This window comes from Kribbella sp. CA-247076, assembly GCF_050942445.1.
Classification (GTDB): Bacteria; Actinomycetota; Actinomycetes; order Propionibacteriales; family Kribbellaceae; genus Kribbella.
On sequence record NZ_CP192051.1, the window covers coordinates 1736338 to 1792717 of the forward strand.

Annotated in this window: 53 protein-coding genes (2 of these 53 running past the window's edge); 34 read left to right on the forward strand and 19 right to left on the reverse strand. The window is 70.0% G+C overall.

Annotated elements, in window-relative coordinates:
* Window positions 1-94, reverse strand: partial view of a DUF3039 domain-containing protein gene (locus tag ACQPYZ_RS08360; RefSeq protein WP_433166856.1) — the 5' portion only. Its footprint begins 179 nt before the window's first position; only the first 94 of its 273 coding nucleotides appear in the window; its start codon is at window positions 92-94; its stop codon lies beyond the left edge, outside the window.
* Window positions 95-233: 139 nt separating this feature from the next.
* Between ACQPYZ_RS08360 and ACQPYZ_RS08365 the strand changes: the two genes are divergently transcribed.
* The gene (locus ACQPYZ_RS08365; RefSeq protein WP_433166857.1) at window positions 234-2036 is read left to right on the forward strand and encodes a DEAD/DEAH box helicase; all 1803 of its coding nucleotides are present in this window, start codon (window positions 234-236) and stop codon (window positions 2034-2036) included.
* A 259-nt stretch (window positions 2037-2295) separates the two neighbouring features.
* Complete coding sequence (locus tag ACQPYZ_RS08370) at window positions 2296-5652, forward strand: CARDB domain-containing protein (RefSeq protein ID WP_433166858.1); 3357 nt, start codon at window positions 2296-2298, stop codon at window positions 5650-5652.
* Window positions 5653-5728: 76 nt separating this feature from the next.
* On the opposite strand, the gene ACQPYZ_RS08375 is transcribed toward ACQPYZ_RS08370, so the two are convergent.
* Complete coding sequence (locus ACQPYZ_RS08375; protein WP_433166859.1) at window positions 5729-6571, reverse strand: helix-turn-helix transcriptional regulator; 843 nt, start codon at window positions 6569-6571, stop codon at window positions 5729-5731.
* A gap of 101 nt (window positions 6572-6672) precedes the next feature.
* Here ACQPYZ_RS08375 and ACQPYZ_RS08380 point away from each other — a divergent pair, with 101 nt between their 5' ends.
* A complete protein-coding gene (locus ACQPYZ_RS08380) occupies window positions 6673-7401 on the forward strand; it encodes an SDR family oxidoreductase (protein ID WP_433166860.1) in 729 nt (242 codons plus the stop codon).
* Between the two features lie 5 nt (window positions 7402-7406).
* Here ACQPYZ_RS08380 and ACQPYZ_RS08385 read toward each other — a convergent pair whose 3' ends face one another.
* On the reverse strand, window positions 7407-7952 hold the full coding sequence (locus ACQPYZ_RS08385; RefSeq protein ID WP_433166861.1) for an NUDIX hydrolase family protein: 546 nt from the start codon (window positions 7950-7952) through the stop codon (window positions 7407-7409).
* An 82-nt stretch (window positions 7953-8034) separates the two neighbouring features.
* The gene (locus ACQPYZ_RS08390) at window positions 8035-8676 is read right to left on the reverse strand and encodes a helix-turn-helix domain-containing protein (RefSeq protein ID WP_433166862.1); all 642 of its coding nucleotides are present in this window, start codon (window positions 8674-8676) and stop codon (window positions 8035-8037) included.
* Window positions 8677-8795: 119 nt separating this feature from the next.
* On the opposite strand from ACQPYZ_RS08390, the gene ACQPYZ_RS08395 reads away from it, so the two are divergent.
* On the forward strand, window positions 8796-9557 hold the full coding sequence (locus ACQPYZ_RS08395; RefSeq protein ID WP_433166863.1) for a phytanoyl-CoA dioxygenase family protein: 762 nt from the start codon (window positions 8796-8798) through the stop codon (window positions 9555-9557).
* Between the two features lie 43 nt (window positions 9558-9600).
* On the forward strand, window positions 9601-10833 hold the full coding sequence (locus ACQPYZ_RS08400; protein ID WP_433166864.1) for an MFS transporter: 1233 nt from the start codon (window positions 9601-9603) through the stop codon (window positions 10831-10833).
* Between the two features lie 13 nt (window positions 10834-10846).
* On the opposite strand, the gene ACQPYZ_RS08405 is transcribed toward ACQPYZ_RS08400, so the two are convergent.
* Window positions 10847-11659 (reverse strand): hypothetical protein, encoded by an 813-nt coding sequence (locus tag ACQPYZ_RS08405; RefSeq protein ID WP_433166865.1) that lies wholly within the window; start codon window positions 11657-11659, stop codon window positions 10847-10849.
* A 55-nt stretch (window positions 11660-11714) separates the two neighbouring features.
* Between ACQPYZ_RS08405 and ACQPYZ_RS08410 the strand changes: the two genes are divergently transcribed.
* Window positions 11715-12359 (forward strand): IclR family transcriptional regulator, encoded by a 645-nt coding sequence (locus ACQPYZ_RS08410; RefSeq protein ID WP_132150562.1) that lies wholly within the window; start codon window positions 11715-11717, stop codon window positions 12357-12359.
* A 19-nt stretch (window positions 12360-12378) separates the two neighbouring features.
* On the opposite strand, the gene ACQPYZ_RS08415 is transcribed toward ACQPYZ_RS08410, so the two are convergent.
* A complete protein-coding gene (locus tag ACQPYZ_RS08415; RefSeq protein ID WP_433166866.1) occupies window positions 12379-12915 on the reverse strand; it encodes an Lrp/AsnC family transcriptional regulator in 537 nt (178 codons plus the stop codon).
* A gap of 151 nt (window positions 12916-13066) precedes the next feature.
* On the opposite strand from ACQPYZ_RS08415, the gene hppD reads away from it, so the two are divergent.
* The 6 genes from hppD to ACQPYZ_RS08445 all read left to right on the forward strand — a co-directional run bounded on the left by hppD (window position 13067) and on the right by ACQPYZ_RS08445 (window position 19207).
* Window positions 13067-14269: a 4-hydroxyphenylpyruvate dioxygenase gene (gene hppD, locus ACQPYZ_RS08420; RefSeq protein ID WP_433166867.1), complete on the forward strand. Its 1203-nt coding sequence runs from the start codon at window positions 13067-13069 to the stop codon at window positions 14267-14269.
* Between the two features lie 199 nt (window positions 14270-14468).
* The gene (locus ACQPYZ_RS08425; protein WP_433166868.1) at window positions 14469-14942 is read left to right on the forward strand and encodes a hypothetical protein; all 474 of its coding nucleotides are present in this window, start codon (window positions 14469-14471) and stop codon (window positions 14940-14942) included.
* Window positions 14943-15009: 67 nt separating this feature from the next.
* The gene (locus ACQPYZ_RS08430) at window positions 15010-16395 is read left to right on the forward strand and encodes an FAD-binding oxidoreductase (protein ID WP_433166869.1); all 1386 of its coding nucleotides are present in this window, start codon (window positions 15010-15012) and stop codon (window positions 16393-16395) included.
* Between the two features lie 130 nt (window positions 16396-16525).
* Window positions 16526-17170, forward strand: a complete 645-nt coding sequence (locus ACQPYZ_RS08435; protein WP_433166870.1) for a hypothetical protein — start codon at window positions 16526-16528, stop codon at window positions 17168-17170.
* Window positions 17171-17176: 6 nt separating this feature from the next.
* Entirely contained in the window at window positions 17177-17875 is a 699-nt protein-coding gene (gene cseB, locus ACQPYZ_RS08440) for a two-component system response regulator CseB (RefSeq protein WP_132317790.1), read from the forward strand.
* Between the two features lie 87 nt (window positions 17876-17962).
* A complete protein-coding gene (locus ACQPYZ_RS08445) occupies window positions 17963-19207 on the forward strand; it encodes an ATP-binding protein (protein ID WP_433166871.1) in 1245 nt (414 codons plus the stop codon).
* A gap of 85 nt (window positions 19208-19292) precedes the next feature.
* Here ACQPYZ_RS08445 and ACQPYZ_RS08450 read toward each other — a convergent pair whose 3' ends face one another.
* The 3 genes from ACQPYZ_RS08450 to ACQPYZ_RS08460 all read right to left on the reverse strand — a co-directional run bounded on the left by ACQPYZ_RS08450 (window position 19293) and on the right by ACQPYZ_RS08460 (window position 25182).
* Window positions 19293-22994 carry an endo-alpha-N-acetylgalactosaminidase family protein gene (locus ACQPYZ_RS08450; protein ID WP_433166872.1) on the reverse strand — a complete coding sequence of 1234 codons (3702 nt, stop codon included), beginning with the start codon at window positions 22992-22994 and terminating at the stop codon, window positions 19293-19295.
* Window positions 22995-23128: 134 nt separating this feature from the next.
* A complete protein-coding gene (gene fahA, locus ACQPYZ_RS08455) occupies window positions 23129-24328 on the reverse strand; it encodes a fumarylacetoacetase (RefSeq protein ID WP_433166873.1) in 1200 nt (399 codons plus the stop codon).
* On the reverse strand, window positions 24325-25182 hold the full coding sequence (locus ACQPYZ_RS08460) for a hypothetical protein (RefSeq protein WP_433166874.1): 858 nt from the start codon (window positions 25180-25182) through the stop codon (window positions 24325-24327). The genes fahA and ACQPYZ_RS08460 overlap by 4 nt, the downstream gene beginning before the upstream one ends.
* Before the next feature lie 73 nt (window positions 25183-25255).
* Between ACQPYZ_RS08460 and ACQPYZ_RS08465 the strand changes: the two genes are divergently transcribed.
* Window positions 25256-26449 (forward strand): homogentisate 1,2-dioxygenase, encoded by a 1194-nt coding sequence (locus tag ACQPYZ_RS08465; protein WP_433166875.1) that lies wholly within the window; start codon window positions 25256-25258, stop codon window positions 26447-26449.
* Between the two features lie 111 nt (window positions 26450-26560).
* Entirely contained in the window at window positions 26561-27148 is a 588-nt protein-coding gene (locus ACQPYZ_RS08470; RefSeq protein WP_433166876.1) for a hypothetical protein, read from the forward strand.
* 4 nt (window positions 27149-27152) lie between these two features.
* Here the strand turns inward: ACQPYZ_RS08470 and ACQPYZ_RS08475 are convergent, their stop codons facing one another.
* Window positions 27153-27947, reverse strand: a complete 795-nt coding sequence (locus ACQPYZ_RS08475) for a polysaccharide deacetylase family protein (protein WP_433166877.1) — start codon at window positions 27945-27947, stop codon at window positions 27153-27155.
* A 102-nt stretch (window positions 27948-28049) separates the two neighbouring features.
* On the opposite strand from ACQPYZ_RS08475, the gene ACQPYZ_RS08480 reads away from it, so the two are divergent.
* Complete coding sequence (locus ACQPYZ_RS08480; protein ID WP_433166878.1) at window positions 28050-29786, forward strand: bifunctional metallophosphatase/5'-nucleotidase; 1737 nt, start codon at window positions 28050-28052, stop codon at window positions 29784-29786.
* A gap of 118 nt (window positions 29787-29904) precedes the next feature.
* On the opposite strand, the gene ACQPYZ_RS08485 is transcribed toward ACQPYZ_RS08480, so the two are convergent.
* Window positions 29905-30480, reverse strand: a complete 576-nt coding sequence (locus tag ACQPYZ_RS08485; protein ID WP_433166879.1) for a nicotinamidase — start codon at window positions 30478-30480, stop codon at window positions 29905-29907.
* A 160-nt stretch (window positions 30481-30640) separates the two neighbouring features.
* Between ACQPYZ_RS08485 and ACQPYZ_RS08490 the strand changes: the two genes are divergently transcribed.
* Window positions 30641-32158: a fibronectin type III domain-containing protein gene (locus tag ACQPYZ_RS08490; RefSeq protein WP_433166880.1), complete on the forward strand. Its 1518-nt coding sequence runs from the start codon at window positions 30641-30643 to the stop codon at window positions 32156-32158.
* Here ACQPYZ_RS08490 and ACQPYZ_RS08495 read toward each other — a convergent pair.
* Window positions 32155-32934: an SDR family NAD(P)-dependent oxidoreductase gene (locus ACQPYZ_RS08495; RefSeq protein ID WP_433166881.1), complete on the reverse strand. Its 780-nt coding sequence runs from the start codon at window positions 32932-32934 to the stop codon at window positions 32155-32157. The two genes, ACQPYZ_RS08490 and ACQPYZ_RS08495, sit on opposite strands and share 4 nt — an antisense overlap.
* A gap of 256 nt (window positions 32935-33190) precedes the next feature.
* Here ACQPYZ_RS08495 and ACQPYZ_RS08500 point away from each other — a divergent pair, with 256 nt between their 5' ends.
* Window positions 33191-34393 (forward strand): MFS transporter, encoded by a 1203-nt coding sequence (locus ACQPYZ_RS08500; RefSeq protein ID WP_433166882.1) that lies wholly within the window; start codon window positions 33191-33193, stop codon window positions 34391-34393.
* Window positions 34394-34527: 134 nt separating this feature from the next.
* Window positions 34528-35292, forward strand: coding sequence for a sulfite exporter TauE/SafE family protein (locus ACQPYZ_RS08505; protein WP_433166883.1), 765 nt, complete (start codon window positions 34528-34530; stop codon window positions 35290-35292).
* Here the strand turns inward: ACQPYZ_RS08505 and ACQPYZ_RS08510 are convergent.
* A complete protein-coding gene (locus tag ACQPYZ_RS08510) occupies window positions 35289-36287 on the reverse strand; it encodes an ElyC/SanA/YdcF family protein (protein WP_433166884.1) in 999 nt (332 codons plus the stop codon). The genes ACQPYZ_RS08505 and ACQPYZ_RS08510 overlap by 4 nt on opposite strands.
* Before the next feature lie 73 nt (window positions 36288-36360).
* Entirely contained in the window at window positions 36361-37377 is a 1017-nt protein-coding gene (locus ACQPYZ_RS08515) for a hypothetical protein (RefSeq protein ID WP_433166885.1), read from the reverse strand.
* A gap of 165 nt (window positions 37378-37542) precedes the next feature.
* Between ACQPYZ_RS08515 and ACQPYZ_RS08520 the strand changes: the two genes are divergently transcribed.
* Window positions 37543-38775: a D-arabinono-1,4-lactone oxidase gene (locus tag ACQPYZ_RS08520; RefSeq protein ID WP_433166886.1), complete on the forward strand. Its 1233-nt coding sequence runs from the start codon at window positions 37543-37545 to the stop codon at window positions 38773-38775.
* Here the strand turns inward: ACQPYZ_RS08520 and ACQPYZ_RS08525 are convergent.
* Both ACQPYZ_RS08525 and ACQPYZ_RS08530 read right to left on the reverse strand, forming a co-directional pair.
* On the reverse strand, window positions 38764-39249 hold the full coding sequence (locus tag ACQPYZ_RS08525) for a MarR family winged helix-turn-helix transcriptional regulator (protein WP_433166887.1): 486 nt from the start codon (window positions 39247-39249) through the stop codon (window positions 38764-38766). The genes ACQPYZ_RS08520 and ACQPYZ_RS08525 overlap by 12 nt on opposite strands.
* Window positions 39246-40535 carry a nicotinate phosphoribosyltransferase gene (locus ACQPYZ_RS08530; RefSeq protein WP_433169642.1) on the reverse strand — a complete coding sequence of 430 codons (1290 nt, stop codon included), beginning with the start codon at window positions 40533-40535 and terminating at the stop codon, window positions 39246-39248. The genes ACQPYZ_RS08525 and ACQPYZ_RS08530 overlap by 4 nt, the downstream gene beginning before the upstream one ends.
* A 118-nt stretch (window positions 40536-40653) precedes the next feature.
* On the opposite strand from ACQPYZ_RS08530, the gene clpS reads away from it, so the two are divergent.
* The 7 genes from clpS to ACQPYZ_RS08565 all read left to right on the forward strand — a co-directional run bounded on the left by clpS (window position 40654) and on the right by ACQPYZ_RS08565 (window position 47440).
* The gene (gene clpS / locus ACQPYZ_RS08535) at window positions 40654-40941 is read left to right on the forward strand and encodes an ATP-dependent Clp protease adapter ClpS (RefSeq protein WP_132211019.1); all 288 of its coding nucleotides are present in this window, start codon (window positions 40654-40656) and stop codon (window positions 40939-40941) included.
* Window positions 40938-41489, forward strand: coding sequence for a DUF2017 domain-containing protein (locus ACQPYZ_RS08540; protein WP_433166888.1), 552 nt, complete (start codon window positions 40938-40940; stop codon window positions 41487-41489). The genes clpS and ACQPYZ_RS08540 overlap by 4 nt, the downstream gene beginning before the upstream one ends.
* A gap of 96 nt (window positions 41490-41585) precedes the next feature.
* Window positions 41586-44693, forward strand: coding sequence for an isoleucine--tRNA ligase (ileS, locus tag ACQPYZ_RS08545; protein ID WP_433166889.1), 3108 nt, complete (start codon window positions 41586-41588; stop codon window positions 44691-44693).
* A 10-nt stretch (window positions 44694-44703) separates the two neighbouring features.
* A complete protein-coding gene (locus tag ACQPYZ_RS08550; RefSeq protein WP_433166890.1) occupies window positions 44704-45681 on the forward strand; it encodes an aldo/keto reductase in 978 nt (325 codons plus the stop codon).
* 71 nt (window positions 45682-45752) lie between these two features.
* Window positions 45753-46208, forward strand: coding sequence for a Mov34/MPN/PAD-1 family protein (locus tag ACQPYZ_RS08555; RefSeq protein ID WP_433166891.1), 456 nt, complete (start codon window positions 45753-45755; stop codon window positions 46206-46208).
* A 3-nt stretch (window positions 46209-46211) separates the two neighbouring features.
* Complete coding sequence (locus ACQPYZ_RS08560; RefSeq protein WP_404646003.1) at window positions 46212-46490, forward strand: MoaD/ThiS family protein; 279 nt, start codon at window positions 46212-46214, stop codon at window positions 46488-46490.
* Between the two features lie 2 nt (window positions 46491-46492).
* Window positions 46493-47440 (forward strand): PLP-dependent cysteine synthase family protein, encoded by a 948-nt coding sequence (locus ACQPYZ_RS08565; RefSeq protein ID WP_433166892.1) that lies wholly within the window; start codon window positions 46493-46495, stop codon window positions 47438-47440.
* Between the two features lie 166 nt (window positions 47441-47606).
* On the opposite strand, the gene ACQPYZ_RS08570 is transcribed toward ACQPYZ_RS08565, so the two are convergent.
* Entirely contained in the window at window positions 47607-47963 is a 357-nt protein-coding gene (locus ACQPYZ_RS08570; protein WP_433166893.1) for a hypothetical protein, read from the reverse strand.
* Between the two features lie 203 nt (window positions 47964-48166).
* On the opposite strand from ACQPYZ_RS08570, the gene murI reads away from it, so the two are divergent.
* From murI to ACQPYZ_RS08585, 3 genes are all read left to right on the forward strand, one after another.
* A complete protein-coding gene (gene murI / locus ACQPYZ_RS08575; protein WP_132317848.1) occupies window positions 48167-48970 on the forward strand; it encodes a glutamate racemase in 804 nt (267 codons plus the stop codon).
* A gap of 185 nt (window positions 48971-49155) precedes the next feature.
* On the forward strand, window positions 49156-49902 hold the full coding sequence (locus tag ACQPYZ_RS08580; protein WP_433166894.1) for an MBL fold metallo-hydrolase: 747 nt from the start codon (window positions 49156-49158) through the stop codon (window positions 49900-49902).
* Window positions 49883-50716 carry an alpha/beta fold hydrolase gene (locus ACQPYZ_RS08585; RefSeq protein WP_433166895.1) on the forward strand — a complete coding sequence of 278 codons (834 nt, stop codon included), beginning with the start codon at window positions 49883-49885 and terminating at the stop codon, window positions 50714-50716. The genes ACQPYZ_RS08580 and ACQPYZ_RS08585 overlap by 20 nt, the downstream gene beginning before the upstream one ends.
* Before the next feature lie 2 nt (window positions 50717-50718).
* Here the strand turns inward: ACQPYZ_RS08585 and ACQPYZ_RS08590 are convergent, their stop codons facing one another.
* Window positions 50719-51849, reverse strand: coding sequence for a PEP/pyruvate-binding domain-containing protein (locus tag ACQPYZ_RS08590; RefSeq protein WP_433166896.1), 1131 nt, complete (start codon window positions 51847-51849; stop codon window positions 50719-50721).
* Window positions 51850-51907: 58 nt separating this feature from the next.
* Here ACQPYZ_RS08590 and ACQPYZ_RS08595 point away from each other — a divergent pair, with 58 nt between their 5' ends.
* From ACQPYZ_RS08595 to ACQPYZ_RS08615, 5 genes are all read left to right on the forward strand, one after another.
* A complete protein-coding gene (locus ACQPYZ_RS08595) occupies window positions 51908-52285 on the forward strand; it encodes a hypothetical protein (RefSeq protein ID WP_433166897.1) in 378 nt (125 codons plus the stop codon).
* Window positions 52282-52920: a transcriptional regulator gene (locus ACQPYZ_RS08600; protein WP_433166898.1), complete on the forward strand. Its 639-nt coding sequence runs from the start codon at window positions 52282-52284 to the stop codon at window positions 52918-52920. Before ACQPYZ_RS08595 ends, ACQPYZ_RS08600 begins: the two co-directional genes overlap by 4 nt.
* A gap of 67 nt (window positions 52921-52987) precedes the next feature.
* Window positions 52988-53251, forward strand: a complete 264-nt coding sequence (locus ACQPYZ_RS08605) for a hypothetical protein (protein ID WP_433166899.1) — start codon at window positions 52988-52990, stop codon at window positions 53249-53251.
* Between the two features lie 110 nt (window positions 53252-53361).
* Window positions 53362-55101, forward strand: a complete 1740-nt coding sequence (locus tag ACQPYZ_RS08610) for a TOMM precursor leader peptide-binding protein (RefSeq protein ID WP_433166900.1) — start codon at window positions 53362-53364, stop codon at window positions 55099-55101.
* Between the two features lie 10 nt (window positions 55102-55111).
* Window positions 55112-55909: a SagB/ThcOx family dehydrogenase gene (locus tag ACQPYZ_RS08615; RefSeq protein ID WP_433166901.1), complete on the forward strand. Its 798-nt coding sequence runs from the start codon at window positions 55112-55114 to the stop codon at window positions 55907-55909.
* Here the strand turns inward: ACQPYZ_RS08615 and ACQPYZ_RS08620 are convergent.
* Window positions 55906-56380 carry the 3' end of a helix-turn-helix transcriptional regulator gene (locus tag ACQPYZ_RS08620; RefSeq protein ID WP_433166902.1) on the reverse strand. It continues 2504 nt past the right edge of the window, so only the last 475 of its 2979 coding nucleotides appear in the window; its start codon lies off the right edge, out of view; the stop codon is at window positions 55906-55908. The genes ACQPYZ_RS08615 and ACQPYZ_RS08620 overlap by 4 nt on opposite strands.

The following is a 56380-nucleotide window of genomic DNA, read 5'->3' on the forward strand; positions in this document are numbered from 1 at the left end:
GCGAGAACCGCTCGTGATCACCGGGCTCGGCCGGCGCCGGCTGCGTCCGCTCGTCGATGACCGTCTCGGCCCCAGGGGTCAGCTGAGTACTCATGCCCCCGAGTGTAGGCCGACTCATCAACAGAGCAGGGAACTTTCTCCACAGACCGGTCGTACCCCGACATGCCGTCCAGCAGTTGTCCTCGATGTCAGGTAACGTTCCTGCACGGCCGACAGTCGACTAACGGGGGAGTATGCCGTCCGTGGATTCGCACGCGCCCGCTACACCAGCCGTGCTTCCTCCGGCCTACCCGGACCGCGCAGCGTGGGGTACCGCGAGCAAGCTGCGGGCCTGGCAGGCGGAGGCACTCAAGCTCTACCTCGACAACCAGCCCAGGGACTTCCTCGCGGTGGCCACACCGGGCGCCGGCAAGACGACGTTCGCGCTGACCGTGGCTGCCGAGTTGCTGCACCGGCGGCTGATCGAGCGGGTCACTGTGGTCACGCCGACCGAGCACCTCAAGGTCCAGTGGGCCGAGGCGGCCGACCGGGCCGGGATCGCGATCGACCCGGCGTTCGCCGGCCGGCGCGGGAAGACGAACAAGGACTTCCAGGGCGTCGCGGTCACGTACGCCGGGGTCGCGGTGAACCCGCTCGCCTTCCGGGTCCGGACCGAGCGGTTCAAGACCCTGGTGATCCTCGACGAGGTGCACCACGGCGGTGACGCGCTCAGCTGGGGTGACGGCGTCCGCGAGGCGTTCGAGCCCGCGGCCCGGCGGCTCTGCCTGACCGGTACGCCGTTCCGCAGCGACGACAACCCGATCCCGTTCGTGACCTACGAGGAAGGCCACGACGGCGTCGCCCGGAGCAAGGCGGACTACACGTACGGGTACGGCCACGCGTTGCGCGACCACGTCGTCCGCCCGGTGATCTTCATGTCGTACTCCGGGGAGATGCGCTGGCGCACCAAGGCCGGGGACGAGGTGGCGGCGCGCCTGGGTGAGCCGCTGACGAAGGACCTGACCGCGCAGGCGCTGCGGACGGCGCTCGACCCGGCCGGCGAGTGGATGCCGGCCGTGCTCGCGGCCGCCGACAAGCGCCTGACCGAGGTCCGCCGGCACATGCCGGACGCGGGCGCCCTCGTCATCTCCGGCGACCAGAACACCGCCCGCGCGTACGCGAAGACGTTGCGTGAGCTGACCGGTGAGGCGCCGACCGTGGTGCTGTCCGACGAGAAGGCGGCCAGCAAGAAGATCGCGAAGTTCTCCGAGAGCGACTCGCGCTGGATGGTCGCCGTCCGGATGGTGAGCGAGGGCGTGGACGTGCCGCGGCTCGCGGTCGGCGTGTACGCGACGCCGACGTCCACGCCGCTGTTCTTCGCCCAGGCGGTCGGGCGGTTCGTCCGGGCCCGCAAGCGCGGCGAGACGGCGTCGGTGTTCGTGCCGTCGGTGACCCGGCTGCTGGGCTTCGCCGCCGAGATGGAGGTCGAGCGCGACCACGTGCTCGGCCGGAAGAGCTCGGCCGAGGACGGCGACATCTTCGCGCTCGAGGACGACCTGATCAAACAGGCGAACCAGACCGAGGGCGCCAGCGACGAGCTCGAGGGGAACTTCGAGGCGCTCGGGTCGGACGCGAGCTTCGACCGGGTGGTCTTCGACGGCGGCGACTACGGCACCGGCGGCGAGAACGCGTCGGACGAGGAGCTCGACTTCCTCGGCCTGCCCGGGCTGCTGGAGCCCGACCAGGTGCGCGAGCTGCTGCACAAGCGCCAGCAGAAGTCGCTCGCCGCCCAGAAGAAGTCGAAGCGCTCCACCTCCGGTCGCGACGACGAACCGACGCCGGCCGAGTTGGCCACCCACGAGCAGATCGGGTTGCTCCGCCGCGAGCTCAACGGACTCGTCGCCGCCTGGCACCACCGGACCGGCCAGCCCCACGGCGTCATCCACAACGATCTCCGCCGCAAGCTCGGGGGTCCGGCGGCTGCCCATGCGTCGTCGATCCAGCTCAAGGAACGCATCGAGCTGATCCGAGACTGGGCCGCCCAGCGCCGCGCCTGACCGCGCCCGCACCGCCCGACCCCGCGCCCGACCGACCCGCCGCCCGCCCGACCCGGCGCGCGCCTGCCCTGGCACGTTCGCCCCACCCCGCCGACCGGGGTGGGGCGTTTTGCTGTGTGCCGAGGTGTTGACGAGGTGCGGGGCGAACTGCAACCTTTGACTACCGCCCCGCAAGAATCTAGCAAGATCATGAAATTTCAGTAGCAACCTCTTGAGGGTGCGGCGCCCGCCCCCGCCCACCCGACGGAGGACCCACTCCATGCCTCGACAGAACCAGCCCGCCTGGCGACTACTGATCGGTCTGCTGGCGGCCGCGCTGGTCGCGACCGGTCTGCTGCTCCCCGGACCCGCGACCGCGGCCGCCACCGCCGATCTCGCCAAGACCCTGACCGCCAGCAGTTCGCTCGGCGCGTACCCGAGCGGCAACGCCGCCGACGGCAACCAGAACACCTACTGGGAGAGCGCCAACAACGCCCTCCCGCAATGGATCCAGGCCGACCTCGGCGGCACCACCGAGGTCAACCGGGTGACGCTCAAGCTGCCCGCGTCCTGGGGTGCCCGCACCCAGACCCTGACCGTCCAGGGCAGCACGAACGGTTCGTCGTTCAGCACGATCGTCGGCAGTACGGCGTACTCCTTCAGCGGCTCCAACACGGTGACGATCGACTTCGCCACCACCTCGACCCGCTACGTCCGGCTGGTGGTGACCGCGAACACCGGGTGGCCGGCCGCGCAACTGTCGGAGTTCGACCTGGCCGGGCCTGGTGGCGGGCCGATCGAGCCTCCGATCGGGACGAACCTGGCGACCGGCAAGCCGATCGAGGCGTCGTCGTCGGTGTTCGAGTTCGTCGCCGCGAACGCGAACGACACGAACATCGCCACCTACTGGGAGTCGAACGGCTTCCCGGCGACGCTGACCGTCAAACTCGGCGCGAACGCCGACCTGAGCGCGGTCGTGGTCAAGCTCAACCCCGACCCGATCTGGGGCCCGCGGACCCAGAGCATCCAGGTCCTCGGCCGGGAGCAGTCCGCCACCGGCTTCACGTCGCTGGCGGCTCGCACCGACTACCAGTTCAGCGCGTCCGGCAACCAGAACTCGATCACGATCCCGGTCACCGGCCGGTACGCCGACGTACGGCTCCAGTTCTTCGCCAACACCGGCGCGCCAGGCGGTCAGGTCGCCGACTTCCAGGTCATCGGTACGGCGGCGCCGAACCCGGATCTCGTGGTCACCGCGGCCACGTGGAGCCCGGCCAACCCGACCGAGACCACGCCGATCACCTTGTCGGCCACCGTCCGCAACTCCGGCTCCGCGCCCGCCCCGGCGAGCAGCCTGAACTTCCTCCTCGGCGGCACGGTCGCCGGCACCGCCTCGGTCGGCGCCCTCGCCGCCGGCGCCTCGACCACGGTCAGCGCGAACGCCGGGACCCGGGCCCAGGGCAACTACACCGTCGCCGCGGTGGCCGATCCGGGCAACGCGATCGTCGAGCAGGACGACAGCAACAACACCTTCCAGTCACCCACCCAGCTGACCGTCGGCCAGGCGCCCGGCCCGGACCTCCAGGTCACCGGCATCACGTCCAACCCGGCGAACCCGGCACCCGGCGCCCAGGTCTCGTTCACCGTCACCGTGAACAACCGCGGTACGGCGGCGTCCGGAGCCAGCGTAACCCGGCTCACCGTCGGCAGCACCACCCTGAACACGAACACCGCCGCGATCGCCGCCGGTGCGACCGTGAACGTGGCGATGACCGGCACGTGGACAGCGACCAACGGCGGCGCCACCCTCACCGGCCTCGCCGACGCGACCAACACCGTGGCCGAGACCAACGAGACCAACAACACGTTGAGCCGGTCGATCGTCGTCGGCCGCGGTGCGGCATTGCCGTACACGTCGTACGAGGCGGAAGCGGGCGACCACAACGGCACGCTGCTCGTCGCGGACGCGAAGCGGACCTTCGGGCACACGAACTTCGCCACCGAGTCGTCCGGCCGGCAGTCGGTCCGGCTGAACGCGACCGGCCAGTTCGTCGAGGTCACCTCGACGGTGCCGACCAACTCGATCGTGGTCCGCAACTCGATCCCCGACTCCGCCAACGGACAGGGTCTCGAGGCCACCATCAGCCTGTACGTCAACGGTGTCTACAAACAGAAGCTGACGCTGTCGTCGCGGCACAGCTGGCTCTACGGCAACAGCGACGGACCCGAGTCGCTGACCAACACCCCGGGCGGCGACGCCCGCCGGCTCTTCGACGAGTCCCATGCGCTGCTCGGGACGTCGTACCCGGCCGGCACGAAGTTCAAGCTGCAGCGCGACTCCGGGGACACCGCCGGCTTCTACATCATCGACATGATCGACCTCGAGCAGGTCGCTCCGCCGCTCACCCAGCCGGCCGGCTGTACGTCGATCACGCAGTACGGCGCTGTGCCGAACGACGGGATCGACGACGCGGACGCGATCCAGCGCGCCGTCACCGACGACCAGAACGGCGTGATCAGCTGCGTCTGGATCCCGCAAGGCCAGTGGCGGCAGGAGAAGAAGATCCTCACCGACGACCCGCTGAACCGGGGTCAGTACAACCAGGTCGGGATCAGCAACACCACCATCCGCGGCGCGGGCATGTGGCATTCGCAGCTCTACTCGACCATCGAGCCGCAGAACGCCGGCGGGATCAACCACCCGCACGAGGGCAACTTCGGCTTCGACATCGACAAGAATGTGCAGCTGTCGGACATCGCGATCTTCGGGTCCGGCCGGATCCGGGGCGGTGACGGCAACGCCGAGGGCGGGGTCGCGCTGAACGGCCGGTTCGGCACCGGGACGAAGATCAGCAACGTCTGGATCGAGCACGCGAACGTCGGGGCCTGGGTCGGCCGCGACTACGACAACATCCCCGAGCTGTGGGGTCCCGGCGACGGGCTCGAGTTCAGCGGGATGCGGATCCGCGACACCTACGCCGACGGCATCAACTTCGCCAACGGCACCCGCAACTCCAAGGTGTTCAACTCCTCGTTCCGGACGACCGGCGACGACGCGCTCGCGGTCTGGGCGAGCAAGTACGTCAAGGACCAGTCGGTCGACATCGGCCACGACAATGCGTTCACCAACAACACCATCCAGCTGCCGTGGCGCGCCAACGGCGTCGCGATCTACGGCGGCTACGGCAACAGGATCGAGAACAACCTGATCTCCGACACGATGAACTACCCCGGCATCATGCTGGCGACCGACCACGACCCGCTGCCGTTCTCCGGGACGACGTTGATCGCCAACAACGCGCTCTACCGGTGTGGCGGGGTGTTCTGGGGCGAGGCGCAGGAGTTCGGTGCGATCACGCTGTTCCCGGCGAACCTGCCGATCCCGGGCGTGACGATCCGCGACACCGAGATCCACGACTCGACGTACGACGGGATCCAGTTCAAGACCGGGGGTGGTGAGATGCCGAACGTCCAGCTCACCAACGTCCGGATCGACAAGTCGAACAACGGCTCCGGCATCCTCGCGATGGGTGGTGCCCGCGGCAGCGCGGTGCTGAACAACGTCGTCGTGACCAACTCGCGCGACGGCGACATCGTGAAGGAACCCGGTTCGTCCTTCACCTTCACCGGCCAGTAGCCGGACCGCGCTCACCGGGCGCCGGCCCCTCCCGGTGACGGCGAGCCTCCGCATCCCACTCCCGGGGTGCGGAGGCTCAGCCCTGCGACATCGCCTGCGTGCCGATGACGCCGAGGAGGCGCAGCGCCTGGTCGGAGGGCGAGCCGGGCTCCGCGGTGTAGAGAATGACGCGCTGGTCCCGCTCGGGGACGACGAGTACCTCGCAGACGACGTCGATCCGGCCGACCTCGGGGTGGAAGATCGTCTGGCACATGCTCTGCTGCCGGCTGACCTCGTGCAGCGCCCAGATCCCGGCGAACTCCTCGCTCCCGGCCACCAGGTCCGCCACCAACTGCGCGAGCGCCGGATCGTCCGGGTACGTCGCGGTCGCGGCGCGCAGGTCCGCCGCGGCCTCGAAGGCGAAGTCACGGGTCGCGGACTCGCCGAACCGGTCGGCCTGCCGGTCGCCGTGCAGGAACCGCAGCCGGAGCAGGTTGCGCTCCTTCACCGGCAACGCGGAGAAGTCGGTGATCAGCGCCGCGGCCATCGGGTTCCAGGCGAGGACGTCGTACTTCGCGTCCAGCACCAGGCCGGGAACGTCGAGCCGCTCGAGCATCCGCAGAACACCGATCCGGACGTCGGCAGGTGGTCCGGGCGGCGGGCCGGGCTGTTCGCCGGCGAGCCGGAAGAGGTGGGCGCGCTGGTCGTCGTTCAGTCGCAGCGCCCGGGCGAGACCGGTGAGCACCGGACGGGACGGACGCGGACCGCGGCCCTGCTCGAGCCGGGTGTAGTAGTCGGTCGACATCGTCGCCAGGCTCGCGACCTCCTCACGGCGCAGCCCGGGCGTACGCCGCCGGACGCCCGCGGGCAGGCCGACGTCGGCGGGCTGCAGCGCCTCCCGCCGTAGCCGCAAGAACTCCGCGAGCTGTCCCCGGTCCACGCACCCAGGATTCCAGCCGCCGGCAACCTCAGCCAGGGACTGCCGATCCCAGGCTCGGCCCGCTCTGCCTGGGGACGGCGAACCGCCGCAGCCTGGACCGCATGACCACGAACAGGATCGCGCTCGTCACGGGCGCCAACAAAGGCATCGGCAAGGAGATCGCCCGGCAGCTCGGGCAGGCAGGGTTCACCGTGCTGGTCGGCTCCCGGGACGTCGCCCGCGGCGAGCTCGCCGTGAAGGAACTGGTTGCCGAGGGCCAAGATGCGGCGACGATACAGCTGGAGGTGACCGACGAGACCTCGGTCCGGGCGGCGGCCGACCGGATCGAGACGGAGTACGGCCGGCTGGACGTGCTGGTGAACAACGCGGCCGTCATCCCGGACGGCGACGACGCGGTCTCCCGGGTGCGGGGCGACGTACTGCGGGCCGCGTTCGAGATCAACGTGATCGGGCTGGTCGGAGTGACCCAGGCCATGCTGCCGTTGCTGCGGAAGGCGGAGCGGGCGCGGATCGTGAACCTGTCGACCGCGCTGGCGTCGTTCGAGCTGGTCGGGGATCCGGACTCACCGCTGTCGGAGCTGCTGACGCTGGGCTACAACGCGTCGAAGGCCGCGGTGAACATGGTGACCGTGATGCTGGCCACCGAGCTCCGCGGCACCGGCATCCTGGTGAACGCGGCCGACCCGGGGAACTGCGCGACCGACATGGGTGGCTGGGACGCTCCGCGCACACCACAACAGGGCGCGGCTGTTGCGGTGCGGCTGGCGACGCTGGGCGCCGACGGACCGAGCGGCGAGGTCCACGCCGAGGAGGGCCGCCTGCCCTGGTAGACAGGTCAGATCAGGGCGCCGGACCAGGCGAGGGCCTGCTTGAGGAGTTGGCCGCGGCCGCCTTCGAGGTCGGCGAGCAGACTCGGCTCGAGGGCTTCCTTCGGCGTCAGCCAGGTGAGCTCGAGGGCGTCCTGGCGCGGGTTGCACTCGCCGGTGACCGGTACGACGTACACCAGGGCGACGGCGTGCTGACGGGGGTCGTGCAGCGGGGTGACGCCGGGGAGCGGGAAGTACTCCGCGACCGTGAACGGCGTCGGGCTGACCGGCAGGCGCGGGAACGCGGCCGGGCCGAGATCCTTCTCGATGTTCCGCTGCAGGGCGCCGCGGATCGACTCCCCGTGCAGCACCCGGCCCGACACCAGGGTCCGGGTGATCTGACCGGTGGTGGCCGAGCCGCGCAGCAGTACGCCGACCTGCTCGATCTGGCCGGCGTCGTCGATCCGGGCCGGGACCGCCTCGACGTACAGGATCGGCACCCGGGAGCGGGTCTCCTCGAGCGCGAACTCGGACAGCCAGCCGGGGTTCGGGTCAGGAGTACGAAGGGAACTCATGGTGACCATCTTTGCCCACCGGCGCCGGCCCGCGCCCGGTCAGGTCCACCTCCGCGCGTCGCCGTCCGGCGCGGGCGCGCGGCTAGGGGCGGAAGGTGGCGCGGTAGCGGGTGGGGCTCAGGGCGAAGTGGGCGTGGAAGCGGCGGGTGGCGTGGCTGGGGTCGTGCCAGCCGACCATCGCGCCGATGGTGGCCACCGGCAGGTCGGTCTCGATCAGCAGTCCGGCGGCACGCTCGGCGCGCAGCCGGTTGAGGTAGGCCATCGGTGAGATCCCGGCGGTCCGCTTGAACAGCCGGACGAGGTACCCGGGCGCGAGGTGCACCGCCGTGGCCAGCCGGTCCAGCGTCCACGCGTCGTCGATGCTTGCCTCCAGCAATCGCATGGCGTGCTGGACGGCCGGGTGCGCGGGGCTCGGGGCGCCGCCGGGGACCAGCGCGCCGGACAGGAAGGCGAAGATGTCGGCGCCGAGGTAGGCGTTGCGGACGACCAGGCCGTCGCAGTCGGCGTACCCGTGCCACTCACCCGGGCGGAGGACCACGATCGAGTCGCGTTCCAGCCGGACCTCGCCCGCGGCCGACACGTGCGTGCCGGTGCCGGCCAGGACGACGGCGATCTCGAAGAACGCGTGGCTGTGCGGAGCGATGTCGGCGGCCAGCTCGATCCGTTCGCCGGCGACCGGCAGGCGCTGGTCGGGGAAGACCTCACTGCTCAGGATCTCGTGCACGGACGGCTCCGCTCAGGTCAAGATCGGTCAAGGACCGGTCAACGACCGCCTGTCCCGCGCCGGCGATCCACGTAAGGCTGGAAGCATCCACCCGGCAACGGATCCCGAGGAGCCGACCGATGACCACGACCGAGCCTACGACAGCCTTCACGCTGGACGACGAGACCATTTCGGCCTACCGCCGCGACGGCGTCGTGCGGATCCGGAACATCATCAGCGCCGAGGAGGCGGCCCGGTTCCGGGACGCCGCCGCCGCGGCGAGCGGGATCGCCGAGGACTACGCGACGAACTCGCCGATCTTCAACCAGTACGTCAACATCTGGCAGCAGAACGACGTACTCCGCGAGCTCACCCTGGACCCGCGGCTGGCCGCCGCGGCCACCGCGCTGGCCGGGGTCCCGCTGCGGATCTGGCACGACCAGGTGCTGATCAAACCGCCGCACAACGGCGCCGCCACCGAGTTCCACCAGGACGCGCCGTACTGGCCGCACGCCGGCTCGCGGCACTCGTTGTCGGTGTGGGTTGCGCTGGTCGACGTACCGGTCGAGCGCGGCTGCATGACGTTCATCCCGGGGTCGCAGGACCACCAGGATCTGCGCAGTCAGGACCTGTCGGACCGCGACGACATGTTCCGGGCCGCGCCCGACCTGCGCTGGGAGACGCGCACGACGATCCCGCTGCGGGCCGGCGACTGCACCTTCCACAACGCCTACCTGGCGCACTCGGCCACGCCGAACCTCACCGACGACCCGCGGATCGCGCACGTGGTGATCTACATCGACGCGGAGACGTCGTTCACCGGCGGCGGTCACGTGGTCACCGACGGCCTCGGTCTGACCGCCGGGTCGCCGTTGGAGCACGAGCGCTTCCCTCGGGTCTGAGCGCGGGCACCAGTAATTTCACGTGATGACATAAGTTGCAGGAGTGCGTCTGCTCACTGATGTCCGCCCGCTGCGGGAATCACCGGATTTCCGCAGGTTGTGGATCGGATCGACGGTGTCGCAGCTCGGCCAGCAGATGACCGCGGTGACCGTGTCCATCCAGGTGTACGCCGTGTCGCAGTCCACGTTCGCGGTCGGGCTGGTCGGGCTGTGCTCGCTGGTCCCGCTGATCGTCTTCGGGCTTTACGGCGGCGCGATGGCCGACGCGATCGACCGGCGTACCCTCGCCCTCGCGTCGTCTGCCGGGCTCTGGCTGCTGTCGATGGTCCTGGTGCTGCAGTCCCAGCTGCACTGGAACCAGCTGTGGGTCCTGTACGCCGTCGTCGCGTGCCAGTCGGCGTGCTTCGCGGTCAACAACCCGGCGCGGTCGGCGATCATCCCGCGGCTGATCCGTCCGGAGTTGCTGCCGGCCGCGAACACGCTCAGCCAGGCCGCGTTCAACCTGGGCTTCACCGCCGGGCCGTTGCTCGGGGCGGCGGTGATCGCCTGGCACGGGTTCGCGGCGGCGTACCTGATCGACGTACTGACGTTCACGGCCGCGCTCTACGCGCTGTTCCGGCTGCCGTCGGTGCCGCCGACCGGTGAGGTCCGCCGGGCCGGGCTGCGGTCGGTGCTCGAAGGGTTCACGTTCCTGCGGGCCGCGCCGGCGCTGCTGGCGACGTTCCTCGCGGACATCCTGGCGATGGTGTTCGCCCAGCCGCGGGCGCTGTTCCCGGCGGTCGCGGGCGCGTTCTTCGGTGGGGGAGTCCGGACCGTCGGTCTGCTGCAGGCGGCGCCGGCGATCGGTGCGCTGGTCGGCGTGGTGTTCTCCGGCTGGGTGAGCCGGGTCCGCCGCCAGGGCGTGGCGATCGTGGTCGCGATCACCGTGTACGCCGCCGCCGTCGGATTGTTCGGGCTGTCCCGGACGATCTGGCTGGGGGTCGCGCTGCTCGCGTTGTCGGGGGCGGCCGACATGGTCAGCTCGGCGTACCGGAACACCGTCCTGCAGTCGGCCGCACCGGACGCGATGCGCGGTCGGCTCCAGGGCGTCTTCATCGTCGTCGTGGCCGGCGGGCCGCGCCTCGGCGACTTCGTGGCGGGCACGTCGGCCTCGCTCACCACGCCGACGATCGCGCTCGTCGGCGGCGCGACCGTGTGCATCGTCGGGCTGCTGATCCTGCTCGCCCGGAACCGGCCGTTCCGGGTCTACGACTCCAGGACCCGCGCGCTCAGCTGACGCCCGATCAGGCTCAGCCGCCGGTCAGGAGCTTCTTCACGACGGTCGGCCAGGAGTCGACGTCGGGATCGATCCGCCGCATCGGCTTGTCGTCGACGGTCACCACCGGCCGGTCGCCGAGCGGCTTCTTCAGCTTGAACGCCGTCAGCGAGATGTTGTCCTCCCGCGGGCACGGCTGGTTGGCCGCGACCAGGACCACGACCTTGTCCTCCTCCTCGGTGATCCGCAGGTCGAGGTTGCACTTCAGCCCGGTCCCGACCAGCAGGTCGGCGTCGTCGTACGCGGGTGCGTTCTGGATCCAGCGCAGGTACGTCGGCTTCTTCTTGTGCACCACCTGGTACAGCTCGACCGGTTGCGGCCGGTCCGCGTTCGACGAGCCGGTGCCGTCGCCGAAGAAGCTGCCGTAGATCATGCCGATGCACGGGTCCTCGGCCGGCTTGCCGTCGACCGCGCCCCATGCCTTGGCCGCCTGGTAGCAGGCGTTTGACTCCCGGTTCAGGCTGACGTTGAACCCGAACAGGGCCACCGCGGCGGCGATCAGGGCGATCGCGAGCATCCGCCGGGACTTCACCTGCTGCGGGCCGAGCGCACCGGCCGGGCGCTGCTGGGCCTGGTGCTGTGCCTGGTTCTGGGGCTGATTCTGAGCCTGATTCTGGGCCTGGTTCTGGGCCTGGTGCTGGACCGGTTGGGGGTCCTCGGGGAACTGGCGGAACAGGCCGAGGATCGAGTTGGTCCACTGCGGATTGATCAGCGTGGGGATCGCGTAGAGCAGGATCAGCCCGATGATCACGGCGATGGCGGGGAGGAGCGCCCAGTAATTTCGCACGGCAGCAAGATACGGGGCCATCGGGCCGTGCCCGAAAAACGGATACGCTTCGGAGGTGCCCGCAGAGACGTCCCAGACCCTCGACCGGGGACTCACCGTCCTCGAGTTGCTGGCGGACGCCCCGGACGGCCTCTCGATCACCGAGCTGGCCGCCGCTCTCGGGGTCAGCCGGACCGTGGTCTACCGCCTGGTGAACACGCTGGAGCTGCACCGGCTGGTCCGGCGTGACAGTGAGGGCCGGGCCCGCCTCGGTCTCGCGGTGCTGCACTACAGCCGCCGCGTCCAGCCGACCCTCCGTGACGCCGCGCTGCCGGTCCTGCGCTCCCTCGCGGAGGACACCGGCGCCACCGCCCACCTGACGGTCGCGGACGGTGACGAGGCCCTCGCGATCGCGGTGATCGAGCCGAGCTGGACGGACTTCCACGTCTCCTACCGGATGGGATCGCGGCACGCGCTCGACCAGGGCGCCGCCGGGAAGGCGATCCTGGCCGGCCGCCGCAAACCCGACCCGGCCGGCCGCCCGTTCGTGGTCACCTCCGGCGAGCTCCAGGCCGGCGCCCAGGGCGTCTCCTCCCCGGTCCTCGGCGTCCCCGGCGTCGAAGCCTCCATCGGCGTCGTCGTCCTCGGCAAACTCGACCGGGACTTCGTCGGCCCCCGGGTAGCCCGAGCCGCAGTAGAAGTAGCCAAACGCCTCGCCTGAGTCGCGGACGCCCAGGCCATCACAATCGGCGCGCACCTGCCCCGGTGCCGCTCGGCTCTGTCGTCCTGGGTGCGTTGTGATGGCCTGGGCGTCCGGCACTCGCCTCGACCAGCGGAAGCACTCGGTGGGGGATTTGTTCGGCCAGGGCGATGACGGTGGAGGCTCGTTGGATGCCTTGGACGATGACGACCTGGTCGATGACGCGTTGGAGGTCGGCGTTGGAGCGGGCGACGATGCGGCACCACAGGTCCTCGGCGCCGGTGATCGTGTGCACCTCGAGGACCTCCGGGATCCGCGCCAGCGCCTCGGCGACCGCCGTATGGCCTGAGCCCTGCTCGATCTGCAGCGTCGCGAACGCCGTCACCGGATAGCCGATCGCGGTCGTGTCGATGTCCGGCCCCCACCCGCGGACGACCCCGTCACGCTGCAACCGGTCGAGCCGGGCCTGCACCGTCCCGCGAGCGACCCCGAGCCGCCGCGACGCCTCCAGCACCCCGACCCGCGGCTCGGCCGCGAACAGCCCCAGGATCCGCGCGTCCAGCGCGTCCACCGCCATACCGAACCTCCCGAGGTGGTCAGCCTGACCAAATGGTCCAGCAACAAGCCAACGATACTGCACAACCTGACCACTGAAACCACGAACTGTTGCGCAACCTGTCCCTCGCCAGACAGGCTCGGCGGCACGCACCCCGACCGGGAGGACCACGATGACCAGCACCGACCTCACCCCCGCAGAGCTCGACGCCGATCTCGACCTCGACCAGTTGAAGCAGCTCGTCGGCCTGGTGCCGTACGACGAGAGCACCGACCCGTTCCCGGTCACGGCGATGGACGCGGTGGTCTTCGTGGTCGGCAACGCCACCCAGACCGCGAAGTATTACCAGCTCGCCTTCGGGATGGACCTGGTCGCGTACTCCGGCCCCGAGACGGGCAACAAGGACAACAAGGCGTTCGTGCTCAAGGCCGGTTCCGCCCGCTTCGTCATCACCGGCGGGGTCAGCCCGAAGAGCCCGCTGCTCGACCACCACCGCAAGCACGGGGACGGGGTCGCCGATCTCGCGCTCGAGGTGCCGGACGTGGACAAGTGCATCAAGCACGCCCGCGCGCAGGGTGCCGTCGTCCTCGAGGAGCCGAACGACGTCACCGACGAGCACGGCACGATCCGCCGGGCCGCGATCGCGGCGTACGGCGACACCCGGCACACCCTGATCGACCGCAGCCGGTACGACGGTCCGTACCTGCCCGGCTTCGTCGCCGCGGCCACCCAGGTGACCCGGCCGGAGGGCCACCCGAAGCGGCTGTTCCAGGCCGTCGACCACGTCGTCGGCAACGTCGAGCTCGGCCGGATGGACGAGTGGGTCGGGTTCTACAACAAGGTGATGGGCTTCGTGAACATGGCGGAGTTCATCGGCGACGACATCGCCACCGACTACTCCGCGCTGATGAGCAAGGTGGTGGCCAACGGCAATCACCGGGTGAAGTTCCCGCTGAACGAGCCGGCGATCGCGAAGAAGAAGTCGCAGATCGACGAGTTCCTGGAGTTCTACGACGGCGCCGGCGCCCAGCACATCGCGCTGGCGACCAACGACATCCTGCGCACCGTCGACATCATGCGGGCCAACGGCGTGGAGTTCCTGAATACGCCGGACTCGTACTACGACGACCCGGAGCTGCGGGGCCGGATCGGCAAGGTGCGGGTGCCGATCGAGGAACTGAAGGCGCGCGGCATCCTGGTCGACCGGGACGAGGACGGCTACCTGCTGCAGATCTTCACCAAGCCGATCGGCGACCGGCCGACGGTGTTCTACGAGCTGATCGAGCGGCACGGCTCGCTGGGCTTCGGCAAGGGCAACTTCAAGGCCCTGTTCGAGGCGATCGAGCGCGAACAAGAGCGCCGCGGCAACCTCTAGCCGAGATCGTTGCCCGGGAGGTGTTTCCCACACCTCCTGGGCAACCACCTGCCGGGGTTAACCGGTGAACCTGTTGCCGGGTGCAACTGGATACGGCGTGTCGCCGTCCGATTACCGGAATGACTGTCGGGGCAGGGGCTGTTCGCGTAGTGTGCCCGATGGGTGTGCGTCGGGGCGTACACCCAGGAAGGGTTTCGTCATGAAGACACTGGGCATTCTGCTCAGCACCGCGGGCCTGGCCGGGGTGGGCGCGATCGCCCTCGCGGCGACGCCGGCCCAGGCGGCCGAAGACGCCGCCTGTTCGGGTGCGAGGTCCATCGCGTCGGCGCCGATGCTGCGTGACCACAAACCGCCGAGCTGGGGCACGGTCCGGCTCGTCCGCGACAGCTGCTACCGGTACTGGGCCGAGGTGACGATGGCCTCGCCGCTGCCGGCGAACGCGAAGGCGAACGCCTACCTGGTGCAGTACGGCGGTGGCAGCAACGGCCGCGTGCTCAGCTGCGACAGCAGCGGCGGCAACGGTGCGGTGGTGAAGGGTCAGCGGACCTGCCGGACGCCGAAGGTGAAGGCGACCGCGGGCAGCATCACGTTCGTCGCGATCGGCCGCGAGTTCCACAACTACGGCGGCGGCTACGAGGAGATCTCGGAGAACGCGACCTCCCGCACCCGGTGACGGCCTGTCCTGATCCGGACACCCACGCCTTGCACACAACTGCTCGGTAATCACTAGGCTCGGCCGTATGAGTGACGTTGTCGAGCAGTTACGGCAGGCGTTGCCACCGGAAGCGTTGGTGACGGACCCGGACCGGATGGAGAGTTTCCGGTACGACCGGGCGATGTTCTGCCCGGCCGGGATGCCGCTTGCCGTCGTGCTGGCGCGGGAGACCGCGCACGTGCAGGCGGCGGTGCGGATCGCGGCCGAGGCGGGTGTGCCCGTCGTACCCCAGGGCGCCCGGTCCGGGCTGTCCGGTGCCGCGAACGCGCTCGACGGCTGCATCGTGATCTCGCTGGAGAAGATGGACCGGATCCTCGAGATCGAGCCGGTCGACCGGTACGTCGTCACGCAGCCGGGGGTGTACAACGCCGTCCTGTCCCGCGCGGTCGAGGAGCAGGGGCTGTTCTACCCGCCGGACCCCTCCAGCTGGGAGTTCTGCTCGATCGGCGGCAACCTGTCCACGAACTCGGGCGGCCTGTGCTGCGTGAAGTACGGCGTGACCACGGACTACGTGCTCGGCCTGGAGGTCGTCCTGGCCGACGGGCGGGTGCTGCGGACCGGGCGTCGTACCGTCAAGGGCGTCGCCGGCTACGACCTGACCAAGCTGATCGTGGGCAGCGAGGGCACGCTCGGCATCATCACCGAGGCGACGCTGGCGTTGCGCCCGCTCGCGGCCCGGCCGCGGACGATGGCGGCGCTGTTCGACTCCGGCGTCGCGGCCGGCCGGGCGATCACCGAGATCATCCGCAGCGGGGTGTCGCTCAGCCTGCTGGAGATCATGGACCGGACCACGATCGCCGCGGTGAACCAGTACAAGCGGATGGACCTGCCGACCGAGGCGGCCGCGATGCTGCTGGCGCAGTCGGACGCGGGTGGCGAGGCCGGCGCGGCCGACGTCGCGACCGTCGCCAAGCTGTGCCGCGACCACGGCGCGATCGAGTGCATCGAGGCGGAGGACCCGGCCGAGGGCGAGCTGCTGCTGGAGGCCCGGCGGGCGGCGCTGATCGCGCTCGACCAACTCGGTACGACGATGATCGACGACGTCTGCGTGCCACGGTCGCGGCTGGCCGAGTTCATCGGGATGATCGAGACGTGCGCCACCGAGCTGGACATCACCGTGGGGGTGCTCGGACACGCCGGTGACGGCAACATGCACCCGACCGTGGTGTTCGACGCCGCCGACCCGGGCCAGGCCGAGCGGGCACAGCAGGCGTTCGACCGGATCATGGAGATCGGTCTCGAGCTCGGCGGCACGATTACCGGCGAGCACGGTGTCGGCGTCCTCAAGCGGACCTGGCTGGCCGAGGAGATCGGCCCGGTCGCGATCGACGTCCACCGGGCGATCAAGGCGGCGCTGGACCCGCGGAACATCCTGAACCCGGGCAAGGTGGTGGCCGACGAGGCGTTGTGATCCAACCGCAACGGAACTGCCGGGGCCATTCGACGTCCATGGCCGTCGAATGTGACGTCCGGCCAGCACTATGGAAGGTAGTTGTCTGAATCTCCCGGGGGAATCGATGAGGCAGGGTAGGAGGCGCCCTATGCGCATGCGGCCAGGGCCCGCCTCACCCGGTGCGTCCCGCGGGGGACGCCGTACTCTGCTGCCCGTGCTCGTCACGCTGACCGCTCTGGTCGGCCTGGCCGCCTGCGCGAACAGTGGCGGCCTGCGGGTCGAGGGCGCGGACGCGCCTGCCACCGCGCCTACTACCAAGGCCACTCCGTCCGACCAGCCGTCGGTGCTGCAAGGGGTCGAGCCGGAGCCCGCGGCGCCCGTCGACCTGCGCGAGGTCCGGGTGAAACTGCTCGCCGACAGGCACCTGCCGAGGCAGGCGCGGAGCGTGCTGACGAAATGTACGGTGATTGCGCGTTGCCTCAGCCGGGGTACGTCCGTTGATGTATTGCACAGCGGTACACCTCAGCAGATCGTCCTGATCCACACCCTCGAGAACTTCGTCTTCGGTTTCTTCCTGATCGCGGTCGAGCCCACCGGCCCGCGCCCGGTCTGGAACCTCGAGGCGGATCAGCCGACGGTCAACGCCAGTCCCCATGGCGACCTGGTGGTCGAGTCGAAGATCTTCACGATCGACGACGCGGTCTGTTGCCCGTCGGGCCGGCGGGTCGAGGTCTACCGTTGGAGCGGCCGGCAGATGATCAAGGTGAGCTCGACGGACAACAAGGGAGACTGAAGTTCGGTGGTACCGGAAGAACCGGCAGCGCGCATCCTCATGGTCGAGGACGACGCGGTGATCCGTGAGGCGACCCAGTTGACCCTCGAGCGGCACGGCTACGACGTCACCACGGCCGAGGACGGCCTGGAGGCGATCGAGCGTTTCGAGAAGATCCACCCGGACGTGGTGATGCTCGACATCATGCTGCCCGGGCTGGACGGCATCTCGGTGTGCCGGCGGATCCGGGAGACCAGCACGGTCCCGATCGTGATGGTGTCCGCGCGCGGTGACGCGCTGGACGTCGTCCTCGGGCTCGAAGCGGGCGCGGACGACTACGTGACCAAGCCCTTCGACACCCAGGTCCTGGTGGCCCGGTTGCGCGCGGTGATGCGGCGCGCGGTGTCGGACCCGGAGCGACCGGCTCCCGCGGCCGGGACCGGGGTGGAGTCGTTCGGCGACCTCGAGCTCGACCGGGAGGCGCTGGAGGTACGCCGGGGTGGTGCGACCGTGCAGCTGACACCGACCGAGCTCAAGCTGCTGATCGAGTTCGCGAACAACCCGGGTGTCGTGCTCAGCCGGTCCACGCTGCTGCAGCGGGTCTGGGACTACGAGTGGGGCGGTGACGGCCGGCTCGTCGACGTCCACCTGCAACGCCTGCGGACCAAGATCGGCGCGGACCGGATCGAGACCGTCCGCGGATTCGGGTACAAGCTGCGGGCGTAGGCGTGTCCGGCGTCGCTGGACCGTCGGACACCACCTGGATAGTGTCCCCCGACGGGAGCACACCGACCTCGGACGGAAGGCACTGACGTGGGACTGCGCGGGAAGCTGGGTCTCATCTTCCTGCTGGTGTCCTCGCTCGCGATCCTGGTGCTCTGCGTCGCGGTCTACACCCAGTCGCAGTCGGCCCGGCTGGACCGGACCCGCAGCTTCGCCGACGAGCGGATCCAGCTGGCCGCGGCGTCGTACGACCGCAACGGCGTCACCGTGTTCAACTCGAAGCTGGACGACCCGGAGCTGCCGCCGCAGTTGCGGGAGGCGGTGCTGCAGGGGAAGCGGGCGACGTTCAAGACCGGCTCGCCGAACGCGAAGATGTGGGCGGCGGCCGGGGTCAAGGACGGCCGGATCCTGTCGATCGTCCAGGACTACGAGAGCAGCGACGACTCGATGAACGCGCTCCGGCAGGCGCTCGTCCTGGGCGGTATCGGCACCGTCGCCCTGGTCGCGCTGGTCAGCGTGATCCTGGCCGGGAGCTTGTCCAAACGGATCGTCGCGGTCGCGGGTACGGCGCGCCGGATCGCGGCCGGGGACCTGGACGCGTCGGCCGCCGAGGCGGTCGGCAAGGGCAAGGACGAGGTGCAGTCGCTCGCCACCGCGCTGGACACGATGGCCAGCTCGCTGCGCGGGCAACTCGAAGCAGAACGGCGTTTCACCGCGGACGTCGCGCACGATCTGCGGACGCCAGTCACCGGTCTGACCACGGCCGCCGAGTTGTTGCCGCCCGGCCGCCCGAGCGAGCTGGTCCGGGACCGGGCGAAGGTGCTGCGGCGGCTGGTCGAGGACCTGCTCGAGATCGCCCGGTTCGACTCGGGCGTGGAGCAGGCCGACCTCGAGCTCGTCGGTCTGGGCGCCTTCGTCGGCTCGGCGGTCGGCCGGTTGCGGATGCAGCAGGCGCTGGATCCGGACAGCGTGGTCGTCCGGCAGACCGGCCCGGACGTGACGGTGTCCACCGACTCGCGCCGGATCGAGCGCATCCTGGCCAACCTGATCGTCAACGGGCTGCGTCACGGCAAGCCGCCGATCGAGGTGACGGTGTCCGGCCGGACGGTCGAGGTGGTTGACCACGGCAACGGGTATCCGGAGGAGCTGATCGCCGAGGGGCCGCGCCGCTTCCGGTCCGGGATGGCCGAGCGCGGCGTCGGTCACGGTCTCGGCCTGACCATCGCCGCCGGCCACGCGAAGGTCCTCGGCGCCGACCTCACCTTCGGCGAGGCGCCCGGCGGCGGCGCCCTCGCCCGCCTGGTCCTCCCGCCCGAGCCTGGGGCCAAGTCGTGACGCCACGCGTGGATGGACCCAGAGACCGGGGGCCTTGCACAGGTAATAACGTGTGCAAGGCCCCTGGTTCGTGGTTCAGGCCCCGTTACCTGGTGCCGTAGACGTTCAGCTCGGCGGCGGATCCGAACACCGCGCCGTTGAGGGAACTGGTGCCGACGAACTTCACGAACCGCCCGGGTTCGGCGGTGAAGTTCACCCGCTGGGCGGCGGTCGAGTTCGGGAACTCACCGGTCGCCACCGGCGGACCCCACGTCTGGCCGTCCGCGCTGACGTAGAGCTCGTACCCCTTGAACATCCCGTTCGTCCCGCTCTGCCGCGGCAGGTAGCTGAAGCCGTCCACCTGGTACGTCGACCCGAGATCGAGCGTCATGTGGTGCGGGAAACCGGCCGGTGGGGAGACCTGGGACCAGGCGGAATGCCAGAGCGTGCTGGGATTGCCGTCCAGCGCCTCGGTCGCGGCGCCACCCGTGGCGACGTCCTCACTGCTGACGTCGGCGACCTTGATGCGGGACTGCGGCACGATCCCGGGCGGCAGGACCGTCGCCTCCGCGGTGATCGTCGCCTGACCACCAGTTGCCGTCAGCACGTACTTCCCTTCCGGCGTCCCGGCCGGTGGCGTGACGTCCCACCTCGTCGTCACACTCGTGCCCGGAGCAACCGTGGCGTGCGTGTTCGGTGTCGCGGCCGTCACGGTCCAGCCGTCCGGAGCGTCGAGTGCGAGCGTGATGTCCTTCACGGCAACGACGTCGTTGTTGGTGAAGGTGGTGACGAGGGTGTTCGCCTCGCCGGACACCAGGCCGTTCGTTCCGGATACGGCGATCGACGTACAGTCGGCCGCTTCGGAGGTCGGGCCCAGGTCGGTGACGGCGAAGTCGTCCAGGATGAAGTCGGCCTGGTCGCCGCCGCCGGACAGTTTGCGCAGGCCAACCCAGTAGTCGCCACCGCAGCCGGCCACGAACTCCTGGCTGAACGTCGCCTTGGTCCGCTGCTCGCCGATCGGCGTCGCCTTCACGTCCACCGACGACGGCCGGTCGACGCCCTGCACCCACGCGTAGTGCCCGGCCCGACCACTGGCGTAGTCGAAGGACACCTTGTACTTGTGGCCCGGCCGGAAGTTCACCGTGGCCGGGGTGGTGCGGTAGACGAGGCCTTCGTTCTCCTCGTGCGACTTCAGCGACCAGTCGCCGTCGAGCACGTCGTCGACGAGTTTGCCGTTCCAGCCGGCCTGCGTGTACGGCGCGTGCTTCTTCGCCAGGCTGGTCCGCGGATCGTTGGTCCCGCCCGCGTCGCCCTTCACGAACGGGCCCCAGCCCTGGTCGACGTTCTCGAAGTCGTCCACCACACCGGCGGCCGGGCGCTTGGTCTCGACCACCCGGACGTCGTCGACCCGAACCTTCGCGTTCCCGGTGGCGGCGCCGATGACCAGGTCGGCGCTGCGGCCCTTGGCGTCGAAGACCACGCGGACACGCTGGTAGTAGGCGTCGTGCTTGTCGTCCGCGGCCACCCGGTTCTGCGCGGTCGAGCGCGTGACGGTGTTGCTCACACCGTCGACGGACACCGTCGTCGTGCGGGACTTGCCCGGCTCGACCTCGATCCAGGCGGACGCGCTGTAGGTGCGACCCGGCGTGAGGCCGGTGATGCGCTGTCGCAGCGACGACGACCTGGTGCTGAGCGAGGCCACGTGCTGGCCGTTCTCCAGCGTGTCGATCGTGGCCGAACCCCTTACGTTCCAGGCCTTCAGGTGGCCGGCGTTGAAGCCAGGGTCCTGCAGGTGCGTGCCTTCACCCCAGTTCGCCGAGCGCTGCGCGGGCGCCGAGTGCGGATAGAGGACGTACGGCTGACCGGCTACGGCGTCGAGGGTGACTGTGCCGTGGCGGACGGGTGCGGTCGCGACCTTCACGCGGCCGGTGTCGGTCAGCTTGTAGACGGAGAACTTCGACACCTTGCCGAAGGCTGCCGACACCTGCCAGGTGGTCCGCCCGCCGGCCGGGCTGTAGTGGTACAGCTTCTTGTCGTCGTCCCACGGCAGCAGGTACTTGTCGCCTTCGAGCACCTTCGCGGTCCCGTCGTACACGGTCCGCTTGCCGTTCTCGACCGTGCCGCGGACGCCGCCGGTGAACGTGATGCCGTCGGTGTTCCAGTCGGTGATCCGCTCCTGCTGGAGGAACTTGGCCGGCAGGTTCTTCTGCCAGATGTTGGCGTAGAACGCGTTCCAGTCGGTCTCGCCGGTCCACCCCTCGAACTCGACCAGGCTGGTCTGGCCGAGGATCGGGTCGTTGTTCCAGACGTCCTTCTCGTGGTTGCGGACGAACCGGATGATCTGGGAGTTCAGCCCCTTGTTGGTCGCGCCGCCGTAGTCGAGGTCGTTCGCCCAGTGCGACCACAGCGACGTCCGCTCCAGCCGGTCGGCCCACTCGGTGGCGATCTGCCAGCCCTGGTCGGCGAGTTGTCGGGTCAGGCCGTCGGCGAGCCAGCCGGACTGGTAGTACACGTCGATGTACAGCTGCTGCAGGTTCTCGTCGGTCTCGTCCCGCAGTTGCCGGAACCGCTCGATGACGTTGCCGGAAGCAAGATCAGGCCGCTGCTTGATGTAGTAGCTCTGGTTCAGCCAGTTCCAGCCCTTGGCGTTCTTGTCGACCAGCTCCTCGCTGAAGGCGTTCGCCTCCGGGTACGACTCGGTCGCGTTCACGTGCACCCCGAATGCGGCGTTCCAGGCCTTGCCCTTCTTCAGCAGCGTGTTCAGATCGGCGAGGCCACCGGCGCGGGTGTTGTAGTTGCCGCCGTAGTCCGGGTGGGCCGAGTCGTGCCCTTCCGATCCGTAGCCCTTGAGCAGCGCCAGCTGGCCGAGGCCGTCGGTGGCGAGCGAGATCCGCTTGACGTCGTCCAGGGTGCGCAGGAACGGGTGCGTCGCCTGGCTGGCGAAGTTGAACGGGATGTGCGTGACCACGCGGTCCTTCACCTGGTCGGCGCCGCGCGGCTCGATCATGATCGAGCGGAATGCGATCGCGCCGTCCTGCCAGTCGACGGTCCGGTCCCGGTTCGCGTCCGGGGTGACGACGACCTTCGCCCAGGGGAGCGGTTCGGTGTACGGCGAGGTGTCCGCGCGGTAGGTCCACTGACCGCTCCAGACGCCGACCCGGGTGGTCCCGTCGGCCGCCTTGCGGGCGCGGTGCCAGAACCGGGCGCCGTCGTCCACGGACTGACCGGACGGCTTGTCGTAGACCGAGTTCGACTCGATCCCGGCCGCGAGTCCGCTGGTGTTCACGAACGCGTACGCCGCTCCGGTCGCCGACGGCTCGGCGGGCGTCGCGGACGTGATCGGCGTGATCTTGTCCGCGGTCCGGGTCGAGTCCGGGTCGAGCGTGGTGAACGCCGTGGTCGCGCCGGCATCCGTGCTGGCAACCGACACCAGGTCGTGGTCGGGGATGTCGATCGTGTGCACGCGGGACGCCTCGGTGTCGCGGACGGCGTCCACGCGGAACGTGGTCACCCGGCCGGCCACGCTCAGACTCGCGTCCAGTTCCACGCCGGGCAGCGCGTCGAAGGCCAGTTTGTACGACGCCGTGCCGCCGCGGACCGTGGTCGGCGCGGCCAGGCGGGCCGTACGCGCGACGCCGTCGATCGTCACGGTCGAGATCGCCTCCGGTTGGCCACCGAGGGCCTGGCCGGACGCGTTGTCGACGTACTTGATCACCCGGGGGAAGTCGGCGCCCACGGTGACCGTCAGTTCGTTCGACCGCAGCGTCAGGTCCGCCGCGGCGTGCGCGCCCGCAGGCACGGTCAGCACGCCAGCAGCCAGCGCTACAGCCAGCAATCCACACCCACTGAACGTTTCATGCGGAGAAAGTTCGCACGTAACCGCTAGCAGGTCAAGAGAAACGAACACTTATGAACAAGATCAGTCTTGGATCAGATGTCGGGTCAGGCGGGGCGGATTCTGCCGGTGACTTCGCCTAGGCCGAGGCGGGTGCCGGTGGGGGTGGTGGCGCGGGCGGTGATGGTGATCTCGTCGCCGTCCTCGAGGAAGGTGTGTTCCTTGCCGTCGACGAGGACCGGCTCGCGGCCGCCCCAGGTGAGCTCGATGAAGGACCCGCGCTGGTCGGGCTCCGGGCCGCTGATGGTGCCGGACGCGTACAGGTCGCCGGTCCGGACGGAGGCGCCGTTCACCGTCAGGTGGGCCAGCATCTGCGCAGGTGACCAGTAGGTGTCCTTGTACTGCGGATTGCTCACCCGGTGCCCGTTGAGCAGCACCTCGAAGGTGATGTCGTAGTTGGGCAGGTTGTCGCCCGCGAGGTACGGAAGCACCGGCGGGTCCTGCGGGCCCAGTGGGATGGCCGCGGCCTCGAGGGCGTCGAGCGAGACGACCCACGGGGAGATCGAGGTGGCGAAGGACTTGCCCAGGAACGGGCCGAGCGGCACGTACTCCCACGCCTGGATGTCGCGCGCCGACCAGTCGTTGACAATGACGACGCCGTACACGTGGTCCCGGAAGTCCTCGACCGGCACCGGGGTGCCCAGCGTCGACGGCGTACCGACGACGTAGCCGAGCTCGACCTCGATGTCGAGGCGCTGGGACGGGCCGAACGCCGGGGCGGCCGCGTCCGGCGCCTTCCGCTGACCCGACGGCCGGACGATGTCGGTGCCGCTGGCAACGATCGTGCCGGCCCGGCCGTGGTAGCCGACCGGGAGGTGCTTCCAGTTGGGCAGCAGTGGTTCGGAGTCCGGGCGGAACAGCCGGCCGAGGTTGGTCGCGTGGTGCTCGGAGGCGTAGAAGTCGACGTAGTCGCCGACCTCGAACGGGAGCTGCATGGTGACGGCGGACCGCGGGATCAGGTGCGGCTCGACCACGTCCCGGTCGGTCTCGGTGCGGACCAGGTCGAGCAGCCAGTCCCGGGTCGCGCGCCAGGCCGGACGGCCGAGCGCGAGGAAGTCGTTCAGCGACGGCCGGGCGAACAGTTGCGACCCGTCCAGCATCTGCGCGGACGCGACCGGCGCGAGGTCGATCACCTGGTCCCCGATCGCGGCACCCACCCGCGGCTCCTCGTCGCCGAGCCGGAACACCCCGAGCGGCAGGTTCTCCGGCCCGAACGGCGAGTCCGCGGGGATGTCGATCCAGGTCACGGGGCAGCCTCCAGGAGCTTCAACGCGGTCAGGTCGTGGCGGGGCTCGTCGATGCTGCAGGAGCCGAACGAGGTGAACCACTTGCGGGTGCCGGCCGCCTGCTCCTCGGACAGGTCGGCGGCGCGGGCGGCGAGCGCGGCGCCGTCCCGGGACGCCAGTACGGCGGCCACCTCGTCCTGGGAGGCGCCGTCGAGGGACGCCCGGGTGGCGAGCAGCACGTTGAGGAACCCGTGGTGCTCGTAGCCGGTGTCCGCCGCGGTGTGGCGGACCGCGTTGTGCAGCCCGGCCGTGCACTTGAAGGCGACCTCGCGGTCGAGGCACGCGGTGATGAAGGCGGCGACCTGGTCCTCCGACGGGAAGAGTGCGGCGTCGAGTCCGCCGGTCCGCAGCTTGGCGGCGTACCCGGCGTCGGCGACGACGTCGAGCGCGCGCTCCCACGCGCCGTCCAGGCCGACCTCGACGAACGCGTTCTCCTCGTCCAGGCAGTCGTCGCACGCGCGCACGACCCGGAGCGCGTTCCGGGACAGGTCGTCCTCGGCGCGCAGCCGGACCTCGACCGCGGTCACCTCGACGTCGGCCGACCGGTCGCCGTACCGGACGGCGGGCTCGATCCCGCCGGCGCCGCCGGTGATCACGACGGTGACCCGGAGCGGGGTCGGGCCGACGCGGGCGGCCTCCGCGGCGACCTTCATCAGGTCCTCGTCGGTGCACACGAACGGTCCGACCAGGTCGGCGTACGCGGCCTGGCGATGGTCCCGGTGCGCGGCGACCGCCTCGGCCAGGGGGAGGTCCCCCGGCGGGAACATGGCGGCGTCGTCGACCAGGTGCCGGAACAGGGCAGGGACGGTTGACATGGGTCCGAGCCTAACGGATGCTTTCGGTAAGCGGACGCAAGCGTTCGACTATCGTACACCAGGAGTCAGGGCAATGGCGTTCTACCGGCAGGTCGGGCAGGTTCCACCGAAGCGGCACACCCAGTTCCGGAAACCGGACGGCGGGCTGTACTACGAGGAGCTAATGGGGGAGGAGGGGTTCTCGTCGGACTCGTCGCTGCTGTACCACGCCGGCGTACCGTCCGCGATCGTCGACTCGCAGGTGTGGGAGCTGCCCGACCTCTCCACGGTCCCGAACCATCCGCTGACGCCGCGCCACCTCAAGCTGCACGATCTGTTCGCCGAGACGTCCAAGAGCAACGCCGTCGAGGACCGGCGGCTCGTGCTCGGCAACGGCGACGTCCGGATCTCGTACGTCGTCGCCGAGCAGCCGTCGCCGTACTACCGCAACGCCATCGGCGACGAGTGCGTGTACGTCGAGAAGGGCTCGGCCACCGTGGAGACGGTGTTCGGCGTGCTGAACGCGGTCGAGGGCGACTACGTGATCATCCCGCGGGCCACCACGCACCGCTGGCTTCCGGGCGAGGGCGGCGTGCACGCCTACTGCATCGAGGCGAACTCGCACATCGCGCCGCCGAAGCGCTACCTGTCCCGGTACGGGCAGTTCCTCGAGCACTCGCCGTACTGCGAGCGCGACCTGCACTCGGCCAGCGAGCCGTTGGTTGTAGAGGGCAACGACGTCGAGGTGCTGGTGAAGCACCGGGGCAACGGGCCGGGCGGGATCGTCGGGTCGAGGATGGTCTACGCGACGCACCCGTTCGACGTGGTCGGGTGGGACGGTTGCCTGTACCCGTACACGTTCAACGTCAGCGACTACGAGCCGATCACCGGGCGGATCCATCAGCCGCCGCCGGTGCACCAGGTGTTCGAGGGGTACAACTTCGTCGTCTGCAACTTCGTCCCGCGCAAGGTGGACTACCACCCGCTCTCGGTGCCGGTGCCGTACTACCACTCGAACGTCGACTCCGACGAGGTGATGTTCTACTGCGGCGGCGACTACGAGGCGCGCAAGGGCTCCGGGATCGGCCTCGGCTCGATCTCGCTGCACCCCGGCGGCTACGCGCACGGGCCGCAGCCGTCCGCGATCGAGGCCTCGCTCGGTGCCGAGCGGTTCGAGGAGCTCGCGGTCATGGTCGACACGTTCCGCCCGCTGGAGCTCGGCGAGGCGGGGACGGCGGTCGACGACGGCGTCTACGCCTGGACGTGGGCCGGCCGCCGCAACACCTGAGCCCTCGCCGAGCCGGAGCCCTGAGCGCCGGCCGGAGCTCCTGCGTCCGCGCGGGGCCTGATCCTGTGCGATTCTTGGGCGGTGAGTGCGGACGGGGCGTTTGTCGTAGGCATGGATCGGGAGGCCGTGCTGCATCGGCGGGAGGTCGTGCGCACGGTCCAGCGGCGCGGCGCGTGGATCACGCTCGTGCTCGGCGCGATCGGCATCGTGGCCGCGGTCTACGCGCTGATCGCGTTCCAGGGTGCGGGCCTGTGGCCGTTCGCGCTGCTGCTGATCGCGGCGATGGTCCCGCTGGTGGTGAGCACGCTGCTCGCGCTCCGGCTGCAGTCCGAGCGACAGCGCTGGTACGACGCCAACGAGCTGCAGCCGATCGCGATGCGGATGACCCCGAAGGCGCTCGAGCTGGCGTGCGAAGGAGCGGCGTACCCGGTCGTGCTGCCGTGGCCGACGGTCCGCGGCTTCCGGCAGGAGAAGCTGTTCGGCCAGTACACGCTGGAGCTTGAGCTCGCGCCGGGCGTGGGCGCGACCACGGCCGGCGTCCGTGGCCTGGACCAGCCGGCCGTGCGTACGGTCGTGAAACCGAACCCGCTGCTGCGCCCGACCGGCCTGTTCCTGGTCAAGGCGCTCGACCAGCCCGTGCACGTCATCGACCAGGCCCTCAAGCACTTCTCCGCCGGCCAAGCAGGCGTCAGCACCTAGGCAGTTAGCAAGGCAACGCGCGGTAGGTGTAGCCCTGGCGGGTGAGTTTGGTGAGGGCGCTGTCCAGCGCGGCGACGGTTTCCGCGCGGTTGCCGCCGCCGTCGTGCATCAGGATGATCGCGCCGGGCCGGGCGCCCTGCAGGATCGCCCGTTCGACCTTCGCCGTACCGGGCTTGGACCAGTCCTTGGTGTCGATGTCCCACAGCACCTGGCGCTGGTGGTACGCCGCCGCGACCGCCGCGACCTGCGCGTTCGTGTCCCGGAACGGCGGCCGGAAGCACTTCGACTTCACGCCGGACGAGATCTCCTGCCGCAGTCTGGCCGGTGGGAGCTGGGTCAGCTTCGGGTGGTCCCAGGTGTGGTTGCCGATGCGGTGCCCGGCGGCCCGGGTCCGCGCGATCAGGTCGGGATGCGCGGCCGCCTCCCGGCCGAGCACGAAGAACGTGGCCTTCGCGCGGTGCTTGGCCAGCACCTGCAGGATCTTCGGCGTCCACTCCTGCTGCGGGCCGTCGTCGAAGGTCAGGTACAGGACCTTGCCGTGCTTGGTCAGGTTCCAGTCGCCGGCCGTGGTGGTGGTCGACGTACGTCGCTGGGGTGGGTGCTCCTGTTGTTGCTTGCGGGGCCCGGCCGGAGTGGCCGGACGCGCGACCGGGATGCTCAGTGGGGCATGGGCCGAGGCCCTCACGGCCGGGGCCGCGGTGGTCACCGAGTGGTCGGCCGGTTCGGCGGCCTGGGCGAGGACGGCACCGCAGAGGAGGGCGGCGACCAACGGCAGAAGCTTGCCGGGCGGCTTGGTCATGGGCGGCATCTTCTCGTAGTCGCGGGCCAACCGGGCGGTCGGGCCGGGGCGTGTCGCCCGTATCGTGGGCGGTCCAGGCAGACGACACGACGAGGCGGGCGGATGAGTGCTGAGCGGACGGTCCGCCTGACCGTGATGGGGACGACCGACCTGCACGGCCACGTCGTCAACTGGGACTACTTCAGGAACGCCGAGTACGACGACTACGCCCACAACGCCGTCGGTCTGGCCAAGGTCTCCACGCTGGTCACCGCCGTCCGGGACCGGATCGCCGCCGACCCGGACGCGCCGCGCCCACTGCTGCTGGACGCCGGCGACACCATCCAGGGCACTCCGCTGGCGTACTACTTCGCCAGGATCGAGCCGATCACCGGCGGCCGGCTGCACCCGATGGCCGGCGCGATGAACGCGATCGGGTACGACGCCGCGGTGCTGGGCAACCACGAGTTCAACTACGGCCTCGACGTCCTCGATACGTTCCAGCGGCAACTCGACTTCCCGCTGCTCGGCGCGAACGCCCAGGACTGGACCACGGGTCGTCCGGCATTCCCGCCGTACGAGCTGCGGCGGGTCGACGTACCGGGCGCGGAGCCGGTCACCGTCGGAATCCTCGGGCTGACGAACCCCGGGATCGCGATCTGGGACAAGGCGGTGGTCGAGAACAGGCTCCGGTTCGACGGCGTCGTCGAGTCGGCCACGGCCTGGGTGCCGCAGGTCCGCGCGGCCGGTGCCGACGTGGTGATCGTCGCCGTCCACTCCGGGATGGACCTGTCTTCGTCGTACGGCGACGCCCTGCCGGTGCCCGAGAACGCCGCGGCGCTGATGGCCGAGACCGTTCCCGGCATCGACGCCGTCCTGGTCGGGCACGCCCACCAGGAGATCCCCGAGCGGCTGGTGAGGAACCGGCGGACCGGTGAGCAGGTGGTGCTGACCGAGCCGCTGAAGTTCGGCATGCGGCTGTCGCTGATCCACCTCGACCTCAGTCGCGAGCAGGGCCGGTGGACGGTCGTCGGCCGGCAGGCGAAGGTGCTGAACGCGAACCTCGTGGACGCCGACCCCGCCGTGGTCGAGCTGCTGGAGCAGGACCACGACACCGTGATCGAGTACGTGAACTCCACCATCGGCACCTGCACGGAGGCGATGTCGGCCGCGACCGCGCCGTGGGAGGCGACCGCCGCCCTCGACTTCGTCACTTTCGTCGAGGCCGACGCGGTGGCGAAGGCGCTCTCTGGTACGCCCGAGGCCGCGCTCCCGGTGCTCGCGATCGCGGCGCCGTTCAACCGGGCGGCCGCGATCCCGGCCGGAGACGTCTCGATCCGCGACGTGGCCGGGCTGTACGTCTTCGACAACACGCTGCTCGCGGTGACGATGACCGGTACGCAGGTCCGCGAGTACCTCGAGTTCTCCGCGCAGTACTTCCGGCAGGTGACCGGGACCGGGCCGTTCACCTCCAGCCAGATCACCAACGCACCGACCCCGACCGCGCCGAACGGGACGCCGGACTACAACTACGACATCATCGGCGGGCTGACCGAGCCGCTGAGCTACACGATCGACATCGCCAAGCCACCCGGTTCACGGATCACGGACCTGACGTACGGCGGGATCCCGGTGGCCGCGGACCAGCGGTTCGTGGTGGCCGTGAACAACTACCGCCAATCCGGCGGCGGCAACTTCCCGCACATCACGACCGCGCCCGTGGTCTACAACCGCCAACTCGAGATCCGCCAGCTCATGATCGACCACGTCACCACCACCGGCACGATCGACCCCACCACCTTCCAACCCGGCACCTGGACCCTCGTCTCCAGCGGTACCCCCGTCGTCGTCACCTCTTGAGGTGTTGTCGCTCGCCGTGGACCTGTGGTGAATCGCGGCTTACCGGAAGAAAACCGCCACCAGGTGGCGAAAAGTCTCCGGAGACCGGCGGAGATGACGATCGTACGGCGGCCCGCGGTCAGGTCAGCTGGACGCCGGCGGTTCGGAGCTCGGTCAGGGCCTGCTCGGTCGTCCCGGGGGCGACGCCGGCGGTGAGCGTGGTGAGAACCGTCGTGCCGAAGCCTGCCTGGTGGGCGTCGAGGGCGGTCGCTCGGACGCAGTAGTCGGTGGCGATCCCGCAGACGTCGACCTCGGTGACGCCCTTGTCCCGCAGCCAGGCGGCGAGCGCGCGGCCGTCCTGGGCCTTGCCCTCGAATCCCGAGTAGGCGGCCGCGTACTCGCCCTTGTCGAAGATCGCGTCGAACGGCTGCGGGTCCATGTTCGGGTGGAAGCTGACGCCGTCGGTGCCGGCGACGCAGTGCCTTGGCCAGGAGTTCACGTAGTCGGGATCGGTGGAGAAGTGGTCGCCCGGGTCGATGTGGTGGTCGCGCGTGGCCACGACGTACTCGTACTGCTTGTCCGCCGGCTCGGCGTCGTACCACTTGTGCAGCAGCTCGCCGATCCGGAACGCCACGTCCGCGCCACCCTTGACGGCCAGGCTTCCGCCCTCGCAGAAGTCGTTCTGTACGTCGACCACGATCAAGGCCCGGCTCATCGTGACGCTCCTTCTCCAGGGTGTCCTGTGCCCACGGTACAAGCGTGACCCCTCCGGCACGCCGAGCGCACGCCGCGGGGCCGTTTTCGCCCCAGTCGGCGCTGACAGTTATCGTGTGGTGGCGCATAGTCACGGCACAGCGAATCGCGGGGGATGGTTGATGAAGAAGGCAGTTCTGGTCGTGGTCACCGCCGCGGCCGTGGTCGCCGCCGCAGTGGTGCCGTCCGGCCGGCCGGTGGAGGCGGCGTCGCCGGGGTTCGCGTCGGCCGTGTCCGCGGTCAAGCAGACGACCTGGCAGACCAACGCCAGCGTGAACGCGCTCGCGGTCGCCGGGGACACGGTGTACGCCGGTGGGCTGTTCACGCGGATCCGGCAGCCCGGGAAGTCGCTCGGCGAGGGGGACGCGGCCCGGACGTACCTGGCCGCCTTCGACCGGACGACCGGTGCACCGACCCGGTTCGCCCCGAAGCTGAACGGCGCCGTCTGGACCATCGCCGCCAGCCCGGACGGCAAATGGGTCGTGATCGGCGGGGACTTCACCACGGTCAACGGCCAGCCCCGGAAGCGGATCGCGATGTTCAGCGTGGCGACCGGGCAGCTGGTGGCCGGCTGGGATCCGGCGGTCAACTACCGGGTCGCCGCGCTCGCGATCTCCGGCACCACCGTGTACCTGGGTGGTGCGTTCGGCCGGGTCGACAACGCGGTCCGCAACCGCCTGGCCGCGGTCGCGCTGACCACCGGCGTACTGCAGCCCTGGAACCCGGACGCCGACGACGACGTGCACGCGATCGAGCTGTCCGCCAACGGCAGCCGGGTCTTCGTGGGCGGTGGGTTCGAGACCCTGCAGGACAAGGAACATCACGCCCTGGCGATGGTGAACACCACGACCGGCGCCGCGTACCCGATGTCGGCCGCCGCGTCCATCCCGCGGAAGACGGCCGACTGCGACAGCCGGGTGAAGGACATCGACGTCCTCGGCACCAAGGTGTTCGTCGGCAACGCCGGCAGCGGGATCGGCTGCTACGACGGTGTACTCGCGGCCGACGCGACGACCGGGAAGCTGATCTGGCAGAGCAAGTGCCTGGGCGCGACCGAGGCGGTCAAGGCGATCGGCAACTGGGTCTACAAGGGCTCGCACGCGCACGACTGCAGCCGGGACGGCGGCTTCCCCGACAAGACCGGCATGCACCACCTGCTGGTGTACAGCGGGCTCAACGGCAAGCTCGGGCCCTGGTACCCGAACATGACCGCGGGCGGCGAGACCCTGGTCGGCCCGCTGGCGTTCGCGTCCGGCGGCGACGACCTGTGGGCCGGTGGCGACTTCACCGAGGTGAACGGCGTACCGCAGCAAGGCCTGACGCGGTTCACCAACGCGGCCGGCGGAGCCCGGCCGGGGCTGCCGGCGGCGCCGAAGGTGTCCAGCACGCGGGTGAACCGGACGACGGTCGCCTTTCCGACGGTGGTGGACCTCGACAACATCTCGCTGACCTATGTGCTGTACCGCGGGACGACGAAGGTCGGGACCTGGAAGCGCTCGTCGTACTCCTGGACGAAGCCGGCGGTCACCACGTTCGCCGACAGCGGTCTGACGAGCGGCCAGTCGGTCGCCTACCGCGTGCTGGTGACCGACGGCCGCAACAGCCGGATGAGCGCGCTCGCCTCCGTCAAGGTCCGCTAGCCCGGCAGCAGGTGGCCGCCGGTGACGCGGAGGATCTCGCCCTGGATCGCGGTCGTCCGGGGTGAGGTCAGGAACAGGATCGCGGCCGCGAGGTCGGCGGTGTCCGGGAGTTTGCGCGCACTGAACGTGGTCGCGATCTGATCGACGGCGTCCTTCGGGATCACCCGGTGCTCACCGTTCTCGAGCGTGATCCCGGGCATGACCACGTTGACCAGTACGCCGTCCTTGCCCAGGTCGTGCTGGAGACTCGCGACCAGGCCGTGCAGCCCGGCCTTCGCGGCGCTGTACGGCCACGAGCCGGGCAGACCGCGCTCGGCGAGGTCCGTCGAGAGCAGCACCAGCCGGCCGTGCTCCGAGCGGCGCAACGCCGGCGCGACCTGCTGCACCAGGTGGAAGTTGCCCTCGAGGTTCGCCCGCATCACCGGCACCCACCACTCCGGCTTCGCGTCCTCGATGTTCACCGGCCGGTCGTGGAAGCCGGCGCTGCCCCAGTCGACCGCGTTCCCCACCACCACGTCCAGCCCGTCCCACCGCCGTACCGTCGCGGCCACGGCCGCCGCGATCGTCTCCGGCTCCTTCAGATCCATCGGTACGACGTACGCCGTACCGCCGGCCGCCTCGATCTCCTCGGCCACCGCCTCGGCCGCGTCCTTGCGGGAGTTGTACGTGATCGCGACCCGGGCGCCCTCACGCCCGTACCCGATCGCCGTCTCCCGGCCGATCCCGGACGACCCGCCCGTCACCAGCACCGCTGCCCCTGTCAACCCCAGTTCCATCGCATACCCTTCAAGTAGTTAGTCGGCTAATCAGAAACTTAGCCGTCTAATGACCTCGCGTGCAACCCCTCTCGCGAAATCCGGTTGGTGGGGTCGCGGTCGGTGGCTAGGGTGCGGGGGAGTCGATCTTTCGAGGAGTTGGGAATGCCCGGTCAACCGGGCACGCGCTGACCTCAGCCGTCATCGCGTGCCGCCTCCGATGCACGGCGGCACGGTTCCCCCTGCCCGGATTCCGGGCTGACTCCGAGGACTTCCCGTGTCGTTGTGGGCCGATCGTGACTTCCGCATGCTCTGGCTCGGCCAGAGCGCCTCGCTCTTCGCCGTCCATGCCGCCCAGGTGACGCTGCCGCTGGTGGCGGTCACCTCGCTCGGCGCCGGCGCCGCCCAGCTCGGCGGGCTCCGGGCCGCCCAGCAGGTGCCGATCTTGGTGTGCTCGCTGTTCGTCGGCGTACTCGTCGACCGCTGGCGGGCACGCACGATGATGGTGTCCGCCGACTTCGGTCGCGCCGTCCTGCTCGGGCTGGTCCCGATCGCGTGGACCCTCGGACTGCCGTTCCTGTACGTCGTGGGCTTCCTCTGCGGAGTCTTCAGCGTGTGCTTCGACGTCACCTGCCAGGCGTCGTTCCCCCGGCTCGTCCGACGGGACCAGCTCGCGCAGGGCAACAGCATGCTGGAGAGCACCAAGTCGGCGGCGCAGATCTCCGGGCCGGCCCTCGGCGGCGGGTTGGTGTCGTTGCTGACAGCACCTTTCGCCGTCCTGGCGAGCGCGTTCTTCTTCGTGGTCTCGTTCCTGTCGATCTGGCGCATCCGTGGCCTCGGCGTGACTCCGGCTCCGTCGTCGGGTGGGATCCGGGCCGGCCTGAAGGCCGTGGTCGGCGACGGTTCGCTGCGTGCGGTGGCGATCGCGACCTGTGTCTACCAGTTCTTCTTCACCGCCCTGATGACCGTGTACCTCCTCTTCCTCGCCCGCTCGCTCGAGATGCCGGGCGCGGTGATGGGGATCGTCCTGGCCGCCTTCGGGCCGGGTGCGCTCGTCGGCTCGCTGCTGTCCGGCTGGATGCCGCGCTGGTTCGGCTACGGCCGGGTCGTCGTCTTCGCCGCGCTGATCTCCGACCTGGTGATGCTGTGTACGTCGGCCTTGCACGGCGCCGGCGGAACGACCATCGCCGCGCTGATCGTGATCAATTTCCTGTACGGCGTCTTCAGCCAGACCGTCGACGTGGCCGTCATGGCGATCCGCCAGGCGGTCACGCCGCTACCCCTCCAGGGCCGGGTGGCCGGCACCATCAACTTCCTCGGCCTGGGACTGACGCCGGTCGGCGCACTGCTCGGCGGCGCGGCCGCGGACGTGATCGGGACCCGCCCGGCCCTGTTCGTCGCGACCGCGGGCCTGTTCCTGTCGCCGATGTGCCTGAGCCTGTCCCCGCTGGCACGGCTGGGACGCAGCCTGGCGCGATGACGCGGGGTGTGTCAGGCGCGGGGAAGTCGACGGTTGAGGTTCGAAGGCTCAACCACAGCCCGCTGTCCACCTGTCAATAAGCTGACCTCCATGCACTCGCCGCCCGTGGACCCAGTCACGCCCGTTGGGCAGTCGTGACCGGGCCCGAACAGGTGGCAGTCGTCGCAGCAGGCCTCGGCGCCGGCATCCTGACGTCGACGGTCGGCGTGGCGTCGCTGCTCAGCTTCCCGGTGCTGATCGCGCTCGGGATCCCGCCGGTCGTCGCGAACGCATCCAACACCCTCGGCCTGCTGCCGGCCGCGCTGAGCGGGTCGTTCGGGTATCGCCGGGAGTTGCGCGAGGTACGCCGGCCGACCACGGTCGCCGTGGTCGTGATCTGTGCTCTCGGGGCGATCGGCGGCGCGGCGCTGCTGCTCGCGCTGCCGCCCGGGGTGTTCGCCTCCCTCGCGCCGTGGCTGATCCTCTTCACCTGCCTGATCGTCGGCGTCCAGCCGTGGATCACGCGCTGGTTGGGCACGCGGCACGAGGAGCACCCCGGCGTACGGGCCACGATGACTCCGGCGACCACAGTCTTCACGGCGCTGACCGGTGTGTACGGCGGCTACTTCGGCGCCGGCGCGGGCGTGATGATGATGGCCGTGCTCGGCCTCGGGCTCGATCTCGACCTGCGGATCGTCAACGCGCTGAAGACCCTCGCACTGCTGGCCGCGAACCTGGTGGCCGGCTTCATCTTCGTCCTGGTCGCCGACCTCGACCTCACCGCGGCCGGTCTGCTAGCGATCGGATCGGTCGTCGGCGGGTACGTCGGCTCGCACATCGGCCGCCGCCTCCCGCCCACCGTGCTCCGCGTGCTGATCGTGATCGCCGGCGTCGTCGCCGCGGTCCTGATGCTGAGCTAGACGTACTGCAGCACGGTGGCGGCCGTGATGACCAGGCAAACGAAGCCGTTCAGGTAACGGTGTGTCCAGAGGATCGCGACGAACTCCCGGATCGTTGCCGTCGGCCAGTAGTAGCGGGCGGTCGGGGAGCCGACCACCTGGCCGTTGACCTTGGCCCGGCGCGCGGTCAGCGCGGCGCGGAAGGCGTGGAAGTTGTTCGTCACGATCAGGCAGCGGTACTGCGGCCGCCGGGCGACCATCAGGTCGTGGCTGAAGGTGAGGTTCTCCCACGTGCTCGTCGACCGGTCCTCCCGCAGTACCCGGTCCGCCGGCACCCCGCGCTCGATCAGGTACGACGCCATCGCGTGCGACTCGGGGACGTCCTCGTCCGGGCCCTGGCCGCCGGACGTGATGATCACCGGCGCGCGGCCCCGGCGGACCATCCGGTCGTACACCTGCCGCGCGCGGTCCAGTCGGCTCGCCAGCAGCGGCGGCACCGTCGACCCGCGCAGCCCGGAGCCGAGCACGACGATGAAGTCGACCTTCCGTGCGGACCGGACCCGGCTGTAGACGAACGCGTAGGCGAGGAAGCAGACGAACAGGAACGAGAAGTACGTCAGAACGCCGACCAGGATCGACCGCAGCGCCGCGAGCGGCTCCCAGCCGATCCGCTGGACAGCGAGCCCGAAGACGACGAACCCGATGATGCCGAGCCCCGCGGCCAGCGACAGCAGGTTGGCCGGCCGCCGTCCTTCGCGCCGGATCATCGTGACCCCGTTGACGACCAGGAACACCGCGAGGACCGCGATCGCCACCGGGATCGCCACCAGGATCGCGATCACCAGCAGCCGGGCCGCGGTGCCCGAGACCGACTCGAGCGCGAAGATCACCCCGACCCCGGCGAACATCAGCGCGACCACCAGGAAGATCCCGTTCCGGAACAACCGCCGGTCCCGCCAGAAACTCACACAGAAGACCAGGAACCAGAAGGCCGCAACCCCGAACGAGTACACCATCGGGAGATATCACAACCTCCGGGAAGTGCGAGCGGCGCCGCACCGGGGTGGTGCGGCGCCGTTCGGGAGCGGTTCAGACCAGGCCGGTCAGGGACGAGATCGACGCCTTGTGCAGGCGGGTGATCACGTTCTTGGTCTTCGGGTCGGACCGGTACTTGTACGAGCCCGACTCGAACACCAGGTACGCGCGCCCGCCGTACTCGGTCAGGCCCTCGGACATGCTCGGTGCCCGGAAGCAGGACAGCTTGGCCTTGTCCAGGTCGGGCTGGCCGCGCTTGACGACGTACAGGTTGCTCAGCTTGTCGCGTCCGTACGACGTGCTGTAGATGAAGTGGCCCTTGGTGACGAGCAGACCCTGGGTCTTCATCGGCACCTCCCACGCCTTCTTGATCGTGACCAGGGTGCCGTCGGACTTGATCTTGTACTCGTACATCTTGTCCCGGCCCTTGTCGTTGAACTTCCCGGCGAACAGCGAGTCGCCGTAGCTGGTCAGGAACGACGCGCCGTACACCTTGCGCTCGGAGCCGACGGCCTTCACGTACGGCGTCCCGGACTTCTTCATCGCCGCGGCCAGGGTGGACAGCTTGTACTTGCGGATGCCGTTGGTGCTGCCCTGCACGAACGCCCAGCCGTACGCGGTGGTGATCCCGCCGCCGTGGGTCTCCGCGATCTGCACGTCCCCGACGACCTTGTTCGTGGCCGGGTCGATGCCGACGATGATCGAGTTCCTGCCGGTGTGGTACATCGTCACCAGCAGCAGGTTCTTCGAGCCGGACCAGTTCCACCAGGTGCCGATGCCCTGCGGGATGTACGACCCGAGGTGCGGCAGCGTGGCGCTGTTGCTGAACCGGCTGTCGTACTTGTTCGACGCCGACGGGCCGTCGTAGAAGTCGTTGGAGCCGGCTTTGTCGTCACACTTGATCGCGCGAGTGACGGAGACATCCGCCGCGACGGACGCCGGCGAGGTGGTGGCGGCCTGCGACGATTCGGGGCCGTTGACCGCGACGGTGACCGCGGTACCGGTGGCCAGGACACCCGCCAGGCCGAGGGCGGTGAAGACCCGGCGGCGGGAGAAGGTGACGCGCGACATGCTGTCCTCTCGAAGGGGATTGGTTGCCTTCGTCACCCTAATGGTCAGGGGGTTCGCCGCTCTCCGAAACATCTCGGTGCGCTCCAAGGGGTAAGACCTGGCTGCCCAGGACGGGACCGGTGTGTCAGAGTCGGAGCCGGGAGCGCCGGGAGAAGGGGCGGAACGATGACGGAGTTGACGAACTGGGCCGGGAACATCAGGTTCGCCGGGCCGCTCGAACGTCCTTCGTCCGTGGCCGAGTTGCAGGAGCTTGTCGGGCGGAGTGAGAAGGTGCGCGTGCTCGGCACCGGGCACTCGTTCAACCGGATCGCCGACAGCACCGGCACGCTGGTCAGCGTCGCGGACCTGCCGAAGGTGATCGACACCGGTGACGGCGGGGTGACGGTGTCGGCCGGCCTGCGGTACGGCGAGATCACCGCGGCGCTCCAGGCCCGCGGACTCGCGCTGCACAACCTCGGCTCGCTCCCGCACATCTCCGTGGCCGGAGCCTGCTCGACCGGCACGCACGGCTCCGGCGACACCAACGGCCTGCTCGCGGACGCAGTGAACGCGATCACCTTCGTCGACGCCGAGGGCGATCTGGTCACGCTGACCCGTGACCACGCCGACTTCGCCGGCTCGGTCGTCGCGCTCGGCGCGCTCGGCGTCACCGTCAGCCTGACGCTCGACGTCCGGCCGTCGTACGAGATCAGTCAGGTCGTGTACGACGGCCTGCCCGTGGACCGGCTGGGGAGCGACTTCGCCGAGGTGATGGGCAGCGCGTACAGCGTCAGCGCGTTCACCGACTGGGTCGACCCGGACGTGATGGTGTGGCGCAAGCAGCGGGCCGGCGCGCCGATCGAGGACGAGTGGCTCGGGGCGCGTCCCGCCGACGGGCCGCGGCACCCGATCAAGGTGATGCCGGCCGACTACGCGACCCAGCAGGGCGGCGTACCCGGCCCGTGGAACGAGCGGCTGCCGCACTTCCGGCTGGAGTTCACCCCGAGCAACGGCGACGAGCTGCAGTCGGAGTACTTCGTCCCGCGGTCGAGGGCGGCCGAGTCGTTCGAGGTACTACGGGCCCTGGGCAACCAGTTGGCGCCGGTGCTCCAGGTGTCCGAGGTACGGACGATCGCCGCCGACGAGCTGTGGCTGAGTCCGAGCCAAGGGCGTGACACCGTGGCCCTGCACTTCACCTGGATCCAGGACGAGGCCGCCGTCCGTCCGGTCGTCGCCGCGGTGGAGGAGGGGCTCAACCCGCTCGGCGCGCGGCCGCACTGGGGCAAGGTGTTCGCCGCCGACGCGACGTACCTGCGCTCGTGCTACCCGAAGGTCGCCGACTTCGTCGAGCTGGCCGCGAAGTACGACCCGAACGGCACGTTCCGCAACCCGTACCTGGACGCATACCTATTCGGGTGAGATCGGCTCGAGGGTCGTGGTGATGGTCCAGAGCAGGTTGCGCAGGACGCGGCGGTCCTCGGGGGTGAGCTGGGCGAGGGCGCGGCGGCCGGCCCGGTCGTACACCTCCTGGACCGTGTGCGCGAGCTCGACGCCGCGGTCGGTGAGCTCGATGCTCACCTGGCGGGCGTCGGTCGAGCTCTTCACCCGGCGGACCAGCCCTGCGGTCTCCATCCGCTGAGTCGTCTTGGTCGCGGTCGGCACCTCGACGTCCAGCACCTTCGCGAGCTGCGCGACCGGGAGCGAGCCGTGGTGCAGCAGCTTCGCGAGCACGAGCTCCTGGCCGGTGTGCAGGCCGGTCCCGGCCAGCTCCTCGCTGACGGCCTTCCGGGCGGCGCGGTCGGCGAACCGCATCGCGATCAGCACGTCCGCCTCGCCGGCGGGCGCGTCGGGCGACCAGACCACCGGCTTGCCCTCGGCCTGCTCGGTGCTCATCCGTGGCTCCGCGGCAGGAACGGGTTCCGGGCGTCGTAGTCGCCGATGTACTCGGTCGGGATCGCCGGTTCGCCGCGGCTCAGCTGGCTGGCGTAGCGGGGGAGCTCGTCGCGGACCTTGAGGTGGTGCGCCTGCGCCTCGTCCGGCGTACTGCGGCCGACGATCTTGCCGCCCTCGACCAGAGGCTTCAGCAGCTCGCGGTCGTCGCCGTCGTCGGTCGGCGCCCGGCCGACGCCGATCAGCTCGACCTCCGCGACCCCGGCGGCCGATCGTCGCCGCAGCGCCCACTTGCGGCCGCCGATGGAGATCTTGTCCACGCTCTTCTTCGCGACCGGGACCAGCGTGCCGTCCGCGTCCTCCCGGGCGACCAGCTTGTACACGAACCCGCAGGTCGGGTAGCCGCTCCCGGTGACCAGCGACGTGCCGACGCCGTACCCGTCGACCGGCGCCGGGGCGAGCGCGGCGATCTGGAACTCGTCCAGGTCGCTGGTGACGATGATCCGGGTCTTGGTCGCGCCGAGCGAGTCCAGCTGCTCGCGGACCTGGCCGGCCAGCGACGGCAGGTCGCCGGAGTCCAGCCGGACCGCGCCGAGCTCGGGGCCGGTGATGTCGATCGCGGTCCGGACCGCCTCGGCCACGTCGTAGGTGTCCACCAGCAGCGTCGTGCCCTTGCCGAGGGCATCGACCTGGGAGGTGAACGCGTCCCGCTCGCGGTCGTGCAGGAGGGTGAACGAGTGCGCCGCCGTACCGGTGCTCGGAATCCCGAACCGGCGGGCGGCGGCCAGGTTGGAGGTCGCGGTGAACCCGCCGATGTACGCCGCCAGCGCGGAGGCGACCGCGGCCTCCTCGTGGGTCCGCCGCGAACCCATCTCGATGCACGGCCGGCCGCCGGCCCACCAGGTCATCCGGGAGGCGGCCGAGGCGACCGCGGAGTCGTGGTTCAGGATCGAGAGGAAAACGGTTTCCAAGAGCACGGCCTCGGCGAAGCTGGACTCGACCACGAGCACCGGTGAGCCGGGGAAGAAGATCTCGCCGTCGGCGTACCCGGCGATGTCGCCGCTGAAGCGGTAGTCGGCCAGCCAGTCCCGGGTAGCCTGGTCGACGACACCCCGGTCGGCCAGGAACGCGATCGTCTGCTCGTCGAAGCGGAACCGGTCGAGCGCGTCGAGCAGCCGGTTGACGCCGGCCACGACGCCGTACCGGCGGCCGTCCGGCAACCGGCGGGCGAACAGCTCGAAGACCGACCGGCGGTGCGCCGTACCGTCGGCCAGACTGGCCTGCAGCATGGTCAGCTCGTAGTGGTCGGTCAGGAGCGCGGTGGAATCCGTCCCTGCGTGCGTCACTGCGTGGGTCACAAGGGCAGCCTATTGCGAACGACGAACCGATGATGGAGAGAATGGACCGGTGAGCACCGCACCCAGCGAACTCGAGAGCCCCGAGGTCGACGAGGCGATCGAGCTGAGCCCACCGTGGGTGACGATCGTCTGGAACGATCCGGTCAACCTGATGGACTACGTCACGTTCGTCTTCCAGACCTACTTCGGCTACTCCAAGCAGAAGGCCGAGAAGTTGATGATGCAGGTCCACACCGACGGCAAGTCGGCGGTGTCGAACGGGAACCGCGAGGCGATGGAACGCGACGTCGAGGCGATGCACTCCTACGGCCTGTGGGCCACCTGCGAGAAGTCGTGACGCGGTTCCGCAAGCGCCGGAAGACCGTCGTCGTCAGTTTCGCCGAGCACGAGGCGGACATCCTGGCGAACCTGCTCCGCAACCTGGTCGAGCTCCTGTACGACGGCATGCCGCCGCGCGCGACCGAGTCGTCGGACCCGCTGGCCGCGCTGCTCGACAGCGACGGGCCGACGTCGCCGCCCGAGGACGTCGTCCTGCAGCGGCTGCTGCCGGACGCGTACAAGGAGGACGATATGGCGTCCGCGGAGTTCCGCCGGTTCACCGAGCGCGGGCTGCGCGACGGGAAGATCGGTGACGCCAAGCGGGTGCTGTCCGCGCTGGAGGCGTCCGGTGCGGACGAGATCGCGCTGGAGCCGGACGAGCAGCTGGCGTGGTTGCGTGCGCTGAACGACCTCCGCCTGGCGATCGGCACCCGTCTCGACATCAAAGAAGAAGACGACTACGCCACCTGGGAGAAACTCCCGGACGACGACCCCCGCCGGCTCACCTACGACCTCTACGACTGGCTCGGCTACCTCCAGTCAGCCCTCCTCCACAACATGCGCTGAGCACGAAGGACACCGCCACGGGGCGGTTTGCGGAAGATTGCTGCCGGTGGGTGCGAACTATCTTCCGAAGATCGGGCGTCGCCTACGATGCGGCAGGTGAGCTATCCGAGGACCGGTGCCCGACTGACCGCCAGCGCGGAGTTTCCCGGGATCGAGCGTGGGGTGCTCGAGTACTGGGATGCGGATGGGACGTTTCAGGCGTCGGTGGAGCGGCGGGCGGCGGGGGAGGACGGGGCCAACGAGTTCGTCTTCTACGACGGGCCGCCGTTCGCCAACGGGTTGCCGCACTACGGGCACCTGCTGACCGGGTACGTGAAGGACGTCGTGCCGCGGTACCAGACGATGCGCGGGCGGCGGGTGGAGCGGCGGTTCGGGTGGGACACGCACGGGCTGCCGGCCGAGCTGGAGGCACAGCGGGTGCTCGGGCTCAAGACCAAGGCCGACATCCTCGAGCTCGGGATCGAGAAGTTCAACGAGGCCTGTCGCGCGTCGGTACTGAAGTACACCGGCGAGTGGCGCAGCTACGTCACCCGGCAGGCCCGCTGGGTCGACTTCGACCACGACTACAAGACGCTCAACCGCGACTACATGGAGTCGGTGATCTGGGCGTTCAAGACGCTCTACGACAAAGGCCTGGTGTACGAGGGGCTCCGCGTCCTGCCGTACTGCTGGAACGACGAGACCCCGCTGTCGAACCACGAACTGCGGATGGACGACGACGTCTACCAGCCCCGCCAGGACCCGTCGATCACGGTCGCGGTCGAGCTCGAGACCGGCGAACGCCTGCTCGCCTGGACGACCACCCCGTGGACCCTGCCGAGCAACCTCGCGATGGCGGTCGGCCCGGACGTCGACTACGTCGTCGTGAACGACGCCGAGGGCCGTCCGGTGATCCTGGCCGAGGCACGGCTGGCGGCGTACGCCGGTTCGCACGGTGACTTCGCCGGCCTCGGAGACGAGCCGATCCGCCGGCTGAAGGGTGCCGACCTCATCGGGTTGCACTACACCCCGCTGTTCGGCTTCCTGTCCGGCACGACGAACGCGTTCCAGGTGATCGCCGCCGAGCACGTGACCACCGACGAGGGTACGGGCGTCGTCCACCTGGCACCCGCGTACGGCGAGGAGGATCAGCTCGCCTGCGAGGCGGTCGGCATCCCGACCGTGCTGACCGTGGACGAGCGAGCCCGGTTCACCGGCGTGGTCCCGCCGTACCAGGGGATGCACGTCTTCGAGGCGAACCGGCCGATCATCCGGGACCTGCGGGCGGTCGGGTCGCTGGTGCGCGAGGACAGCTATGTGCACAGCTACCCGCACTGCTGGCGGTGCCGGAACCCGCTGATCTACAAGGCGGTGTCGAGCTGGTTCGTCGAGGTGACCCGGATCCGCGACCGGATGGTCGAGCTGAACGAGCAGATCACCTGGGTCCCCGAGCACGTCAAGCACGGCCAGTTCGGGAAGTGGCTGTCGAACGCTCGGGACTGGTCGATCAGCCGGAACCGGTTCTGGGGTTCGCCGATCCCGGTGTGGCGGTCGGACGACCCGGCGTACCCGCGGATCGACGTCTACGGCTCGATCGAGGAGCTCGAGCGCGACTTCGGCGTGGCGGTCCCCGACCTGCATCGCCCGTACGTCGACCGGCTGACCCGGCCGAATCCGGACGACCCGACCGGGACGTCGACGATGCGGCGGGTGCCCGACGTCCTGGACGTGTGGTTCGACTCCGGGTCGATGAGTTTCGCGCAGGTGCACTACCCGTTCGAGAACACCGCCTGGTTCGAGCACCACTTCCCGGGCGACTTCATCGTCGAGTACATCGGCCAGACGCGCGGCTGGTTCTACACCATGCACATCCTGGCGACCGCGCTGTTCGACCGGCCCGCGTTCTCGTCCTGCCTGAGTCACGGCATCGTGCTCGGCAGCGACGGCCAGAAGATGAGCAAGTCGCTGCGCAACTACCCGGACGTGTCCGAGGTGTTCGACCGCGACGGCGCGGACGCGATGCGCTGGTTCCTGATGTCGAGTCCGATCCTGCGCGGCGGGAACCTGGTCGTCACCGAGGAGGGCATCCGCGACGGCGTCCGGCAGACGCTGATCCCGCTGTGGAACGCCTGGTACTTCTTCGCGCTCTACGCGAACGCCGCCGGCGCGACGGGATCGTGGTCGACCGACTCGCCCGACCTGCTGGACCGGTACCTCCTGGCCCGGCTGCGGGTCTTCGTCGCCGACGTACAGGAGCTGCTCGACCGCTACGACATCGCCTCGGCCTGCGACGCGATCGACGGGTACGTCGAGATCCTCACGAACTGGTACATCCGCCGCTCCCGCGACCGCTTCTGGGCCGGCAACCAGGAAGCCGTCAACACCCTCTACACAGCCCTGGAGATCCTCTGCCGGACGGCCGCACCCCTGCTCCCTCTGATCACCGAGCACATCTGGCGTGGCTTGACCGGCGAGCGATCTGTTCATTTGTCCGATTGGCCGATTGTTGACAATCTGCCGGACGACCCCGACGTGGTCGCGCGGATGGAGCGGGCGCGCGAGGTGTGCTCGGTCGCGTCCTCGATCCGGAAGGCTGCCGGGATCCGGGCGCGGCAGCCTCTGCAGCGCTTGACGGTCGCGGTCGCCGATCCCGCCACTTTGCGGGACCTTGCCCCGGTGATCCGCGCCGAGGTGAATGTGCGGGACGTGCTCTTCACCGCGGTCGACGCGGTCGATACGGCGGTCTCGCAGCGGCTGATCGTCAACGCCCGAGCGGCCGGCCCCCGGCTCGGACGCGACGTGCAGCAGGTGATCAAGGCGTCGAAGAGCGGGGACTGGTCGGTGTCCCCGACCGGCGTGGTCGTTGCCGGGGGCATCGAGCTAACCGAGGGCGAGTACACTCTCACGACGAAGTTGGCCGACGAGGCCGCCGGGAGCGGGACGGCGAGCGGTCTGCTGCCAGGCGGCGGCTTCGTCGTCCTGGACACGACGATCACCCCGGAGCTCGAGGCGGAAGGGGTCGCCCGGGACGTGATCCGGGTGATCCAGCAGGCACGCCGGGACGCCGGACTCGAGGTCACCGACCGGATCCGGTTGTCGCTGACCGCCGAGCCCACGGTCGTCGCGGCCGTGGACGCGCACCGGCGGCTGATCATGGCGGAGACCCTCGCCGACGACATCGCGGTCGCGGAGGGCGCCGACCTGCGCGTCGAGATCCTTCCCTAGGGTTGGTCCCATGGAGACGCGGAGGCTTGGCCGGACCGGACGGGACGTGGGTGTGGTCGGGCTCGGCGCCTGGCAGCTGGGCGCGGACTGGGGCGCGGTCGACGAGAGCGACGCGCTCGCGGTCCTACGGGCCGCGGTCGAGGGCGGGGTCAGCTTCATCGACACCGCGGACGTGTACGGCGACGGGCGCAGCGAACGCCTGGTCGGACAGATCTCGAAGGAGTACGACGGTCTGACCGTGGCGACCAAGATGGGCCGCCGGGTCGAGCAGGTCCCGGAGAACTACACCCTCGACAACTTCCGCGCGTGGAACGACCGATCGCGGCAGAACCTCGGCGTCGACACGATCGACCTGGTCCAGCTGCACTGCCCGCCGACCTCGGTCTATTCGACCGACGCCGTCTTCGACGCCCTCGACACGCTCGTCGAGGAGCGGCGGGTGGCGTCGTACGGCGTGAGCGTCGAGACCTGCGCGGAGGCGCTGGCCGCGATCGCCCGGCCGAACGTCGCCTCGGTGCAGATCATCCTGAACGCCTTCCGGCTGAAGCCGCTCGACGAGGTGCTGCCCGCGGCCCGCGAGGCCGGGGTCGGCATCATCGCCCGGGTCCCGCTGGCGAGCGGCCTGCTGTCCGGCAAGTACGACGAGAGCACCGTCTTCGGCGCCGACGACCACCGCACGTACAACCGCCACGGCGAGGCGTTCGACGTCGGCGAGACCTTCTCCGGCGTCGACTTCTCCGTCGGTCTCGAAGCCGTCCGCCGGCTGATGCCGTGGCTGCCGGCCGGCGCCACGATGGCCCAGTTCGCGCTCCGCTGGATCATCGACCAGCCCGGTGTGACCGTGGTCATCCCCGGCGCCCGGAACCCGGCCCAGGTGGCCGGCAACATCGCCGCCGCCCACCTCGCCCCACTCGGCGCCGACCAGCTGGCCGCCGTCCAGCAGACGTACGACGACCTGATCCGGCCACAGCTCCACGACCGCTGGTAGCGCTCCGTCCACATGCTGGACCGACTGCCGGGTTGGCAGGACCGGTCCGGCGGCGCCCGTACCGTGGAGTCGTGCTGATCATCGAGAGCGCGACGTACGACGCGATCGTCGCGCACGCCCGCCGGGACCACCCGGACGAGGCGTGCGGCGTGGTCGCGGGGCCGGTGGGGTCCGACCGGGCCGTGCGGTTCGTGCCGATGCTGAACGCGGCGATGTCGCCGACGTTCTACGAGTTCGACTCCGGCGACCTGCTCCGGCTGTACAAGGAGATGGACGAGCGCGACGAGGAGCCGGTGGTGATCTACCACTCGCACACCGCGACCGAGGCGTACCCGTCGCGCACGGACATCAAGCTGGCGCAGGAGCCCGGCGCGCACTACGTGCTGGTGTCGACCCGGGACGGCGCGGACTCCCCGGCGTACGACGGTCCGGTCGAGTTCCGGTCGTACCGGATCATCGACGGCGAGGTCGTGGAAGAAGAAGTGCGCGTGGTGGGTTCTTATACGGAAACCGAAGGAGAGAACTGAGATATGGCGATCGAGCTGCGCGTCCCGACGATCCTGCGCACGTACACCGGTGGCGAGAAGGCCGTGAACGGCGACGGCGCCACGCTGGCCGAGTTCATCGACAACGTGAACGGCAGCCACCCGGGGCTGAAGGAGCGGATCGTCGAGGGTGAGCCGGAGGAGCTGCGCCGGTTCGTCAACGTGTACGTGAACGACGAGGACGTCCGGTTCACCGGCGGCCTGCAGACCGGGGTGAAGGACGGCGACGTGGTCGTCGTACTGCCCGCGGTGGCCGGCGGCTGAGCATGCGCTTCGACAGCCTGCTCGACTCGGTCGGGGGTACGCCGCTGGTCGGGCTCCCCACGCTGTCGCCCTCGGCCGACGTGCGGCTGTGGGCCAAGCTGGAGGACCACAATCCGACCGGCTCGATCAAGGACCGGGCGGCGCTGCGGATGCTGCTGGACGCGGAGAAGGACGGCCGGCTCCGGCCGGGCAACACCATCCTGGAGCCGACGTCCGGCAACACCGGTATCTCGCTGGCGATGGCGGCCAAGCTCCGTGGCTACCGGATGGTCTGCGTGATGCCGGAGAACACCTCCGAGGAGCGCCGGCAGATCCTGCGGATGTGGGGCGTCGAGATCATCTCCTCCCCGGCCGCGGGCGGCTCGAACGAGGCCGTCCGGGTGGCCAAGCAGGTCGCCGACGAGCACCCCGACTGGGTGATGCTGTACCAGTACGGCAACCCGTCGAACGCGGCCGCGCACTACGACGGCACCGCCCGCGAGATCCTCGCCGACCTGCCGTCGGTGACGCACTTCGTCGCCGGTCTCGGCACCACCGGCACGCTGATGGGCGCCGGCCGGTTCTTCCGCGAGCACAAGCCCGAGGTGCGGATCGTCGCCGCCGAGCCGCGGTACGGCGAGCTCGTCTACGGCCTGCGCAACCTCGACGAGGGCTTCGTCCCCGAGTTGTACGACGAGACGCTGATCGACGCCCGGTTCTCGGTCGGGCCGCGGGACGCCGTCCGGCGGGTCCGCGAACTGCTCGACAACGAGGGCATCTTCGCCGGCATCTCGACCGGCGCGATCCTGCACGCCGCACTCGGCCAGGCGGCCAAGTGCGTCCGCGAGGGCGAGTCCGCGGACATCGCGTTCGTGGTCGCCGACGGCGGCTGGAAGTACCTGTCCACCGGCGCCTACGAAGGCACCATCGACGAGGCGGAGGACCGCCTCGAGGGTCAGCTCTGGGCCTGAGCGTTCATTCGTCGCGTTTTGACCGCCCGGCGCAGGCGATGGCGGCCAGTTGACCGGGGATCGCGGTCAAAACGCGACGAATGAACGGCGCGGGGCGGCGGGGGCCGGGGCCGGGGTGGGTGCCGGTTGTTGCTGGGGGCACCTGGGGTGGTTACGTCATGTCCGCCTACGGTTGTTTGAAGAGGATCCTGCGGCCGATCCGGGGGTGGACGCCGCGGCCCTTGCAGCTGCTGCAGGGACGCTGGGCGTAGCTGAACAGCGCGCCGCGGTGACGTCCGACGCCCTTGCAGCGATGGCACTTGGCGTTCGGGTGCAGCGACAGCGAGACGACGTAGAAAGCGAACGCCGCCATGGCCAGCACGAGCAGCATCCCGGTCGGCCCGAGGGTCGCCGCGATGTCCGCCATCGTGCTGTTGGTGTCCGCAGCCTGACCGGCGGCCTGCCCTGCGGCCGTGGCGTTCTCCGGTTGCGGATTCGGTGCGGCGGTGGTGCTCAGCACCGCAATGTGGTGCGCCAGATTCATGGCTTCACGAGGGGCGGTCGAACAAACATCGCTCCAGAGTGGCGCGCATCACGCGAAAAGGCAATTCCGCCGAGTAAAGATGTGGATAAGTCCGGCGTGTCGGTTGTGGATCTTAGGTAAGCCTGCGTTGAGTACTGCCCGATCGCGGGTCTGTCCACAGGGGCCCGCGGCCCCGGATCGGCCGCCCGGTTAAGCTTTCCGGCGTGGCAGACGCACCGGTGGGGATCTTCGACTCAGGCTTCGGGGGACTCACGGTCGCCCGCGCGGTGCTCGACCAGTTGCCGCACGAGCCGATCCTGTACCTGGGCGACACCGCCCGCCAGCCGTACGGCCCGAAGCCGATCGCCGAGGTCCGCGAGTACGCGCTGGAGTGTCTCGACCACCTGGTCGAGGCCGGCGTGAAGATGCTCGTGATCGCCTGCAACTCGGCCAGTGCGGCGATGCTCCGGGACGCCCGCGAACGGTACGACGTACCGGTCGTGGAAGTGATCCTGCCGGCCGCCCGCCGCGCGGTCGCCGCGACCCGCAACCAGCGGGTCGGCGTCATCTGCACGCGCGCGACCGCGGCCTCGCTGGCGTACGAGGACGGGTTCGCCGCCGCGCCGCAGGTGGAGCTGTTCACCCGGGCCTGCCCGAGGTTCGTCGACTTCGTCGAGTCCGGCGTGACGTCCGGGCCCGAGCTGCTCGAGGCCGCGCACGAGTACCTCGATCCCCTCGTCGAGGCCGGTGTCGACACCCTCATCCTCGGCTGCACGCACTACCCGTTGCTGACCGGCGTCATCTCGTACGTGATGGGCGACAACGTCACCCTGGTCAGCAGCGCCGAGGAGTGCGCCAAGGACGTGTACGGCGTACTGACCAAGACCGGCCTGCTCCGGCCGGACCACCTGCCCGAGCCGCGGCACCGGTTCGTCACCACCGGCAGCCCGGCCGAGTTCGCCGCGATCGGCTCCCGGTTCCTCGGCCCGGTGCTGTCCGGCGTCGACCAGTTCGCCTGGATCCGGTAGGCCTCCTGCGGTGCCCCTGGCGGTTGACCTCGGCTCGGGTGTGACCGGTCTCGCACCGGATGTTGTCCACGGCACCGGAACCGCCGCCGACGTGCGCGAAATCACTGCCAGACAACCGGATCGGCGGTTCGGCGACGCCACCGGCGTCCCTGCGAACGTCGGAACCCGCCGGTAATGTTCAAGCTATGAAGCTCACCGTGATCGGCTGCTCCGGGTCCGTCCCCGGGCCGGACTCGGCCGCCTCGAGCTATCTGGTCACCGCCGAAGGGTTCAACCTGATCCTCGACCTCGGCAGTGGCGCACTCGGCTCGCTCCAGCGGCACCTCGCCGTTCCGGAGATCGGTGCGATCGGCCTGTCCCACCTGCATCCTGACCACTGCATGGACCTGTGCGGCCTGTACGTCTCGGCCAAGTACGCGCCGGGCTCACCGATCCCGCGGATCCCGGTGTACGGGCCGCCCGGGACGGCGTACCGGATGGCGCTGGCGTACGACCTGCCGCTGGATCCCGGGATGGAGGAGGAGCTGGAATTCCACTCCTGGCAGACCGTTCAGCAGATCGGGCCGTTCACCGTCCGGACCGCGGAGATGGTGCACCCGGTCCCGGCGTACGCGATCAGGGTTGAGCACGGCAACAAGTCGCTCGTCTACACCGGCGACACCGGCCCGAACGACGCGCTCGTCGAGCTCGCTCGCGGCGCCGACCTGCTGCTGTCCGAGGCGGCCCTGCCGGACAACGACCCGAAGAACCCGACCGACCTGCACCTGACGCCCGCCGACGCCGGCGAACAGGCCAAGAAGGCCGCGGTCAAACGGCTCGTCATCACCCACGTCCCGCCCTGGTACGACCGCGAGACCCAGGCCGAGAACGCCCGCAAGACGTACCCCGGCCCCATCGAGATCGCCACCCCGCATGCCGTTTTCGACCTCTGACGGCGTTCGGTTGTGGACCGCAACCACGGGTACGGCGACGTCCGCCGTACCGGTCGTCATCCTGCACGGCGGTCCGGGGCTGTGGGACGACTACGCCGTCCTCGCGGAGATGATCGACGACCTGACCGTCGTCCACCGGTTCGACCAGCGCGGATGCGGCCGGTCGGGGCCGTCGGACGTGCAGTCGATGCAGCGGCTGGCACAGGACGTCGACGAGCTCCGGGCGTACTGGGGGCATGAGGGGATCGTCGTACTCGGGCACTCGTTCGGCGCGACGCTCGCGTTGTTCTACGCGGCCGCCTATCCGGACCACGTTGAGCGTGTCGTCTACCTGGACGGCGTCGGGATGGGTGACTGGCGTACGGCGTACAACGAGGAGCACCTGCGGCGGACGACGCCGGAGCAACGGGAACGCCTGGCCGCGCTGGAGGTGGCCGATCGCACCGCCGCCGAGGAGATCGAGTTCCGGGTGCTGTCGTGGTTCACCGACCATGCCGACCGGTCGATGGCGATGACCTGGGCGCGGCAGAGCGCGTCGGTCGACCTGCCGATCAACTTCGCCGCGAACCGGGCGCTCGGCACCGAGATCAGGTCGTGGTCGCCGGACTACCTACCTGGCCTGGCGGCTGCGCTGCCGATGCCGGTGACGTTTATCCACGGCGCCGGGGACCCGCGGCCGGCGTTCGCCGTTCAGGAGTTGGCCACGCGTACGCCGAATCACACGTTTCATCTGATCCCGGACGCCGGGCACTCGCCGTGGCTCGAGCAGCCGGACGCTGTGCGGGCGCTGCTGCGGGACGTCGTCTCGTCCTGACCTCAGGTCCGGACAATGCCGGCGGTGCCTTCGACGGTGACCAGGCTGCCGTCGTCGAGGCGGGTCATGGCGCCCGGTACGCCGACGACCGCGGGGATGCCGCGTTCGCGGGCGACGATCGCCGCGTGGGAGAGTACGCCGCCGGTCTCGGTGATCACGCCCGCGGCGACGTGAAGCAACGGCGTCCAGGCCGGCTCGGTGAACCGGCACACGATGATGTCACCAGGCCGCACACGACCGAAGTCACCCTGCCCTCGCACGATCCGGGCCGTCCCAGTCGCCGTACCCCGACTGGCCGGGGTGCCGCGGAGTGCCGAGTGGTCGGCTGTGCCTGCGGGCGAGGGCGGCGCGGCGGTGACCGGGCGGGCTTGGAGAAGCCAGATGTGGTCGCCGGTGATCGCCCATTCGATGTCCTGAGGTCCGCCACCGAGGGTGGCGCCGACCTGTCCGCCGAGTTGGGCGAGCCGCAGGGCGGCCGCGTCGGTGATCGCGGGCTCGGTGCGGTGGCTGTCGGGTACGTCGTGGGCGACGACCCGGGACCCGGTGCGGTCGAGGCGGGTCTGCTTGTCGGCGATGGTCTTCTGGATCATGCGGTCCGCGGTGATGCGGTAGGAGTCGGGCACGACCTTGCCCTCCACGACGCTCGGCCCGAGCCCCCAGGCGGCCTCGATCATGGTCGTCTCGCCGGCTGTGAACATGACGCCGGACGCGTCCGCATCCACGTGCCGTTGAACGATCACAGCCATCTGCACCTCGTCTGCGCCACCCCGGTAGGCCTGAGCCCGCGGCGACCCGACCGACGCCCAGCAGGCGCGGACGGCGTCCAGAACGGCCGCGATGCCTTGGACTCCGAGGAAGCTGTCGTGCTGGCCCGCCGCGGACGCTGTGGCCGTGTCCTCGTTCGCCGCCGAGGACCGCACGGCGACCGGTGGGTTGCCGAGAGCGTCGAGCTCGCGGCGCACTGCCTCGACCAGGTCGGCCGGCAACAGAGCGGCTGCTCCGGCCTCGGCGTACGCCGCGAACGGTACGACGAAGCCGTCCGGCACCGGCAGCCCGGCCCGGATCAGCGTCCCGAGGGCCGCGGCCTTGCCGCCGCAGGTCGCCGCGGTCGCATCCGCAAGCCGCACCAGCATTCAGCTCTCCTATCAACGAAACGTTGACAACATTATGTTGATAATCCAGGCTGAGCGGATGCGAAGCAAGCCGGACGCCGACCACGAGCAGGCCGATCGCGAGCGGGCGGCCCGCCGACGCCTTCTCGATCGGGGTGCGGACGCGCTCGAGGCGCGGCCCTGGCGACCGGCGCCGGTGCCGTTGTCCGCGGTGGACTGCGCGCAGTTCGCGCTGTGGCGGGCCGCCGAATTGACCAGTGAGGACCTGCTGGCGGCGCTCACCCTGCTTCCGGCGGCGCGCGCCGAGGTCGAAGGGCTCGAAGCCGGCCTGCTGTTCACGGCCAGGTCCGCCGGACTGACCTGGGCCCAGATCGCGACTGCGATGGGCTTCAGTTCGCCACAGGCCTGCCAGCAGCGCTTCAACCGGCTCACCACCCGGCAGGAGTTGAACTCATGACGGCGTTGCTCGTCCTGCACGGCGTACGGCTCAAGGGATTCGCGGACACCCACGTCATCGCCGACCGCTTCCACCTGAAGGTCGAGGAGGCCGAGCAGACCCTGCGTGACGCCGAGGCCCGCGGCTGGGTGCAGCACTCGGCGTTCGTCGGCACCGAAGGCTGGTCACTCACCGACCAGGGCCGCGCCGAGAACGAGCGTCTGCTGGCAGTCGAGCTAGCAGACGCCGGGGGAGCGGGTGCCGTCCGGACTGTCTACCGGGACTTTCTGCCCTTGAACGCGCTGGTGCAGCAGGCCTGCACCGACTGGCAGCTCCGACCGACCGCGACCGATCCGCTGGCCCCCAACGACCACTCCGACCCGGCCTGGGACGACGGCGTACTGCACGAGCTCTCCGTCGTCGAGCGCGCGCTCACCCCGCTCACGGACCGCCTCACCGCTGTCCTGCCACGCTTCCGCGGGTACGACGCCCGCTTCTCAAGAGCTCTCGCCCGCGCCCGCGCCGGCGACACCACCTGGATCGACCGCAGCGACGTCGACTCCTGCCACCGCGCCTGGTTCGAGCTCCACGAAGACCTCCTGGCCACCCTCAACCTCGACCGCGGCCAGGAACTGGTTGCCGAGGGCCTTGAGTAGCTCGGCCTTGTGATCGCCGCGGACCCCGGCCGATACTCGAAGCAGGGGCGGAGAGCGGAGGGGAACGATGGCTGTTCAAGAGCTGGAAGAGCTGAAGAGCCGGGTCCAGGGGATGCGGGAGCAGCTGGACACGATCACCGACGAGGAGTGGCTGGCCTACGTCAAGGTGCGCGACATCTTGGCGCTCGACCCGGGGTTCGGGGGTGAGGCAGGGCTCGACAACGCGGTGCGGTGCGCGATGCTCGGCATCTTCGAGACCTCCACGAACTCGGGCAGCCTCGGGGAGTACGACGCCGGCGTCGTCGGGCGGTTCGCACACCTCGGCGAATGACCTCGCCCGTCGTCCTGGTTGGGCGAGCGGAGCTGACCGCGGCGCTTGCGGAGGGCAAGCAGGTGGTGCGAAAGCCGTTACCGCGGCAGCGTGCGGAGCTTCCAGGATGGATGGAAGGTACGGAGCTGGTCGTCGCGGTCGACGACGGCGCGTTTCCGGTCCTGCACTCGTGGGTCAACTCGGTCGGACTGCGGCTGGGCATATCGACACTGCACGTCGCCCTACGAGGCACCAGGGCGACGATCGGTCCGCTGGTGCCGGTACGCGACGGTCCGTGCTACCTCTGCTGGCGCATGCGCGCCCTGGCGTGCGAGCGCGACTTCGCACAGGCGATGGCCCTCGAGGAGGAGCTCGACAGTCGCCGCCGACCTGGCAACCCGGGTGGGCGGCCGCTGCCGATCCTGCTGGCGAAGGTGAGCGGCGCGCTGCACGATCCGCGGCTGTCCGCCGGCGTACTCACGCTTGACGCGCGCAACGAAGCGGAGCTGTGCCATCCGGTGCTGCCGCGTCCGGACTGCCCGGCGTGCTCGAAGTACGCCGCCCCCAGTCCGGGCCAGGTCACAGACCTCGGGGTGGTCGCCCAGGGCGCCGTCGACCGGTTGTGCGGGGTGGTCCGTGCGCTGGAGCCGATCCCGAAGGACGTTGACGAGCCGGAGCGCCCGTACCTCTTCCGGTCCGAGCTCGCGAATGCGCACTTCCGCACCGGCCGCGACGCCTTCGTGTCCTGCTCGGGCAAGGGCTGGACCCGGGCCGAGGCTCGCGACAGCGCCCTGGGCGAGGCTCTGGAACGGTACGCCGCGATGACCTGGCAACCCGAGCGCCGGATCACTTCGACGTACGACGGGCTGGACCGGCCCGCCCTGCATCCGCGACAGCTCGTGCTGTACGCCGACCATCAGTACGACTCCCTACCGTTCCAGCCCTGGCGGCCGGAAACCGAGCTCGAGTGGGTGCCCGCGCAGTCGTTGGTGACCGGGGACGACGTCTGGATCCCCTTGTCGGCAACGCATCTGGGCTACCGGTCAGCGGCCGCCTTGTTCCCCGCCACCTCGAACGGTTTCGCGGCCGGGCTGAATCGGTCCAGCGCCACGCTCCGGGCCCTGCTCGAGGTGATCGAGCGGGACGCCTTCCTGATCGCCTGGTCGCATCGGCTGCCTGGGCGGTCCGTGGCTGCGGCCGAGGTGCCGGACGAACAGGTGCGGGCGATCGCCGCGACCCACGCCCGCCGTGGCGTCGAACTGGTCGTGCATCTACTCCCGACGGACACAGTCGCAACGGTCGTCCTCGCCATCGCCTGGTCCGACCAGGCCCCGGCGGCGGTGGTAGGAGTCGCCGCCGCGATGGAACCGGTCGCCGCGGCACGTTCCGCCGTACTCGAGGTCGGCCAAGTGCGCCCGCTGCTCCGCAGCCGCCTCCGGCTGCCCGCGGTCCGGGCCCGGATGGCGGAGCTGGCCGCCGTACCGTCCGAGGTGGCGACGCTGGACGACCACGACCTGGCATACGCCGACCCGGACGCTGCTGCCACCGGCCTGCGCTTCCTCCGCGAGAGCCCACAGGTGCCGTGGCCGCAGGCAGTTGCCCAGGACAACGGTGATCTCCCGTCGTTGGTCCGGTCGCTGAGCCAGGTGGCGGCGGACGTGCTCGCCGTGGAGGTCACGCCTCCCGACGTCGCCCGACTCGGAGTGCGGGTGGTGCGCGGGCTGGTGCCGGGCTTCGTCCCCATCTGGTTCGGCGCGGACCAGGCGCGGCTGGGCGGATCCCGGCTGCTGGAGATGCCTGCGCGGATCGGGTTGCGGCCGGGTCCCGCGCGGATCGACGACCTGAACCTCGCGCCACACCCACTGGCGTAAGGGAGGAGCGATGTCGCCTGACACCTTCCGGACCGGACAGCCGCTGGCGTGGACCTATCACCGCGGCTCTGCGGACGCTCCGCTCACCATGCCGGAAGCAGTCTCGCCACCCCTGCCCAGCCGGGAGGACCCGACGGCACCGTGGGTGCCGTTGCCACCGGGTCCGGAGCTCGCCTCGCCCTTGAGTGAGCTGGTCCGCGACCGAGTGTCATGCCGCGACTTCCTGGACCAGTCGATCAGTCTCCCGGAGCTCGCCACACTGCTGCGGATCGGCTACGGCTCCACCGGGACGACCGCCGGCGGGCCGCTGTACGTCGTCGACCGAGCGGTGCCGTCCGGGGGAGGCTTGTACCCACTCGAAGTCAGCGTGCTCGCGCGGTCGGTGGACGGCCTGCCCGCAGGTGTCTACCACTACGTGCCGTTGGCCGACGGACTCGAGCGGATCCGGGACCATCCGGTGCCGGCATCACTGGTCACCCGACTCTTCCTGGGCCAGCGCTGGGCAGCCGAGGCCGCCGCGATCATGGTGCTGTCCGCCGTCTGCGCACGCAGCCTGGTCAAGTACGGCGACCGCGGGTACCGCTACCTCCTGCTGGAAGCGGGCCACGTCGCCCAGAATCTCGTGCTGGCGACAACCGGGCTCGGTCTCGGGGCGGTCACTCTCGGCGGCTTCGTCGACGACGAACTGTCCGTGCTGCTCCGCCTCGACGCCGAGGCGGAGATCGTCCTGTACGGCGCAGCCGTCGGCCGGCCGTCGCCCGGCGACCGCACCGCCCGCCGCGCGCTCGGCCGGCTCGCGGGTGGTTAGCCGCTCGTCGATCGGCCGAGCCGGATCGCCAGGGCGGCCACCTCGCGACGTGACGACGTCCCAGTCTTGTGCAGCAGGTTCGACACGTGCACGCTGACCGTTTTCTCACTGATGAACAGCGCCTTCGCGATCTCGCCGTACGTCCGGCCGGCCACCAGATGGGCGAGCACCTCCCGCTCCCGTTGCGTCAGCGAGCGCAGCCGCTCCGGTACGTCGTCCGGCAGCGCCGGCTCCTGGAGCGGAATGCCGCCGAGGGCTGCCAGCGCCTCCACCTGCTCCCGCAGCGGAACGGCGCTGACGTCGGCGGCGAACCGGTACGCCGACCGTAGTGGCTCGGCGACGACGTTCCGCGACCCTCCCTCGCTGTGCAGTGCTTGCGCCCACCGCCACGACGCGACGGCTTCGTCCCACCGCAGTCCGGCGACGGCGCACCGGCGTACTGCTTCCGCCCAGTGTCCGGAGGTCTGCGAA

What these genes read in the sequence shown, in the direction of transcription:
- ACQPYZ_RS08605 (WP_433166899.1), top strand. Translation starts at nt 52,988, where the DNA reads ATGGCTGTTCAAGAGCTGGAAGAGCTGAAGAGCCGGGTCCAGGGGATG.
- ACQPYZ_RS08370 (WP_433166858.1), top strand. Translation starts at nt 2,296, where the DNA reads ATGCCTCGACAGAACCAGCCCGCCTGGCGACTACTGATCGGTCTGCTG.
- ACQPYZ_RS08425 (WP_433166868.1), top strand. Translation starts at nt 14,469, where the DNA reads ATGAAGACACTGGGCATTCTGCTCAGCACCGCGGGCCTGGCCGGGGTG.
- ACQPYZ_RS08525 (WP_433166887.1), bottom strand. Translation starts at nt 39,249, where the DNA reads ATGAGCACCGAGCAGGCCGAGGGCAAGCCGGTGGTCTGGTCGCCCGAC.
- ACQPYZ_RS08510 (WP_433166884.1), bottom strand. Translation starts at nt 36,287, where the DNA reads ATGGTGTACTCGTTCGGGGTTGCGGCCTTCTGGTTCCTGGTCTTCTGT.
- ACQPYZ_RS08600 (WP_433166898.1), top strand. Translation starts at nt 52,282, where the DNA reads ATGACGGCGTTGCTCGTCCTGCACGGCGTACGGCTCAAGGGATTCGCG.
- ACQPYZ_RS08595 (WP_433166897.1), top strand. Translation starts at nt 51,908, where the DNA reads ATGCGAAGCAAGCCGGACGCCGACCACGAGCAGGCCGATCGCGAGCGG.
- ACQPYZ_RS08495 (WP_433166881.1), bottom strand. Translation starts at nt 32,934, where the DNA reads ATGGAACTGGGGTTGACAGGGGCAGCGGTGCTGGTGACGGGCGGGTCG.
- ACQPYZ_RS08520 (WP_433166886.1), top strand. Translation starts at nt 37,543, where the DNA reads ATGACGGAGTTGACGAACTGGGCCGGGAACATCAGGTTCGCCGGGCCG.
- ACQPYZ_RS08365 (WP_433166857.1), top strand. Translation starts at nt 234, where the DNA reads ATGCCGTCCGTGGATTCGCACGCGCCCGCTACACCAGCCGTGCTTCCT.
- ACQPYZ_RS08580 (WP_433166894.1), top strand. Translation starts at nt 49,156, where the DNA reads ATGAAGCTCACCGTGATCGGCTGCTCCGGGTCCGTCCCCGGGCCGGAC.
- ACQPYZ_RS08560 (WP_404646003.1), top strand. Translation starts at nt 46,212, where the DNA reads ATGGCGATCGAGCTGCGCGTCCCGACGATCCTGCGCACGTACACCGGT.
- ACQPYZ_RS08465 (WP_433166875.1), top strand. Translation starts at nt 25,256, where the DNA reads ATGGCGTTCTACCGGCAGGTCGGGCAGGTTCCACCGAAGCGGCACACC.
- ACQPYZ_RS08530 (WP_433169642.1), bottom strand. Translation starts at nt 40,535, where the DNA reads ATGCTGCAGGCCAGTCTGGCCGACGGTACGGCGCACCGCCGGTCGGTC.
- hppD (WP_433166867.1), top strand. Translation starts at nt 13,067, where the DNA reads ATGACCAGCACCGACCTCACCCCCGCAGAGCTCGACGCCGATCTCGAC.
- ACQPYZ_RS08430 (WP_433166869.1), top strand. Translation starts at nt 15,010, where the DNA reads ATGAGTGACGTTGTCGAGCAGTTACGGCAGGCGTTGCCACCGGAAGCG.
- ACQPYZ_RS08435 (WP_433166870.1), top strand. Translation starts at nt 16,526, where the DNA reads ATGCGCATGCGGCCAGGGCCCGCCTCACCCGGTGCGTCCCGCGGGGGA.
- ACQPYZ_RS08475 (WP_433166877.1), bottom strand. Translation starts at nt 27,947, where the DNA reads ATGACCAAGCCGCCCGGCAAGCTTCTGCCGTTGGTCGCCGCCCTCCTC.
- ACQPYZ_RS08380 (WP_433166860.1), top strand. Translation starts at nt 6,673, where the DNA reads ATGACCACGAACAGGATCGCGCTCGTCACGGGCGCCAACAAAGGCATC.
- ACQPYZ_RS08490 (WP_433166880.1), top strand. Translation starts at nt 30,641, where the DNA reads ATGAAGAAGGCAGTTCTGGTCGTGGTCACCGCCGCGGCCGTGGTCGCC.
- ACQPYZ_RS08585 (WP_433166895.1), top strand. Translation starts at nt 49,883, where the DNA reads ATGCCGTTTTCGACCTCTGACGGCGTTCGGTTGTGGACCGCAACCACG.
- ACQPYZ_RS08550 (WP_433166890.1), top strand. Translation starts at nt 44,704, where the DNA reads ATGGAGACGCGGAGGCTTGGCCGGACCGGACGGGACGTGGGTGTGGTC.
- ACQPYZ_RS08385 (WP_433166861.1), bottom strand. Translation starts at nt 7,952, where the DNA reads ATGAGTTCCCTTCGTACTCCTGACCCGAACCCCGGCTGGCTGTCCGAG.
- ACQPYZ_RS08395 (WP_433166863.1), top strand. Translation starts at nt 8,796, where the DNA reads ATGACCACGACCGAGCCTACGACAGCCTTCACGCTGGACGACGAGACC.
- ACQPYZ_RS08480 (WP_433166878.1), top strand. Translation starts at nt 28,050, where the DNA reads ATGAGTGCTGAGCGGACGGTCCGCCTGACCGTGATGGGGACGACCGAC.
- ACQPYZ_RS08610 (WP_433166900.1), top strand. Translation starts at nt 53,362, where the DNA reads ATGGAAGGTACGGAGCTGGTCGTCGCGGTCGACGACGGCGCGTTTCCG.
- ACQPYZ_RS08470 (WP_433166876.1), top strand. Translation starts at nt 26,561, where the DNA reads ATGGATCGGGAGGCCGTGCTGCATCGGCGGGAGGTCGTGCGCACGGTC.
- ACQPYZ_RS08515 (WP_433166885.1), bottom strand. Translation starts at nt 37,377, where the DNA reads ATGTCGCGCGTCACCTTCTCCCGCCGCCGGGTCTTCACCGCCCTCGGC.
- ACQPYZ_RS08415 (WP_433166866.1), bottom strand. Translation starts at nt 12,915, where the DNA reads ATGGCGGTGGACGCGCTGGACGCGCGGATCCTGGGGCTGTTCGCGGCC.
- ACQPYZ_RS08565 (WP_433166892.1), top strand. Translation starts at nt 46,493, where the DNA reads ATGCGCTTCGACAGCCTGCTCGACTCGGTCGGGGGTACGCCGCTGGTC.
- ACQPYZ_RS08570 (WP_433166893.1), bottom strand. Translation starts at nt 47,963, where the DNA reads ATGAATCTGGCGCACCACATTGCGGTGCTGAGCACCACCGCCGCACCG.
- ACQPYZ_RS08460 (WP_433166874.1), bottom strand. Translation starts at nt 25,182, where the DNA reads ATGTCAACCGTCCCTGCCCTGTTCCGGCACCTGGTCGACGACGCCGCC.
- ACQPYZ_RS08485 (WP_433166879.1), bottom strand. Translation starts at nt 30,480, where the DNA reads ATGAGCCGGGCCTTGATCGTGGTCGACGTACAGAACGACTTCTGCGAG.
- ACQPYZ_RS08615 (WP_433166901.1), top strand. Translation starts at nt 55,112, where the DNA reads ATGTCGCCTGACACCTTCCGGACCGGACAGCCGCTGGCGTGGACCTAT.
- ACQPYZ_RS08590 (WP_433166896.1), bottom strand. Translation starts at nt 51,849, where the DNA reads ATGCTGGTGCGGCTTGCGGATGCGACCGCGGCGACCTGCGGCGGCAAG.